Source organism: Actinoplanes sp. DH11, from assembly GCF_020873875.1.
GTDB lineage: Bacteria > Actinomycetota > Actinomycetes > Mycobacteriales > Micromonosporaceae > Actinoplanes.
The window spans coordinates 1-55,535 of record NZ_JAHWGU010000038.1; the positions used below are offsets into that span (position 1 = coordinate 1).

54 protein-coding genes and 1 riboswitch (1 of these 55 running past the window's edge) are annotated in these 55,535 nt (G+C 72.6%); of the genes, 26 read left to right on the plus strand and 28 right to left on the minus strand.

The window, feature by feature from the left end:
• Positions 1-199: 199 nt before the first annotated feature.
• The 4 genes from LPA41_RS36265 to LPA41_RS36280 are packed head-to-tail and all read right to left on the minus strand — an operon-like array spanning position 200 to position 5,155.
• Positions 200-1,093, minus strand: coding sequence for a trans-aconitate 2-methyltransferase (locus tag LPA41_RS36265; protein WP_229075787.1), 894 nt, complete (start codon positions 1,091-1,093; stop codon positions 200-202).
• A gap of 59 nt (positions 1,094-1,152) precedes the next feature.
• The gene (locus LPA41_RS36270; protein ID WP_229075788.1) at positions 1,153-2,403 is read right to left on the minus strand and encodes an aminotransferase class V-fold PLP-dependent enzyme; all 1,251 of its coding nucleotides are present in this window, start codon (positions 2,401-2,403) and stop codon (positions 1,153-1,155) included.
• Positions 2,403-3,722: a pyridoxal-phosphate dependent enzyme gene (locus LPA41_RS36275; protein ID WP_229075789.1), complete on the minus strand. Its 1,320-nt coding sequence runs from the start codon at positions 3,720-3,722 to the stop codon at positions 2,403-2,405. The genes LPA41_RS36270 and LPA41_RS36275 overlap by 1 nt, the downstream gene beginning before the upstream one ends.
• Positions 3,719-5,155 carry a Y4yA family PLP-dependent enzyme gene (locus LPA41_RS36280; protein WP_229075790.1) on the minus strand — a complete coding sequence of 479 codons (1,437 nt, stop codon included), beginning with the start codon at positions 5,153-5,155 and terminating at the stop codon, positions 3,719-3,721. The genes LPA41_RS36275 and LPA41_RS36280 overlap by 4 nt, the downstream gene beginning before the upstream one ends.
• A gap of 618 nt (positions 5,156-5,773) precedes the next feature.
• Here LPA41_RS36280 and LPA41_RS36285 point away from each other — a divergent pair.
• Complete coding sequence (locus tag LPA41_RS36285) at positions 5,774-5,923, plus strand: hypothetical protein (protein ID WP_229075793.1); 150 nt, start codon at positions 5,774-5,776, stop codon at positions 5,921-5,923.
• A gap of 161 nt (positions 5,924-6,084) precedes the next feature.
• Here LPA41_RS36285 and LPA41_RS36290 read toward each other — a convergent pair whose 3' ends face one another.
• Positions 6,085-6,831, minus strand: a complete 747-nt coding sequence (locus tag LPA41_RS36290) for a sulfite exporter TauE/SafE family protein (protein ID WP_229075794.1) — start codon at positions 6,829-6,831, stop codon at positions 6,085-6,087.
• An 83-nt stretch (positions 6,832-6,914) separates the two neighbouring features.
• Between LPA41_RS36290 and LPA41_RS36295 the strand changes: the two genes are divergently transcribed.
• The 7 genes from LPA41_RS36295 (at position 6,915) to LPA41_RS36325 (ending at position 13,635) form a co-directional block, all read left to right on the plus strand.
• Positions 6,915-7,673: a hypothetical protein gene (locus LPA41_RS36295; protein ID WP_229075795.1), complete on the plus strand. Its 759-nt coding sequence runs from the start codon at positions 6,915-6,917 to the stop codon at positions 7,671-7,673.
• A gap of 236 nt (positions 7,674-7,909) precedes the next feature.
• Positions 7,910-8,602, plus strand: a complete 693-nt coding sequence (locus LPA41_RS36300) for a DUF1684 domain-containing protein (RefSeq protein WP_229075798.1) — start codon at positions 7,910-7,912, stop codon at positions 8,600-8,602.
• 26 nt (positions 8,603-8,628) lie between these two features.
• Positions 8,629-10,125 (plus strand): ABC transporter substrate-binding protein, encoded by a 1,497-nt coding sequence (locus tag LPA41_RS36305; protein WP_229075799.1) that lies wholly within the window; start codon positions 8,629-8,631, stop codon positions 10,123-10,125.
• Positions 10,125-11,081: an ABC transporter permease gene (locus tag LPA41_RS36310; RefSeq protein ID WP_229075800.1), complete on the plus strand. Its 957-nt coding sequence runs from the start codon at positions 10,125-10,127 to the stop codon at positions 11,079-11,081. Before LPA41_RS36305 ends, LPA41_RS36310 begins: the two co-directional genes overlap by 1 nt.
• Entirely contained in the window at positions 11,078-12,070 is a 993-nt protein-coding gene (locus LPA41_RS36315; protein ID WP_304523818.1) for an ABC transporter permease, read from the plus strand. Before LPA41_RS36310 ends, LPA41_RS36315 begins: the two co-directional genes overlap by 4 nt.
• A complete protein-coding gene (locus tag LPA41_RS36320; protein ID WP_229075802.1) occupies positions 12,070-12,855 on the plus strand; it encodes an ABC transporter ATP-binding protein in 786 nt (261 codons plus the stop codon). The genes LPA41_RS36315 and LPA41_RS36320 overlap by 1 nt, the downstream gene beginning before the upstream one ends.
• Before the next feature lie 33 nt (positions 12,856-12,888).
• A complete protein-coding gene (locus tag LPA41_RS36325; protein WP_229075803.1) occupies positions 12,889-13,635 on the plus strand; it encodes an ABC transporter ATP-binding protein in 747 nt (248 codons plus the stop codon).
• 167 nt (positions 13,636-13,802) lie between these two features.
• On the opposite strand, the gene LPA41_RS36330 is transcribed toward LPA41_RS36325, so the two are convergent.
• The 3 genes from LPA41_RS36330 to LPA41_RS36340 all read right to left on the minus strand — a co-directional run bounded on the left by LPA41_RS36330 (position 13,803) and on the right by LPA41_RS36340 (position 17,108).
• Positions 13,803-14,165 (minus strand): hypothetical protein, encoded by a 363-nt coding sequence (locus LPA41_RS36330; RefSeq protein ID WP_229075804.1) that lies wholly within the window; start codon positions 14,163-14,165, stop codon positions 13,803-13,805.
• A gap of 283 nt (positions 14,166-14,448) precedes the next feature.
• Complete coding sequence (locus LPA41_RS36335; RefSeq protein WP_229075807.1) at positions 14,449-16,362, minus strand: hypothetical protein; 1,914 nt, start codon at positions 16,360-16,362, stop codon at positions 14,449-14,451.
• Complete coding sequence (locus LPA41_RS36340) at positions 16,347-17,108, minus strand: ABC transporter ATP-binding protein (protein ID WP_229075808.1); 762 nt, start codon at positions 17,106-17,108, stop codon at positions 16,347-16,349. The genes LPA41_RS36335 and LPA41_RS36340 overlap by 16 nt, the downstream gene beginning before the upstream one ends.
• 107 nt (positions 17,109-17,215) lie before the next feature.
• On the opposite strand from LPA41_RS36340, the gene LPA41_RS36345 reads away from it, so the two are divergent.
• The 3 genes from LPA41_RS36345 to LPA41_RS36355 all read left to right on the plus strand — a co-directional run bounded on the left by LPA41_RS36345 (position 17,216) and on the right by LPA41_RS36355 (position 20,302).
• A complete protein-coding gene (locus tag LPA41_RS36345; RefSeq protein ID WP_229075814.1) occupies positions 17,216-18,181 on the plus strand; it encodes an alpha/beta hydrolase in 966 nt (321 codons plus the stop codon).
• 63 nt (positions 18,182-18,244) lie between these two features.
• Positions 18,245-19,180, plus strand: coding sequence for an SDR family NAD(P)-dependent oxidoreductase (locus tag LPA41_RS36350; protein WP_229075815.1), 936 nt, complete (start codon positions 18,245-18,247; stop codon positions 19,178-19,180).
• Positions 19,181-19,288: 108 nt separating this feature from the next.
• The gene (locus tag LPA41_RS36355; RefSeq protein ID WP_229075816.1) at positions 19,289-20,302 is read left to right on the plus strand and encodes an RNA polymerase subunit sigma-70; all 1,014 of its coding nucleotides are present in this window, start codon (positions 19,289-19,291) and stop codon (positions 20,300-20,302) included.
• 12 nt (positions 20,303-20,314) lie between these two features.
• Here LPA41_RS36355 and LPA41_RS36360 read toward each other — a convergent pair whose 3' ends face one another.
• The 4 genes from LPA41_RS36360 to LPA41_RS36375 form a co-directional block, all read right to left on the minus strand.
• Complete coding sequence (locus LPA41_RS36360) at positions 20,315-20,638, minus strand: hypothetical protein (protein WP_229075818.1); 324 nt, start codon at positions 20,636-20,638, stop codon at positions 20,315-20,317.
• A complete protein-coding gene (locus tag LPA41_RS36365; protein WP_229075820.1) occupies positions 20,635-21,009 on the minus strand; it encodes a hypothetical protein in 375 nt (124 codons plus the stop codon). Before LPA41_RS36365 ends, LPA41_RS36360 begins: the two co-directional genes overlap by 4 nt.
• 110 nt (positions 21,010-21,119) lie before the next feature.
• Positions 21,120-21,959, minus strand: a complete 840-nt coding sequence (locus LPA41_RS36370) for a patatin-like phospholipase family protein (RefSeq protein WP_229075822.1) — start codon at positions 21,957-21,959, stop codon at positions 21,120-21,122.
• Between the two features lie 18 nt (positions 21,960-21,977).
• Positions 21,978-22,403, minus strand: a complete 426-nt coding sequence (locus LPA41_RS36375) for a DUF6069 family protein (protein WP_229075824.1) — start codon at positions 22,401-22,403, stop codon at positions 21,978-21,980.
• 108 nt (positions 22,404-22,511) lie between these two features.
• Here LPA41_RS36375 and LPA41_RS36380 point away from each other — a divergent pair, with 108 nt between their 5' ends.
• Together LPA41_RS36380 and LPA41_RS36385 are read left to right on the plus strand one after the other, a co-directional pair.
• A complete protein-coding gene (locus LPA41_RS36380) occupies positions 22,512-23,687 on the plus strand; it encodes a sensor histidine kinase (RefSeq protein ID WP_229075826.1) in 1,176 nt (391 codons plus the stop codon).
• Positions 23,675-24,337, plus strand: a complete 663-nt coding sequence (locus LPA41_RS36385) for a response regulator transcription factor (RefSeq protein WP_229075872.1) — start codon at positions 23,675-23,677, stop codon at positions 24,335-24,337. Before LPA41_RS36380 ends, LPA41_RS36385 begins: the two co-directional genes overlap by 13 nt.
• A gap of 73 nt (positions 24,338-24,410) precedes the next feature.
• Here the strand turns inward: LPA41_RS36385 and LPA41_RS36390 are convergent, their stop codons facing one another.
• Positions 24,411-24,980, minus strand: coding sequence for a GNAT family N-acetyltransferase (locus tag LPA41_RS36390; RefSeq protein WP_229075827.1), 570 nt, complete (start codon positions 24,978-24,980; stop codon positions 24,411-24,413).
• Positions 24,981-25,097: 117 nt separating this feature from the next.
• Between LPA41_RS36390 and LPA41_RS36395 the strand changes: the two genes are divergently transcribed.
• Positions 25,098-25,787 (plus strand): SDR family oxidoreductase, encoded by a 690-nt coding sequence (locus LPA41_RS36395; RefSeq protein WP_229075828.1) that lies wholly within the window; start codon positions 25,098-25,100, stop codon positions 25,785-25,787.
• Between the two features lie 21 nt (positions 25,788-25,808).
• On the opposite strand, the gene LPA41_RS36400 is transcribed toward LPA41_RS36395, so the two are convergent.
• From LPA41_RS36400 to LPA41_RS36410, 3 genes are read right to left on the minus strand one after another with little or no spacing between them, the layout of a single operon-like run.
• A complete protein-coding gene (locus LPA41_RS36400; protein WP_229075829.1) occupies positions 25,809-29,081 on the minus strand; it encodes a discoidin domain-containing protein in 3,273 nt (1,090 codons plus the stop codon).
• The gene (locus tag LPA41_RS36405) at positions 29,078-30,493 is read right to left on the minus strand and encodes a glycoside hydrolase family 43 protein (RefSeq protein ID WP_229075830.1); all 1,416 of its coding nucleotides are present in this window, start codon (positions 30,491-30,493) and stop codon (positions 29,078-29,080) included. Before LPA41_RS36405 ends, LPA41_RS36400 begins: the two co-directional genes overlap by 4 nt.
• Before the next feature lie 56 nt (positions 30,494-30,549).
• Entirely contained in the window at positions 30,550-31,377 is an 828-nt protein-coding gene (locus LPA41_RS36410; protein ID WP_229075831.1) for a hypothetical protein, read from the minus strand.
• A 225-nt stretch (positions 31,378-31,602) separates the two neighbouring features.
• Between LPA41_RS36410 and LPA41_RS36415 the strand changes: the two genes are divergently transcribed.
• Positions 31,603-32,658, plus strand: coding sequence for a LacI family DNA-binding transcriptional regulator (locus LPA41_RS36415; protein WP_229075832.1), 1,056 nt, complete (start codon positions 31,603-31,605; stop codon positions 32,656-32,658).
• A 24-nt stretch (positions 32,659-32,682) separates the two neighbouring features.
• The gene (locus LPA41_RS36420; RefSeq protein WP_229075833.1) at positions 32,683-33,342 is read left to right on the plus strand and encodes a hypothetical protein; all 660 of its coding nucleotides are present in this window, start codon (positions 32,683-32,685) and stop codon (positions 33,340-33,342) included.
• A gap of 22 nt (positions 33,343-33,364) precedes the next feature.
• On the opposite strand, the gene LPA41_RS36425 is transcribed toward LPA41_RS36420, so the two are convergent.
• Positions 33,365-34,783, minus strand: coding sequence for a chitinase (locus tag LPA41_RS36425; protein ID WP_229075834.1), 1,419 nt, complete (start codon positions 34,781-34,783; stop codon positions 33,365-33,367).
• A gap of 91 nt (positions 34,784-34,874) precedes the next feature.
• On the opposite strand from LPA41_RS36425, the gene LPA41_RS36430 reads away from it, so the two are divergent.
• Both LPA41_RS36430 and LPA41_RS36435 read left to right on the plus strand, forming a co-directional pair.
• The gene (locus LPA41_RS36430) at positions 34,875-35,354 is read left to right on the plus strand and encodes a MarR family winged helix-turn-helix transcriptional regulator (RefSeq protein WP_229075835.1); all 480 of its coding nucleotides are present in this window, start codon (positions 34,875-34,877) and stop codon (positions 35,352-35,354) included.
• 72 nt (positions 35,355-35,426) lie between these two features.
• Positions 35,427-36,860: an MFS transporter gene (locus LPA41_RS36435; protein WP_229075836.1), complete on the plus strand. Its 1,434-nt coding sequence runs from the start codon at positions 35,427-35,429 to the stop codon at positions 36,858-36,860.
• A gap of 108 nt (positions 36,861-36,968) precedes the next feature.
• Here LPA41_RS36435 and bluB read toward each other — a convergent pair whose 3' ends face one another.
• Complete coding sequence (gene bluB / locus LPA41_RS36440) at positions 36,969-37,595, minus strand: 5,6-dimethylbenzimidazole synthase (RefSeq protein WP_229075837.1); 627 nt, start codon at positions 37,593-37,595, stop codon at positions 36,969-36,971.
• Positions 37,596-37,632: 37 nt separating this feature from the next.
• Positions 37,633-37,837: riboswitch (cobalamin riboswitch) on the minus strand.
• Between the two features lie 217 nt (positions 37,838-38,054).
• Here bluB and LPA41_RS36445 point away from each other — a divergent pair.
• Positions 38,055-39,533 (plus strand): family 43 glycosylhydrolase, encoded by a 1,479-nt coding sequence (locus tag LPA41_RS36445; RefSeq protein WP_229075838.1) that lies wholly within the window; start codon positions 38,055-38,057, stop codon positions 39,531-39,533.
• Positions 39,534-39,560: 27 nt separating this feature from the next.
• On the opposite strand, the gene LPA41_RS36450 is transcribed toward LPA41_RS36445, so the two are convergent.
• Positions 39,561-42,782, minus strand: coding sequence for a hypothetical protein (locus tag LPA41_RS36450; RefSeq protein WP_229075839.1), 3,222 nt, complete (start codon positions 42,780-42,782; stop codon positions 39,561-39,563).
• A 104-nt stretch (positions 42,783-42,886) separates the two neighbouring features.
• On the opposite strand from LPA41_RS36450, the gene LPA41_RS36455 reads away from it, so the two are divergent.
• On the plus strand, positions 42,887-44,137 hold the full coding sequence (locus tag LPA41_RS36455) for a glutamate-cysteine ligase family protein (protein WP_229075840.1): 1,251 nt from the start codon (positions 42,887-42,889) through the stop codon (positions 44,135-44,137).
• Positions 44,138-44,311: 174 nt separating this feature from the next.
• Here LPA41_RS36455 and LPA41_RS36460 read toward each other — a convergent pair whose 3' ends face one another.
• On the minus strand, positions 44,312-44,959 hold the full coding sequence (locus LPA41_RS36460; protein ID WP_229075841.1) for an HAD family hydrolase: 648 nt from the start codon (positions 44,957-44,959) through the stop codon (positions 44,312-44,314).
• 205 nt (positions 44,960-45,164) lie between these two features.
• Between LPA41_RS36460 and LPA41_RS43425 the strand changes: the two genes are divergently transcribed.
• The gene (locus LPA41_RS43425) at positions 45,165-45,272 is read left to right on the plus strand and encodes an SEC-C metal-binding domain-containing protein (RefSeq protein WP_374238258.1); all 108 of its coding nucleotides are present in this window, start codon (positions 45,165-45,167) and stop codon (positions 45,270-45,272) included.
• A gap of 79 nt (positions 45,273-45,351) precedes the next feature.
• On the opposite strand, the gene LPA41_RS36465 is transcribed toward LPA41_RS43425, so the two are convergent.
• The 4 genes from LPA41_RS36465 to LPA41_RS36480 all read right to left on the minus strand — a co-directional run bounded on the left by LPA41_RS36465 (position 45,352) and on the right by LPA41_RS36480 (position 47,460).
• Positions 45,352-46,239, minus strand: coding sequence for a winged helix-turn-helix domain-containing protein (locus LPA41_RS36465; RefSeq protein ID WP_229075842.1), 888 nt, complete (start codon positions 46,237-46,239; stop codon positions 45,352-45,354).
• A 64-nt stretch (positions 46,240-46,303) separates the two neighbouring features.
• Positions 46,304-46,660 carry a PepSY domain-containing protein gene (locus LPA41_RS36470; RefSeq protein ID WP_229075843.1) on the minus strand — a complete coding sequence of 119 codons (357 nt, stop codon included), beginning with the start codon at positions 46,658-46,660 and terminating at the stop codon, positions 46,304-46,306.
• Between the two features lie 117 nt (positions 46,661-46,777).
• Positions 46,778-47,170 carry a VOC family protein gene (locus LPA41_RS36475; RefSeq protein ID WP_229075844.1) on the minus strand — a complete coding sequence of 131 codons (393 nt, stop codon included), beginning with the start codon at positions 47,168-47,170 and terminating at the stop codon, positions 46,778-46,780.
• The gene (locus tag LPA41_RS36480) at positions 47,170-47,460 is read right to left on the minus strand and encodes a helix-turn-helix transcriptional regulator (protein WP_229075845.1); all 291 of its coding nucleotides are present in this window, start codon (positions 47,458-47,460) and stop codon (positions 47,170-47,172) included. Before LPA41_RS36480 ends, LPA41_RS36475 begins: the two co-directional genes overlap by 1 nt.
• A 315-nt stretch (positions 47,461-47,775) precedes the next feature.
• Here LPA41_RS36480 and LPA41_RS36485 point away from each other — a divergent pair, with 315 nt between their 5' ends.
• Together LPA41_RS36485 and LPA41_RS36490 are read left to right on the plus strand one after the other, a co-directional pair.
• Positions 47,776-48,741 carry an alpha/beta hydrolase gene (locus LPA41_RS36485; RefSeq protein WP_229075846.1) on the plus strand — a complete coding sequence of 322 codons (966 nt, stop codon included), beginning with the start codon at positions 47,776-47,778 and terminating at the stop codon, positions 48,739-48,741.
• A 43-nt stretch (positions 48,742-48,784) separates the two neighbouring features.
• Entirely contained in the window at positions 48,785-49,804 is a 1,020-nt protein-coding gene (locus tag LPA41_RS36490; protein ID WP_229075847.1) for a helix-turn-helix domain-containing protein, read from the plus strand.
• Here the strand turns inward: LPA41_RS36490 and LPA41_RS36495 are convergent.
• The 4 genes from LPA41_RS36495 to LPA41_RS36510 all read right to left on the minus strand — a co-directional run bounded on the left by LPA41_RS36495 (position 49,789) and on the right by LPA41_RS36510 (position 53,613).
• Positions 49,789-51,435, minus strand: a complete 1,647-nt coding sequence (locus LPA41_RS36495) for a LamG-like jellyroll fold domain-containing protein (protein ID WP_229075848.1) — start codon at positions 51,433-51,435, stop codon at positions 49,789-49,791. The genes LPA41_RS36490 and LPA41_RS36495 overlap by 16 nt on opposite strands.
• Positions 51,344-51,967: a MarR family winged helix-turn-helix transcriptional regulator gene (locus tag LPA41_RS36500; RefSeq protein WP_229075849.1), complete on the minus strand. Its 624-nt coding sequence runs from the start codon at positions 51,965-51,967 to the stop codon at positions 51,344-51,346. The genes LPA41_RS36495 and LPA41_RS36500 overlap by 92 nt, the downstream gene beginning before the upstream one ends.
• On the minus strand, positions 51,949-52,371 hold the full coding sequence (locus tag LPA41_RS36505) for a response regulator (RefSeq protein ID WP_229075850.1): 423 nt from the start codon (positions 52,369-52,371) through the stop codon (positions 51,949-51,951). Before LPA41_RS36505 ends, LPA41_RS36500 begins: the two co-directional genes overlap by 19 nt.
• Before the next feature lie 243 nt (positions 52,372-52,614).
• Positions 52,615-53,613, minus strand: coding sequence for an alpha/beta fold hydrolase (locus tag LPA41_RS36510; RefSeq protein ID WP_229075851.1), 999 nt, complete (start codon positions 53,611-53,613; stop codon positions 52,615-52,617).
• Between the two features lie 36 nt (positions 53,614-53,649).
• Between LPA41_RS36510 and LPA41_RS36515 the strand changes: the two genes are divergently transcribed.
• The 3 genes from LPA41_RS36515 to LPA41_RS36525 all read left to right on the plus strand — a co-directional run.
• Positions 53,650-54,258: a TetR/AcrR family transcriptional regulator gene (locus LPA41_RS36515; protein WP_229075852.1), complete on the plus strand. Its 609-nt coding sequence runs from the start codon at positions 53,650-53,652 to the stop codon at positions 54,256-54,258.
• Positions 54,259-54,332: 74 nt separating this feature from the next.
• Positions 54,333-54,872, plus strand: a complete 540-nt coding sequence (locus LPA41_RS36520) for a hypothetical protein (protein WP_229075853.1) — start codon at positions 54,333-54,335, stop codon at positions 54,870-54,872.
• A gap of 124 nt (positions 54,873-54,996) precedes the next feature.
• Positions 54,997-55,535 carry the 5' portion of a hypothetical protein gene (locus LPA41_RS36525; protein ID WP_229075854.1) on the plus strand. 49 nt of this gene lie beyond the right edge of the window, so the window shows 539 of its 588 coding nt (coding positions 1-539); the start codon lies at positions 54,997-54,999; its stop codon lies off the right edge, out of view.

Consider the following 55,535-nt stretch of genomic DNA (forward strand, 5'->3'; position numbering starts at 1 on the left):
CCACCGCCCTCAACCTCATCCGCCTCTACGCCTACTGGACCGGCCACCACCTCCAAACCCCACACACCAGCCACCTCGCACGCCTACAACCCACCCCCTAACCACAATGGGCAACAGAGTCGCTAGCAGATCAACATCTCGCCATGAGCGGCGCGATCGGCGTCACTGCGGCGGGGCCGGGGGTGGAGCGCGGGCCGGGTCAGGCGACGGCGGCCAGGGCGGCGTGGGCGCCCCAGCGCCAGACGATGCCGGACTCGGTGAAGCCGACCTCGTGGGCGGCCGCGCGGTGCCAGTCGACCGGTGGCGTGAACTCGGCGGGCACCCGGCGGGCGAAGATCTGTTCGCGTTCGCGCAGGGCGGGGGCGAGCATGTCCTCCGCGCGCACCTCCTCCCACCAGCGGGTCCAGGCCAGACCTGCGGCCGCGTCGCCGGCCGCGGGGTGCAGCCGGCCCATGACGCCGGTCAGGCCGGGGTCGGGCATCAGGTCCGCGACGATCAGGAGGCCGCCGGGGCGCAGGGCGGAGCGGGCGGCCCGGTAGAGGTCGCGGGCCGCACCGGGCGGCAGGTAGTGGACCGCCATGACGGCGGTGATCAGGTCGTAGGGTCCGTCCACGGTCGCGGCCCAGTCGGCCGCCAGGTCGGCGGGGTGCAGGGTGACGCGGCCCGGTGAGCCGGCGGCGGCGAGGGCGAGCAGCACCGGGTCGAGGTCGACCAGGCCGACGGTGGCGGCGGGCCAGCGGCGGGCCATGCGTTCGGCGAAAACCCCCGGACCGCCACCAAGATCGAGAACCCGCGCAGGGCCACCGCCACCGTCGAAGGCCCGCGCAGCGCCACCGCCACCGTCGAAGGCCCGCCCATGTCCACCGCCACCGTCGAAGACCTGGCCGAGGCCAGGGCTGGCACCCACGCCGCGATCCGGGGACCGCTCCGCGCCGGGCCCGCACACGGCTTCGGCGACGGCGAGGACCGCGGCCTCGCAGCTCGCGGCGCCGGGGAGGAAACCGGCCATCACCTCGTCCCAGCCGCGCCGCCATCGGTCGACGGCGACCGGGTCGAGCTGGGGCAGCGTGCGGGGCGGGGATGTGGACGCCATCGTCAACCTCGGGGCCGGGATACGGACGGTGATCGCGACCACTGTAACGGATGTCGTTTTCAAAAACCGTCGGTCAGGCCGGTCAGCAACGCGACGAGACGGTCGATCTCCTCCGGAGTGTTGTAGACGTGTGTGCTCACCCGTACCGAAGAGTCCTGTTCCCCGCCCGAGGCCTGGCAGTGGCCGTCGGCCCGGACCATGAAACCTTCCGCGGCCAGGATGAAACCCAGGTCGTTGGAGCTGATCCCCCGGTGCCGGAACGTGACGATGCCATGCCGCTGCTGCACCGGCGAGCCGGCGGCGAGGCTGCGCTGGCAGCCGAGCACCTCGTACGCGGGCAGGTGGCGCAAGCCCTCCGTCAGCCGGGCGCCGAGCCCCACCGTCCACCGGGCGATCCGGTCCACGCCGGCGTCGTCCAGCCAGTCCAGGGCCGCGGCGAGGCTCACGATGCCGCTGGTGTTGGGGGTGCCCGCCCAGCCGCCGGGAGTGAACGGGGCGCCCCGCCGGTTGGCCGCCCAGATCGCGCCGGTGCCCGGCAACGCCATCGCCTTGTGCCCGGAGAACACCACGAAGTCGACGTCCAGCCCGGTCACCGACACCGGCAGGTGACCGACGGCCTGCGCCGCGTCCAGACAGATCACCGCGTCGGGGGCGGCGGCGCGGATCCGGGCGATGTTCATGTCGCCGCCGTAGACGTGGTGCACGTGCGTGGTGGCGATGAACCGGGTGCGCTCGTTCACCATGGTGGCCAGCGCACGGTGGTCGTAGTCGTGGGCCGCGTCGTACGGCATGGCCCGCACCCGGACCCGCACGCCCTGCCGGCCCAGCAGGTCCACGGCCTCCTGCCAGGGCAGCGCGTTCGCGGAGTGGTCGGCCAGCGGCACGACGATCTCATCGCCGTCGCGCAGATGGCCGACAAGCCAGTCCCGGGCGATCAGACGCAGCCCCTCGGTGGTGCCGCTGACGAAATGCACGCCGGACGAGGGGCCACCCCCAGCGCCGGGCGAAGAGCCGCCCCCGTCGTCCCCGAGGAACCGGCGCACCCGCTGCTCGGCCTCCCGGATCCGCTCGGTGGTCCGGTTCGCCCACGGATACGTGCCGCGGCCGGCGTTGGCGTTGCCGCTGGTCAGGTACGAGGTAACCGCGTCCAGCACGGCCTGCGGCTTCTGCGCGGTGGCGGCACTGTCCAGGTACGCCTGATCCGGGTTCCCGACAATGATCGGGAACTGCTCGCGCAACCCGCTCTGCCAGTCGCGCAGGTCATCAGGGAAGACAGGGAAGACCGGCGAGACCGCGGACACCACGTCCATCAGTCCCTCACCAGTTCCGCGCCGGCGTCCCGCCAGGCGATCACCCCGCCCTGCAGCGACCGGACGTCGGGGTGCCCCATCCGGGTGAGCAGGGCGGCGTACTGCGCCGATTTCTCACCCACCGGGCAGACCAGCAGCACCGGCTGCCGACGGCCGAACGGCAGGCCACCGTGCAGCATCTCGCCGAACAGGTCGTCGACGATGTTGATCGACCCGTCGATGTGCAGGGCCCGGTACGCGAACGGGCTGCGCAGATCCACGACCAGCGGAACCTCCTTGTCGATCCACTCCTGGGCGTCGCCGACCCCGATCGTGCGGGCCGCGGCGAGGTCGTCGGTGGTCAGCGAACGCACCGACTGCGGCCGGGCCGCCTGGGCGAACAACTCCGGCCGGCGTTCCCGCAGATAGCTCATGTAGCTCTCGACCCGGTCGCAGACGATGAACACGGCGGTACGCCGCTCGGTCAGTTCCGCGTCGACGCCGCGCAGATATCGCACCGCGCCCTGGTAGGCGCCGCCGCCGGTGGGCCCGGCCAGGGTGCCGCACCGGCGGACCAGGGTGAGCAGCCCGTCGATCGCCTCGGCCGAACTGATCGCCTCGATCGTGTCGTACACCTCGGGGTCGAACAGGCCGACCTCGTGCACCTCGTCGATGTCACGGATGCCGGGGATGAAGTCGGACTTCTCGGCGACCAGGCCGACCACCGTCACCGCCGGGTCGTGTCCGCGCAGCACCCTCGCGACGCCGCTGGACGAGCCGGCGGTGCCGACGCAGGCGATGAAGTAGTCGGGCGCCCGGCCGTCCAGATCCGCGATGATCTCCGGGCCGGTGCCGCGGGCGTGCGCCTCCACGTTGCGCGGATTGAAGTACTGGTCGGTGTGCAGGTAGCCGCCGCCAGCCGCGGACACGGTCCGGTACATCCGGGTCAGCGGGTCGTCGGTGTCGGCCGGGTCGAGGCATTCCGAACGGCCGGGCAGTTCGTCGATCTGCGCCCCGAGCAGCAGCAACAGGTCCTTGATCTCGGGAACCTTCATCCGGTTGGTCACGCTGCGGAACGGCAGCCCGTGCATGCCGGCGATCACGGCGAGGGCTTTGGCGGTGTTGCCGCTGGAGAGTTCCACCACGGTCTCGCCGCGCTCGGCGGCGCCGGGCAGCCGGTCGCGGACCATGTTCCACGCGGCCCGGTCCTTGACCGAGCCGAACGGGTTGAACAGCTCCATCTTGGCGTACAGGTCGATGTTGCGCAGCCCGTGCACGGCGGCGTCGATGCGCACCAGCGGGGTGTTGCCGATGACGTCGGTGACGGTCTCGTACCTCACGCGGTCCCCTCCCGGCCCGTCACGGGCCAGTACTGCTCGTCCAGGCGCCACCGCCAGCCACCGCCGCCGCGGGAGACGGCGACGGTGCGGGCGGTCGGCTGCATCAGCGCGTCCCCCGCGCTGAAGTCCATGAGATAGCCCGCGGTGTTCACGAACACCAGCAGGTCACCGGGGCGTGGCGGCTGCGGCAGGAACACCTTGCGCCGGGTGAGCAGGTCGGCCTCCAGGCACAGGTTGCCGAGCAGGAAGAACCCCGAAGGGTCAACGGCCTGTTCGGTACGGGTCCGCGGCACCAGGATCGGGTCCATCAGCACGCCGTGCTGCTCCAGAGCCACATCACCGCCGTTGCCGGCGAGCCGGACCAGGTCGCCCCGCACCTCCTCGACCCGCAGGGCGGTGGCGCCGCACTGGTCGAGCAGCGCCCGGCCGGGTTCGGTGTGCAGGTCGTACAGGCTGTCGAGCAGCAGCGTGCCCAGCGGCCGGCGGTGGACCGCGCTCGGCGTGCTCAGCAGCCGGTCCAGATAGTCCGGTCCGGCGACGCTGCGGTGCGCCGGGTAGACACTGAGCGCGCCGCGCACCGTACCGCCCTCGTTGCGCAGCCCGTACCCGTGCTCGTTCCAGGTGATCGGCGGTCGCCGGCCGAGCACCGCGCCGGTCAGCTCGCTGGTCCAGGCCTCCCACTGCCGGGCGTCGGCCAGGTAGTTGACGCCGAACCCGCCGCCGACGTCGACGGCCCGGGGCCGCAGGCCGCGCTGATGCGCCTCGTCCATCGCGTGCAGGCAGCCCTCCAGCGCGATCGCCTTCTCCGGCAGGCCCACGGTGTCCAGGTGGTACGCGACGCCGAGGAAGTCCAGTTGCCCGGCGTGCTTCTCCAGCGTCTCCCAGAGCCCGGTCAGGTCGCCGGCCGCGATGCCGAACCGGCTGGTCCGGGTCAGCACGTTGGTGCCGGTGGAGGCGAACCCGGAGAGCCGGGCCAGCACCCGCACCGGGGGCAGGCCGTGTGCCGCGACGATGCCGGCGAGGTCGGCCAGCTCCACCGTGGAGTCGGCGTTGACCACGGCCCCGGTGCGCGCGGCCAGCCAGAGGAACTCCGGGCTCTTCGGGCCGGTCGCCATGATGCGCTCCGGTGCGAACCCGGCGGCGAGGGCGTGCTGCAACTCGCCGAGGGAGGCGACGTCGATGCCGGCGTCGGTGGCCGCGAGGGCGCGCACCAGGGCATGGGACCGGTTCGCCTTGTGCGCGAACCAGACGCCGCCGCCGAGGTGGTGCTTGCGGTGCACGGCGCGGAAGGCCGCGACGTTGCGGACCAGCCGGTCGGGCAGGACCAGGTTCAGCGGTGAGCCCAGTCCGTCGACGAGCTGGTGGAGCAGGGCGTGTTCGTCCAGGAGGGACCGCAGATCATCTTCGACGCGCGGTTGCAGATAAGGCGCCATCACACTCCCGTGTCGCTGAGAATGCGGAAACCTTTCACGACGTGATCGCGGGCGTCGCCGCGATCGGTGCGGTCACAGAACCGGCGGTGCCGGTTCCCCCAACGTAATCGATGAGTCGGCCGACACCAAGAGGATCATGACCCGAAAGTGATCAATCGATTACTCCATGCAATGTTGCGCATGTGCTCAATACCGAGGGCCACAGGTCCAGGCATGGAGCATGGCGCGCGGGCTGCCGACGCGACGGCGCGGTACCGCGTGCCCATAGCCGGCGATCGGCGGCGAGGCCCGCGCGGCGGTATCGATCTGCTAGCGGTGCGAAATCGCGGTTCTGACCCCTTGATCACAGCGATTTCGTAGCGCTAGCAGATCAACACCTCGCCGTAGAGGCACGAGCGACGCCAGGGCCCACCGCACGGCCGGTAGGCATCCTAGGAGGCTAGGTTGAAAGGGGGCAAACGACCCTGCGCGGGCGTTGCACCACCTCTCCGCCGGCGGCAGGTACCACCTCTCGCTGGCGGAGAGGTGCGGCCGGACGCGATGGTGCGCGGTCGGCGGATTGGAAAGTTCCCGAACGGGTAAACGACCATCGATACGTTTCCGCCGGAAGGACGACCCATGCGCGACGTCGCACGCATCAACGCCACTCAGCCGCCGGACTGGGCACCCACCCCGGAACAATTGCGGCAGGCCGGGCAGAACGCCGCCTACCCCACCGACGGGCGCTTCCAGAACGGCAAGGTCAAGACCGAGCAGCGGTACGCGTAACCGCGTCCACCCACGACGCGACGGTGTCCGTCCACAGGGCGTCGTTGTCCGGCTGTCCGCACGAGGCATCCAGGCAGCGAGCCAGGGCAGCGCAGCGGGCCGGGACGGGGTCAGGGCGGAGCCGGGGTCAGGGCGGAGCCGGGGTCAGGGCGGAGCCGGGGTCAGGTGACGAACAGGACCACGGCCACCGCGGCGGCGAAGGTGACGATCGTCCAGCGCAGGACCTCGGCGGGCATCCGGCGGGCCAGCCGGGCGCCCACGATGCCGCCGATGATGGTGCCGGGGGCGAGGACCGCGACGGCCGCCCAGTTCACCGGGCCGAAGATGCTGTAGATCAGCACCGTGGTCACGCCGACCACTGCCGAGAAGACGTTCTTCAGGGCGTTCAGGCGTTGCAGCGACTCGTTCAGGACCAGCGCCAGACCGGCGATGAGCAGGACGCCCATGGCCGCGTTGAAGTAGCCGCCGTACAGTCCGCAAAGGAACACCGTCACCTGCACCGCGAACGCCGCGCGGCCCGGTTTCGGCTGACCGGCCAGGGCCCGCAGCCGTTTCTGCAGGGCCATCAAGGCGGCCGCCAGGAGCAGCAGGAACGGCACCACCACGTCGAACACGCCGCGCGGGGTGACGAGCAGCAACGCACTGCCGCACAGGGCTCCCACGATCACCGTCGGGATGATCGTCCGGATGCGCCGGCCCTGCCCGGCCAGGTCGGGACGGCTGCTGAGCGCACCGGCGATGTAGCCGGGCGCCACCGACAGTGCGTTGCTGACGTTGGCCGCCACGCCGGGCAGTCCGATGCCGACCAGCAACGGGAACGTGATGAGGGATCCGCCGCCGGCGATCGCGTTCACGGCACCGGCCACGAGTCCGCCGCCGGCCAGCGCGAGGGCCTCCCCGGGCGTCACCCGGTCACCACGGCCGGCGATCTTCTGTGCGCACGCGGCCATGCTACGGCGACGGTCTTGCGCGGGCACGCGAGACTCCAGGGATGATCTGGCGACGGCTCCGGCCGTACACCCTCCTCGCCGCCGTCGTCGCGGTGGCCGCCACCGGATATCTGATCCGCGCCGCCGGCGTGGTGCGGGAGCGGCTCGAGGCCGCCGGCGTGCCGGACTGCCGCGACCCCAACGTCTGCTACCCGCAGGGCGCGGCGCTGGACGCGATCGCCGGGATCCACCTGGTCGCCGCCCTGACCCCGGCATTGATCGGTCTGATTCTCGGAGCCGCCCTGCTGATGCGGCCCATCGGCGCGGGCCCGGCCGCACGCGGCGCCGGCCCGGTGGCACGCGGGATCGACCCGGCGGCACGCGGGATCGACCCGGTGGCACGCGGGATCGGCCCGGTGGCGCTCGCCGCCGGCGCCGTGTGCACGGGGATCGTCGCGGTCACGCACCGGCTGGTGAGCGCGCCGTACACGGTGATCGCGAACGACACGTATGAACTGGCCGAGCTCACCCACCTGAACCATCCCGCGTTCATGGTGGCCGTGACGGCCTTGATCATCGCGGTCGCCGCGGCGGTACGCGGCGGCGCGTTCACCGGGTGGTCCGTCGCCCCGGCCGCGGTCCTCGGTGGCGTCGTCGTGGCGTGCCTGCTCGCCACCGACCTGACCGGCATCGGGGCGCCGCCGGAGTCGTTCACCGACGACTATGCCGTCGCCGACGGCTTCGGCTGGGCAGCGGCGGGATGGCTCACCCTGGTCACGGCGGCCCTGACCCGGCGGCGCCCGGCACGAGCGCTCGCCTGACTCCTGCCCGGCACCCGCGGCCGCCGGACCGGTTCTCAACCGCGGGGACGGGTGCGAGCTTCCACCTCGGTGGGGTCATGTAGATCACGCCGTCGCGTGGGCGCCCGCGATGCGGTGGCCGTGACGCGGGAAAGTCCCTGCTCGGCCCCCACTGTGATCTCGGTGACCATGGCCGCTAAACCTACTGGAGTAGTAGGGTTGGCCTTACTTCCGTCAAGATCAACTGTGGGGTCGTCATGGCGCAGGAAACACCGGTTCAGGAGCATGCCGTCTGGCAGCAGGACCGCCTGGTCGCGGTCACCGCGGCCACCGGGAACCTCGCGCTCGTCGAGACCCGATGGGGTGCCGACGATCGGCAGGCCGCGCTGGCCGGGCAGCCGGCGAGTGTCACCGCGACCGTGCTGAGCCGGCGCGACCCGCGCACCGGCGAGATCGAGCACGGCGTCCGGCTGTGGGACGCGGCCTCGGAGGCGATCAAGCATTTCGAGCGCATCGACACCTACGGGTACGACCCGGCGTGGGTGATCGAGGGCCGCTACACGGACGTGCCCGGTGAGCGGAAGATCCCGTTCGAGCACGCCCAGGATGCCGGGTTCACGCGTGACCTGCCGGTGCCGGGTGACATCCACGCCACGATCGGCGGCGCCGAGTACACGTTGAGCGCCTTCGACGACGACGGCCGGCTGCTGCTGGTCTTCGGCGATCCGACGAACCGGACCGAGACGTACGGCTCCGGCCGGTTCCTCTTCGTCACGCGCGTGCCCGGCACCGATCGGGTGATCCTCGACTTCAACCGGGCCTTCGTGCCGCCGTGCGGGTTCTCCTCGCACTACAACTGCCCGCTGCCGCCGCCGCAGAACCGGATCGCCGTCCCGATCGAGGCCGGCGAGAAGCTTCCCGTCTTCCGCGACGGATTCGACAACCACTGACACTTGCTGATAACCGGAGACACACCGTGAAACGGCTCATATCAACTCTCGCCGCGCTCGCCCTGGCCGGGACGCTCGCAGCCTGCGGCGGCGACGCGGACGGCGGCAGCGCCGGCGACAGCAGCGCGGCCACCATCCAGATCGGCTCCGTCTACGAGCCGCAGAACCTCGACAACACCGCCGGCGGCGGCCAGGGCGTGACCGAGGCGCTCAACGGCAACGTGTACGAGGGCCTGTTCACGCTCACCGACACCGGCGCCGTCGAGCCGCTGCTCGCCAAGGAGCACAAGGTCAGCGACGACGGCCTGACCTACACGTTCACCCTCCAGCCGAACGTGAAGTTCCACTCCGGCAAGGCGCTGACCTCGGCGGACGTGAAGGCGAGCATCGAGCGCGTCACCGCGGCCAACTCGAAGTCGGCCCGCAAGGGCAACCTTGAGGTGATCAAGGAGATCGCCACGCCGGACGACGCCACCGTGGTGGTGACGCTGAAGAGCCGGTCGATCTCGTTCGTCTACAACCTGAGCTACATCTGGGTCGTCAACGCCGCGGCCACCGACCTCACCACCACCGCCGACGGCACCGGGCCGTACCGGCTGGGTGACTGGAAGCGTGGCTCCACGCTGAGCCTGACCCGGTTCGACGGCTACTGGGGCACCCCGGCCAAGAACGCCGGCGTCGTCTTCCACTACTTCACCGACGCCACCGCGCTGAACAACGCGCTGCTCACCAACGCGGTCGACATCGTCACCAGCGAGCAGAGCCCGGACGCGCTCGCGCAGTTCACCGGCAACGGCAACTACAAGGTCAACGACGGGCAGTCGACCACCAAGCTGCTGCTCGCCTTCAACGACAAGGTCGCGCCGTTCGACAAGGTGGCCGTGCGTCAGGCGGTCAGCCAGGCGATCGACGACAAGAAGCTGCTGACCTCGATCTGGGGTGAGTACGGCACCCCGATCGGTTCGATGGTCCCGCCGAGCGACCCCTGGTACGAGGACCTGACCTCGGTGAACGCGTACAACGTGGAGGGCGCCAAGAAGCTGCTGGCCGACGCCGGGCTGCCGAACGGGTTCACGTTCACGCTCGACACCCCGAGTTACGACCCGCACCCCACCGCCGCCACCTTCATCAAGTCGGAGCTGGCCAAGGTCGGCATCACCGTGAACATCAACACGATCACGGCCGACGAGTGGTACACGAAGGTCTACCAGAAACGCGACTTCGCGGCGACGCTCCAGGAGCACGTCAACGACCGTGACGTGGTCTGGTACGGCAACCCCGACTTCTACTGGGGCTACGACAACCCGAAGGTCACCGACCTGATCAACCGGGCCGAGCAGGCCACCACCACCGACGAGCAGACCACCCTGCTCAAGGAGGCCAACAAGATCATCGCGACGGAGGCGGCCAGCGACTGGCTCTACCTCTACCCGCAGATCGTGGTCGCGAGCTCCAAGGTGTCCGGCTACCCGGTCAACGGCCTCAACGCCCAGTTCTTCGCGTACGGGATCGTCAAGAACTGATGATCGCCTACCTGCTGCGACGGACAGCGATCCTCCTGGGGTCGCTGTTCCTCGCGGCAGTGGTGCTGTTCGTGCTGCTCCGGCTCCTGCCGGGCGACCCGGCCAACGCCCTGCTCCCGGTCGGCGCGACCCCCGAGCAGATCGAGGCCGCCCGCCGGGAGCTGGGCACCGACGCCCCACTGCTGACCCAGTTCCTCACCTGGCTCGGCGACGTCGTCACCCTGGACCTGGGGAAGTCGCTGATCAGTACGCTGCCGGTCGGCCCGGAGATCGCCGCCCGGCTGCCGGTCACCGTGCCGCTCACCCTCGCCGCGTTCACCCTCGCCGTGCTGATCGCGGTGCCGGTGGGCGCGCTCGCGGCCATTCGTGCCGACCGCTGGTACGGCCCCGTCCTCAACGCGGTCGCCCAGCTCGGCATCGCCGTGCCCGCGTTCTGGGTCGGCCTGCTGCTGATCACCGTGTTCGCGCTGCGGCTGGGTGTGCTGCCCGCCGGTGGCTTCCCGCCGGACGGCTGGGCCGACCTGCCGGCCGCGATCGAGGCCCTGGTCCTGCCGGTCGTGACGGTCGCGCTGGTCATGTCGGCAAGCCTGATCCGGTACGTGCGGGGCGCCACCCTGGACGTCCTGGGCGCCGACTACCTGCGCACCGCCCGCGCGCTCGGCGCCACCGGAGCCCAGGCGATGTGGCGGCACGGCGTGCGCAACGCCGCCGTACCCGTCATCGCCGTCCTCGCCATGGAACTGGCCACCACCTTCCTCGGCGCGGTCGTGGTGGAGAGCGTCTTCGCCCTGCCCGGCCTCGGCGGCATGCTGGTCCGCGGCATCAGCCAGCACGACTACCCGGTCATCCAGGGCATCATGCTGGTCAGTACCGCGACCGTGCTGGTCGTCGGCTTCCTCGGCGACCTGGCACAGCGGCTCGTCGACCCCCGTCTGCTGCACCGGGAGGCGTCATGAGCCGGCGGCGGTCACTGCACCTGGCCCTGGGGCTGCTGCTCGTCGGCGTCATCGCCGCCGGTGTGCTCCTGTCGTACGTCTGGCTGCCCTTCGCCCCGGACGACACCTCCGGCGGACGCCTCGCACCGCCCGGCGGCGACCACCTGCTGGGCACCGACAAACTCGGCCGTGACCTGTTCACCCAGCTGCTGATCGGCGGGCGCATCGCGATCGGCACGGCACTCGGCGCGGTCGCCGTCGGCGGCCTGATCGGCGTGACCGCCGGACTGCTCGCCGGGTTCGCCACCCGCTGGCTCGACGACGCCGCGGCAGTGGTGCTGGACATCCTGATCGCGTTCCCGACGCTGCTGCTCGCCATGCTGATCGTGGCCGGCACCGGCGCGTCGCTGGGCACCGCGATCCTCGCCATCGGCATCGCGATGGCCGCGGTCGTCGCCCGCCTCACCCGCGTACTGGTCAAGCAGGTGCTGGCCCGGGACTACATCACGGCGGCCCGGGTCGCCGGCATCTCGTGGCCGCGGATCGTGCTCAGCCACGTACTGCCGAACATCGCCCCGACCGTCCTGGTCAACCTGGCCCTGCAGGCCGGTCTCGCCGTGCTCGCCGAGGCGAGCCTCTCCTACCTGGGGCTGGGCACGCCGCCGCCGAACGCGTCCTGGGGACGGATGCTGTACGAGGCCCAGGCGACCGTGCTCGCCGCACCGGCGGGGGCGCTGGCTCCGGGGATCGCACTCGTCGTGCTGGTGGTCGGGGTGAACCTGACGGCCGACGGGCTGCGGGACCTGACCGACCCGACGCGCCGGGGCCGCCGCGGTTCCGGCGGCCGTCCTGATTCCGCCGGCCGTCCTGGTTCCGCCGGGGCTGGGCGTCCCGGTTCCGCCGGGGCTGGGGCTGGCCTTCCTGGCGCGGCCGATCCTGCCCAGGTCGGTCCCGCCGGCCCGGCCCGCCTCGCGGATCCGACGCTCGACACCACGCTGGGGAAGTCGTGATGAGTCTGCTCTCCGTCGACGGTCTGGCCGTTCGTGATCGGGCCGGCACCGCGCTCGTCGAGAACGTCTCGTTCGAGGTGGCCGCCGGTGACCGGGCCGGGTTGATCGGCGAGTCCGGTTCCGGCAAGTCGCTGACCGCGCTCGCCGTCCTCGGTCTGCTGCCGCCCGGCCTCACCGCGACCGGCTCGGTGCGGCTCGACGGCGCCGACATGATCCGCGCGCCCCGCGGGCACGGCACCGCCGCGACGGTGGTCTTCCAGGAGCCGCTGACCGCGCTGGACCCCCTGATGACGGCCGGCCGGCAGATCGCCGGGCCGCTGCGCCGGCTGCGCGGATTACGCGGCGCCGCCCTGCGGGAGGCGGTGCGGTCGGCGCTCGGCGAGGTACGCCTGACCGACACCGACCGCATCGCCCGGTCCTACCCGCACCAGCTCTCCGGCGGCCAGCGGCAACGCGTCGCGATCGCGATGGCCGTCGCGTGCCGGCCCCGGCTGCTGATCGCCGACGAACCGACCACCGCACTCGACGTGACGGTGCAGGCCGAGATCCTGGACCTGCTGGACCGGATCGTCACGACGCACGGCACCGCGCTGCTGTTCATCACCCACGACCTGCCGGTGGCGGCCCGGGTCATCCGGCACACGCACGTGCTGCGGCACGGCCGGGTCGTCGAATCCGGGCCGATCACGTCGCTGATCGCGGCGCCGGAGCACCCGTACACCCGCACCCTCGTCGACAGCGCCAGACGTTTCGACGCCGCCCTGGAACGGACCGGCCGTGCCTGACCTGATCCCCGCCGCCCCGGAACGGAGCCGGTCGTGACCGAGCCGATTCTTGCCGCCGTCGACGCCGGCTACGCCTACCGCGGGGGCGCCGCCGCGCTGAGCGGCGTGTCGCTCGCCGTCTCCCCCGGCCGCAACGTGGCCCTGGTCGGCGAGTCCGGCGCCGGGAAGACCACGCTGCTGCGCCTGTTCCTGGGGCTGGCCCGGCCGACGAGCGGCGCGATCCACTTCGACGGTGCACCGCTGCACCGCCAGCGGATGCGGCAGTACCGGCGGGCCGTACAGGCCGTGTTCCAGGACCCGTACTCGTCGCTCGACCCCCGGCACCGCATCGGCCGCATCGTGGCCGAACCTCTGCGCGGTCTCGGCCTGGGCGCCGACCCGGCCCGGGTGACGGCCGCCCTGGACGCGGTCGGCCTGCCCGCCGACACCGCCGGCCGCTATCCGCACGAGTTCTCCGGCGGTCAGCGGCAGCGCATCGCCATCGCCCGCGCCGTCGTCGGCAACCCGCGCCTGCTGCTCGCCGACGAACCGGTCAGCGCGCTCGACCTGACGACCCGGGTCCGCATCGTCGACCTGCTGGCGTCCCTGTGCGCCGAACGCGACCTCACCATCCTGCTGGTCTCGCACGACCTCGGCGTGGTGGCGGAACTGTGCGCCGAGACCGCGGTCCTGGAGCGCGGCCGGCTGGTCGAGCAGGGACCGACGAGCGAGGTGCTGGGGGCGCCGTCGCACCCGTACACGCGGCGGCTCCTCGCCAGCGTCCCGCGCCTACCGGCATAGACCGCCGGCGTAAGCCCGCAGCGTACGGCGCAGGCCCACGGCGTAAGCCCGCTGGAGTAAGCCTGCCCGACGTCCGGCGTAGGCCCGTCGGAGTAGGCCTACCGGCGCAGGGCTACCGGCGGGCGGCATCGCCCGGGCGGGGCGGGACCGTTCCTGTCCGGATTCGATCAGGGGCGGTCGACGATCAGGATGTCGCTGTGCGCCAGGCGGGCCACCTCGTCGACCATGGCGGCCGTGCGGGCGTCGTTGCTCTGCCGTACGACCAGGAGGTCGCCGTCCCGGCTCGCCGCGGCCAGGGTGATCACCGCGTCCACCTCGCGGCTCACGGTGAGCGAGACGTCAATCGCCGGGTACTGCTCCTCCCACCGATGAACCACATCCCGCACACGCCTGTCCTGCCGCGTGCTCGCGGGTCCGGCGGCGACCACGCTGACGTCCGCCCCACGTCGCAGGGCCTCGGCGAACACGCGCCGCAGCAGGTCGTCCACCCGCGCCGCGCCGATCACTCCGGCCACGATCAGGCCTGGCATGAATATCACGCTACGCCAACATCGTCATCACGGCAGGTGACACAACTCAAGGTGGGCGTGTCGCCTCACCCATCGAGTACGGTCAATCGCGCACCGCGGCCCGAGACGAGATGTTGATCTGCTGGCGATGCGAAATCGCGGTGATGACCCCATGATCACAGCAATGTCGTAGCGCTAGCAGATCAACAACGCCGCGCCGACGCATCGCAGCGGGTCGCGGGCAATTCCGCACCCACCGGGAGGGAGCTGAGGGCGCGAAACATCACGTGCCACCGGCTTGCCGCTACCGCCCGTCGACGGCACGCCGGAAGGTGGCCCTGATCGCCGTCGTGAACAGTGCCACCCCCGCCACGACCCCGGCCACGCCGAGCACGAGACCCCACGGCGGCGGCAGATACATCGCCAAGAACCAGGAGCGCACGTCGGCGCCGACGAGAATGAGGATCACCGGCACCAGCCCCTGCGGGAACGTCAGCAGCCCACCGCCGATCCAGCACCCGAGCACCCGCACCACCTCGCGCCCGGACGCCACGACGGCCGCAGGCGACGGTGAGGGCGCAACGCCGGCGGGCGACGACGCAACATCAAGAGGCGACCGCGCAACGCCAAGAGGCGACCGCGCAACACCGACGGACGATGGCGGCGGCGGGCGGCCGGTCCGCATGGTGTGCAGCATCTCCGGGCCGCGCTCCTGGAGCCGGGCCGCCGCGCGGTCGCCGAGCCACCAGGCGAGCGCCACCCCGGTGGCCACCCCGACCGGCAGCCCGGCCCACAGCAGCCACGGCACGTCCAGCAGGTGACCGGTGACGATCACCGCGAGCGGTGGCCCGGCGGGGAGGATCCCGACCCAGAACAGCACGTAGGACGGACCGGTGGCGTCGGCGCCCTCCAATGGGGCGTCGGCGCGGCGGCGCGGGTCCGGGCCAGGGGTCAGGGCGGACACCGAGGCGTACGCGATGAGGCCCGCTCCCCCGCCCAGCAGCGCCGGCACGACCGCGACCACCCACGGCCAGGCCCAGGTGTACCCGCTCCACACCGTCAGGCCGGCGCTGAGCAGCACCGCGACCGGCCCGTACACCGCCAGGTAGGCCCACTGCCTGCCCCGCACGTCGGCGCGCTCACTGCCGGTCGTCAGGGTGTGCCAGAGGGCGGTGCCGTCGTCGCCGTAGAGGTTGCCCGCCGACGTGACCGCGAACCACGCCACGGCCGCCCCGGCCCACGGCAGCAGGACGGGCGCGCCGAACGTGAGCGGCAGCAGCGCGGTGCCGAGCGCCCAGGCGATCGGCACCACCGCGGCGGTGATCCGCCCCGGGTCGCGCCACCAGGTGCGCACCTCCTTGCGGAAGACCGCACCGGCCGGGCCGGCGAGCGGGCCGCGCGCCGGGGCGGTGCCGTACGCGCCACCGCGGATCGTCACCCGGCTGCGCCGCGGCGTACCGAGCGTGGCCGCCCAGACCAGCAGGAGCAGCGCGCCCAGCACCGGCAGCCCGGCGAGGGCCGCGGCGGTCACCGGCCAGTCGCCCCGGCCGGCGGCCTCGACCGCCACCACACCCCAGCTGGACGGCACGGCCCGCAGCACCGTGCTGAACAGCGGGGAGAAGCCGGTGGTCAGCACGTCCGAATAGAGGATCGGCACGATGAGCATCCAGCCGGACTGGGAGACGATCAGCAGGCCGGCGAAGAGCAGGCCGGTGACCGCGGCACCGGTCCGGGACGTGGCGACGACCGTGAACAGCGCGTGGGTCACCCGGGACAGCAGCACGACGAGGACCAGGACCCCGGCGGCGGCCGGCACGGCGACCAGGGCGGCGGCCGGGCCGAGGCGGGCCGCGTACGTGATCAGGCTGAGGAAGGCCACCGCCGTCACCGCCGTGGTGATCGCCACCAGGCCGGCGCCGAGCAGGCCCGCCGCCAGCCGGGGGCGCGGCAGCGGCAGCAGCGCGAAGTGCTCGGCGCGCAGCACCGCCGAGGCCCCCCACAGCGGCCCGATCATCCAGCTCAGCGCCCAGCCCAGCCAGACGGCGGCGAGCAGGTCGCCGAGGACGCCGGGGTGACTGACATCCGCGAAGGTCAGCAGGACGGTGGCGGCCGCGCAGCACAGGCCGAGCACGCCGCCGGTCACCATCCACGCGGCCCGGCCGCCGGTCGTCGAGTTCCGCAGGACGGCCAGCTTCATCCGGATCAGGACGCCAACCACGACAACCCGTCCGGTACGGGGTCGGCGGCACCGACCAGCTCGACGAACGCCCGTTCCAGCGTCTCGTCACCACGGACGTCGGCGAGCGGGCCGGCCGCGACGACCCGCCCCCGGTCCATGATGGCGACCGTGTCGCAGAGCTGCTCGACGAGCGCCATCACGTGACTGGAGAGGACCACCGAGCCGCCGGACGCGACGAACCGCACCAGGATCGCCTTGAGCGCGGCCGCGGACACCGGGTCGACCGCCTCGAACGGCTCGTCCAGGATCAGCAGCCGCGGCCCGTGCAGCAGCGCCGTGGCCAGGCCGATCTTCTTGCGCATGCCGGTCGAGTAGTCGACCACCAGCGTCGTCTCGGCACCGGTCAGCCCCATCACGGTCAGCAGCTCCTGGACGCGCTCGGTCAGCACGTCCGGCGGGATCCGCCGCAGCTGCCCGGTGAAGGTGAGCAGTTCCCGGCCGGTGAGCCGCTCCGGCAGCGCCAGGCCGTCGGGCAGCACGCCGATCAGGGTCTTGGCACGGACCGGGTCGGCCCAGACGTCCACGCCGGACACCTCGCACCGGCCGGCACCGGGCCGCAGCAGGCCGGCCGCCATGGAGAGCGCGGTGGTCTTGCCGGCGCCGTTCGGCCCGACCAGCCCGAAGAACGAGCCCGCCGGCACGGTCAGATCCACCCGGTCCACCGCGACGGTGCTGCCGAACGCCTTGACCAGCCCGGTCAGGCGCAGTGCCGGATCGGATCCCATGTCTGCCCCCGGTCGTCGGGCCTCCAGTCTGCCCGACCGGCACCCCGGCCGCCGTCCCGCGCCGTGCCGATGTTGACGACCGGCCGCCCGGTCGGTTGACTGCGCTCATGGCGAAGCTTGATCTCCGTGTCCGGGTGCTCGGCCGTCTTCTGCGCCGGGCGTCGATCGTCGGGCAGAGCACCGAACAGATCCTGCGCAATCAGAAGGCCCGGGTCAGCCACAACCCGGTCACCGATCTACTGCTCGGCGCCGTGGCACCCGGTGTCGTGCTGACCGACGGCCACGCGGCCGGCGAGACCGGCCCGGTCCGCATCCGCGTCTACCGGCCGGCGGTCCCGGGCGGGCAGCCGCTGCCGCTGATCGTCAACTTCCACGGCGGCGGCTGGGTGGTCGGTTCACTGGAGACCGCGGATTGGCTGTGCAGCAACGTCGCCGCCGCGGTGCACGCCGTGGTCGTCTCGGTCGACTACCGCCTGGCGCCGGGACATCGGTGGCCGGCGGCGGCCGAGGACTGCTACGCCGCCCTGGTCGACGCGGCCGCGCGAGCCGCCGAGTGGGGCGCCGACCCGGCGCGCCTCGCGGTCATCGGCGACAGCGCCGGCGGCAACCTGGCCGCGGTGACCACGCTGATGGCCCGGGACCGGTCGGGGCCGGCCATCGCCTTCCAGGGCCTGATCTACCCGGCGACCGACCTGACCGGGTCCAGCCCGTCACTGACCGAGAACGCCGACGCGCCGATCCTGACGCACGCGGACACGATCGCCTACCGCGATCACTATCTGGGCGACGCGGACGCCCGGGAGCCGTACGCGTCGCCGCTGTTCGCCCCCGACCACACCGGACTGCCCCGGGCCCTGGTGCAGGTCGCCGAGCACGACCCGATCCGCGACGACGGCCTGCGCTACGCCGCCGCTCTCCAGGCGGCCGGGGTGGCGGTGCGCACCACCACGTACGTCGGCATGCCACACGGCTTCCTGGCCTTCCCACGGCTGTGCCGCAGCGCACCGCAGGCCCTGGCCGAGCTGGCCGCCGAGCTGCGGTCCGCCCTCGCCCCCGCGACCCTGCCCGGCTGACGGGCGCGAGCACCACGCGGCGCCCGGTGGTTGGGCGGGGGAAAGCCGGGTACAGCACTCGTCGTGCAAACCGTCCTGGTCACCGGCGCCTCCAGCGGCGTCGGCCGAGCCACCGCGCTCGCCTTCGCCCGCAAGGGCGCCCGCCTCGTGCTCAGCTCCCGTTCCCGTGACGCCCTCGACGAGGTCGCCGCCGACTGCCGCGCCCTGGGCGCCCAGGTGCGCGTCGCGGTCGGCGACATCACGCAACCGGAGACCTTGGAGGCCGCCGCTGCGCAGGCCTTCGACGGCATCGACGTCTGGGTGCACACGGCCGCGGTGATGGCGTACGGCCGGTTCGAGGACGTCCCCGCCGACGTCTTCGACCAGGTCGTCGTGACGGACCTGCTCGGTGCGGCGAACGTGGCCCGGGTCGCCCTGCGTCACTTCCGCGGCCGGGGGCGCGGCGTGCTGATCTACGGGGGTTCGCTGCTGGGGACGGTCGTCACGCCGTACACCAGCTCCTATGTGACAAGCAAGTGGGGTTTGCGGGCCCTGGTCCGCGGGCTGCGCATCGAAACCCGGGACGCGAAGAACATCCACGTCTGCCTGGTCTCGCCGGGTTCGGTGGACACCCCGATCTATCGCACCGCCGCGAACTTCGCCGGCCGGTACGGGCAGCCGCCGCCCCCCATCGACTCGCCGGAGAAGGTGGCCCGGGCGATCGTCAGCTGCGCCCGCCGGCCGCGCGGCACGATGAGTGTCGGCCTCGCGAACCGTGTCATCCAGTTCGGATTCGTCGCCATGCCCCCGGTGTACGACGCCCTGGTCGGCCCGCTGATGGGCGTCGGCGGCCTGTCCCGGGAAGCCGTCGCACCGCACCGCGGCAACGTCTTCGAGTCGCACCCGGCGGCCGCCGCCACCCACGGCGGTTACCGGCACCCGTGGCGCACCGTCGCCGGAGCGGTCGCCGCCGGCACGGTCACCGGCGCCCTGCTGGCCCATCGCCGCCTGTCCCGCTGACCCGCCGCCTGTCCCGCTGACACACCGAGCCGCCGCCGCGGTGATGAGTTCTCGCGCCCGCACCCGTCATACCTGCGACGGGACACCACGAGGCGGAAGGATGACGTGATGGGTACGGACATGCGGATGACGGATCGGGGCGGGCACGATCGGGGCGGGCCCGGGCCGGGTGAGGTCGACGAGCCGTCGTTCACGGGGCTGGCGGAGCGGCACCGGCGGGAGCTGCACGTGCACTGCTACCGGATGCTGGGCTCGTTCGAGGACGCCGAGGACACCGTGCAGGAGACGTTCCTGCGCGCCTGGCGGCGGCGGGAGAGTTTCGCGGGGCGGTCCACGTTCCGGGCCTGGCTGTACCGGATCGCCACCAACGCCTGCCTGGACCTGCTCGCCAAGTGCCGCCCGGAACCGGCGACCGGCGGCGAGGTGCGGTGGCTGCAGCCCTACCCGGACCGTCTGCTCGACGAGCTGGCCGCGGGCGGCGCGGACGAGCCGGAGACGGTGGCGGTGGCGCGGGAGACGATCGAGCTGGCGTACGTCGTCGCCGTGCAGCACCTGGCGCCGCGCCCGCGGGCCGTGCTGATCCTGCGCGACGTGCTCGGCTGGCCGGCGAAGGACGTCGCGGACCTGCTCGGTGACTCCGTCAACTCGGTGAACAGCGCGCTGCAGCGGGCCCGCGCCGGGATGCGGGAACGCCTGCCCGCCGAGCGGCAGGACTGGACCGGTGGCCCGGACGACGCGGAGACGCGCGACCTGGTGCGCCGCTACACCGAGGCCAGCGTGGCCGCCGACATCGACCGGCTCGCCGCCATGGTGCGGCACGACGTCCGCACGTCGATGCCGCCCACCCCGGGCCTGTACGCGGGCCGCGACACGGTGGTGAGGTACTGGGCCGACAGCGGTTTCGCGGGCATGACCGGGCTGCGCGCCGTGCCCGCCGCCGTGAACCGGCAGCCCGCCGTCGCCTACTACCACCGGACGGAACAGGCCGGGCCGTACCTGCCGCTGACCCTCGACGTCCTGCGGATCACCGGCGGCGCGATCACCGAGATCACCACGTTCCACAGCGACCGCTTCGCGCGGCTCGGCCTGCCGGAACACCTCCCCGCGAACGGCATCGGGTGATCCACTCGCCCGTTACCCGGACGGTCGGCCTGCCGCCTCCTCCCAGAGCCGCAACGTCCGCACGGCCACCAGCCGCTCGCCGGCAACGTCCGCCTGCTCGGCAGCCGGAACCCGCGTTCCCCGACCACCCGGGCCAACCTCGCCGCCTGCTATTTGCGGCTCGAGCGCTACGCCGCCGGCCACCACACCGGAGACGGCGACAGCACCGTTCGTGGCGTTCGCCGCGCCCGAGCTGGTGACACCGATGTCGCCGGACAGGCCGCCGGGGTTTCCGTCGCCGGGCACGCCGCCGGGGCCGGGAGGGACGCTGCCGCCGGGGACGCCGGCGTCGGTCACGGTTCGGGGCGGCGCACGACGCCGCTCACGGCGCTCGACCCCGGCCCGTCCGCGACCGCGTCCCCGGATCTCGCGACCTGCACCGGTCCGCCACCGGTCACCTCGGCGCCGCTGACGGCGCGCCCGCCACCTGTCGCCCGGGCCGCTCCCGAGTCCTCGACCCGGTGCGGCGCCGGCCCGGGCTCCCGGCCCCCGGGCGGCAGCAGATAGGGCGCGACGAGCGCGGACAACGCCAGCACGGCGCCGGCGCAGCTCGCCAGCTTGTCGGCGTCGTCCAAGCCGGCCCGCACCAGATAGGCGATCAGGCCGGCGGCCACGAGTCCGAAAACGATCCGCCCGGCCCAGATCCACCGGGGACTTCGTCGAGGCATCGCACACCGTCCCACCACCACCGAGAACAGAGCGCCAAGTGTACGGCCGGACGACTGTCCACCGTGGCCCGCAACCGCCGGTCCCGGGACAACGGCGCCGCGCGGGCAGGTCAGTGCCCGGGCCAGACCTCCCGCACGAGATCGGCTGACGCCTCGCCCTGCCGCAGCCCGGCGCGCACCGCCGCGGCCCGGCGGGCCGGGTCCATGACGTTGGGGCCGAAGGCCTCGATCGACGCCTCGTCCGGTGCCAGCAGCAGCGTCTTGCCGGCGCCGGTCGCGGCCATCTCGGCGAGGATGCGGTCGCGGCTGAGGGCCGCCAGCGGGGCCAGCACGACCAGCTGGTCGGCGCCGGTGGCGAGGTCGGCGCCGGCACCGAAGCGCACGCCGCCGTCCATGTAGCGGCGGTCGCCGATGGTGACCGGCGGCATCAGACCGGGTACGGCACAACTGGCCGCGACCGCCCGCAGCAGGGACGCGCCGGAGGTCCGGTCGAGGACGACGTCCCGGCCGTCGGCGGTGTCCACGACCACGATCCGCAGGTCCCGCTCCGGCCAGTCGCGGACCGGCAGCAGGGGCTCCATCCGGGCCACATAGGTCTGTTCGTCCACGGTGGCCGCGGTCAGCGCCATCGCGCCGATCTGGGTCCTGGCCTGCTGCGGCGGCACCGACGGGTCGGCCAGCACCGCCATCGCGGCGAGCGCCCGCCCGGTGTTGCCACGGCCGGACGAACCGGACCGGGCCGGCGCCGCAACCGTTTCCTGGACGGCCACCGCGGCCTCCAGGTCGGTGCCCGCCGTGAGCAGGGTGCCGACGACCGAGCCGGCGGAGGTGCCGATGACGGTGTCCGCGTCGCCGAGCGGGACGCCGGCCCGCTGAAGGCCGCAGAGCATGCCGAGGTGCCACGCGATGCCGGTCACGCCACCGCCGCCGAGAACAAGAGCTTTTGTCACGTACTCGACGGTAAGGCCTCAGGCCGCGGTTCGCTGTCCCCGCACCGCCGGGTCGCAGGCACGCCGCGCCGGCAGACCCAGGATCAGGGCGGCCCCGACTGTCGTGTGCATGCCGAGCAGGGCCAGCCGGCTCGTCGTGTCCACCCCGGCGGAGAGCGGTCCGGCCAGCGAGACCGCCAGCACGAGCAGCGCCACGATCCGGAACGTCCGGGCCGGGTGGCGGGTGGTCCGTTCCAGCAGCGCCAGCAGGCACCACGCGGCCAGGCCGGCCAGCAGCGCGGTCACCACGACGGCGACCGGGCCGACGTCCCGGGCCGTGCCGCCCTGGCCGACGGCGAGGTCGTGGCCGGCGACGGGGCTGTTGACGGCCCACACCAGCAGGGCGCCGGCGGCTCCGGCGGCGATGGTGACTGCTCTGCCCGTACTCCTCGAGATGTTCGTCATGGGGGCAGCCTCGCGGCGGGGTCCGCTTGCGCACATCGGGCCGCGGAGGGCACGGCCTACAACTTTGGATGGTGTCGGACGCGCGGCCGGGCTGGTTAGCCTCCACCCATGAGAAGCCGGGTCGCCACGCTGCTGATCGCGTCGGGCGTGCTGACCGCGGTGAGCATCCTGTCCTACTGGAGTGATCGCGAGCCCGGTCCGCTGCTCGCCCTGGACCTCACCGTCGGGGTGCTGAGCTGGCTGATCGTGCCGCTGCTGATCTGGCGGCCGGTCGCCGCCACCGCGGTGCTGACCGTCCTGGCGGCGGTGTCGCCGGCGGCCACCGCGGCCGCCACGATGGGCGCGTTGCAGGTGGCGTGGCGCCGCCCGTTCCGGGTCGCGGTCGCCCTCGCGGTGGCCGGGGTCGGTGCGCACGCGGTGCAGGGCCTGGCGCGCAGCAACGGCGGCATGTCGTTCGGCTGGTGGCTGATTCTGATCACGGTGGGGTACGGCGGGCTGCTCGGCTGGGGCGCGTGGGCGCAGGCCCGGGCGGCGCTGATCCGCACCCTGGAGGACCGGGCCCGTCGCGCCGAGGCCGAACAGGGCCGCCGAGTCGCCGAGGCCCGCATGCTGGAACGCCGCAAGATCGCTCACGAGATGCACGACGTGCTGGCGCACCGGCTGTCGTTGCTGGCAACGTTCGCCGGCGCGATGGAATATCGGCCGGACTCCTCCCCCGAGCGGATGTCCCGGGCGGCGGGCGTGGTCCGGGAAGGGGTGCACCAGGCGCTCGAGGAACTGCGGGAGGTGATCTCCCTGCTGCGCGAAGATCCGGACGACGACCCGGACGGCGTTGCGGGCGACGGCTCGGGCGGGCGCCCGGGTGACGGCTCGGGCGGCGCCGGCAACCGGCCGCAACCGGTGCTCGCGGACGTGCCACGGCTGGTCGAGGAGTCCCGCGGCGCCGGTGCCGAGGTGCTGCTGCACACGTCGGTGCGGGAACCGGACGAGGCGCCGCCGGTGGTGGCCCGGACCGCGTACCGCATCATCCAGGAAGGACTCACCAACGCCCGCAAGCATGCCGCCGGTCAGCCGGTGCGGGTCGAGGTGAGCGGTGGGCCGGGCGCCGGCCTGCTGATCGACGTCCGAAACTCCCTGACCAGCGACAGCGGCACCGGTGGACCTCCTCGTGGCGCCGGCCTGGTCGGGCTCACCGAACGGGTGCACCTGGCCGGCGGCCGGCTCGACCATCAGGCGGCCGGCGGCGAGTTCCGGTTATGGGCGTCGATACCATGGCCGGCGTGACCCGGCCGGTGCGTGTCCTCGTCGTCGACGACGACGCGCTGGTCCGGGCCGGGCTGACCATGATGCTCGACGGCGCGCCCGGCATCGCCGTGGTCGGTGAGGCCGCGGACGGCGACCAGGTACCGGCGGCCACCGACGCGCACTCGCCCGACGTGGTGCTGATGGACCTGCGCATGCCCCGGGTCGACGGCATCACCGCGACCCGCCGGTTGCGGGCGCGGCCCCGGCCACCCGAGGTGATCGTCCTGACCACGTTCGACACCGACGAGAACATCCTGTACGCGCTCCGCGCCGGCGCCAGCGGCTTCCTGCTCAAGGACACCCCGCCGGCCCGGATCGCGGAAGCCGTCCGGCAGGTCGCGGCCGGCGAGCCGATCCTGTCGCCGCGGATCACCCGGCGCCTGATGGACCGCACCGCCGTGCAGGCGGGGGCGTACGCCCGGGCCCGGGCCACCCTGGCGGCGCTGAGCCCTCGCGAGCGCGACGTCGTGATGGCGATCGCCCGGGGCAACGGCAACGCGGAGATCGCGGCCGCGCTCGACATGACCCTGGCGACGGTGAAGACGCACGTGTCGCACATCCTGACGAAGCTGGACCTCGACAACCGTACGCAGATCGCCCTGCTCGCCCACGACGCCGGCCTCGCCTGATCCGGAGCCGCAAGCGCCGTCCTGCCTTGTCATGATTCGCCGGAGCCGGCCTCGCCCGATCGGCGCCGGTGGGTCAGTCCGTCGCCAGGCGGGCGTGCGCGTGCATGTCGTGCCAGCCATCGGCGTGCCGGGCCTCGGCGCGCCGGACGCCCTCCGCCGCGAACCCGGCCCGATCGGCGACCCGGCACGACGCCGGGTTGGCCGTCGAATGGTTCAGCTCGATCCGATGCAGGAGCAGCGTGCCGAACGCCCACCCGGTGAGCGCGGCGAGCGCACGCGGGGCCAGCTTGCGGCCACGGGCGGCGGGCAGGATCCAGTACGACACCTCGCCCACCGCCTCGCCCAGGTCGAGCCGGCGCAGGCTGATCTGCCCGGCCACCAGCCCGTCGTCGACGACCGCCCACCCGGCGCCGGTCTCGTCCCGCCAGCGGTGCGGCCAGCGCGCGATCCACTCGTCGGCCTCCGCGCCGGTCATGCTGCGGCAGTGCCAGCGCTGGATGTCCGGGTCGGCGTATCCCGCCACCACCACCTCCCGGTCGGAAGGCTGCCAGGGCCGCAGCAGCAGGCCGTCGCCGCCGATCGACGGCTGGGTGAGCGCGGACAGGGTCCCGGCCGGCAGCGCCGGTGTGACGAGCGAGGGCATGAGCCGGACCCTATCCAGGCGGCTGCCGGTCCCGGACCGGGCGGTCGCGGGTGCACCGGATGACCACCGTCACATCTCTTGCCTCTGACATCAATGTCAGGTTCTAGCGTTTGCCACATGCAGATCAACGGAGCAATCGCCCTGGTCACCGGTGCCAACCGCGGCCTCGGCCGGCACTTCACCACCCAGTTGCTCGAGCGGGGCGCCGCCAAGGTGTACGCCACCGCCCGCCGCCCCGAACTCGTCGACCTGCCCGGCGTCGAAACGCTGCGGCTCGACATCACCGACCCGGAATCGGTGGCCGCCGCCGCCCGGGTGGCCGGCGACGTCACCCTGCTCGTCAACAACGCCGGCATCTCCACCGGGGCCGGGCTGGTCACCGGCGACCTCGACCTGATCCGCCGCGAGATGGACACCCACTTCTGGGGCACCCTCGGCATGATCCGGGCGTTCGCACCCGGTCTCGGCGGCGGCGCGATCCTCAACGTACTCTCCGCGCTGTCCTGGTTCGCCCACCCCGGGACCGGCGCCTACGCCGCCGCGAAGGCCGCCGCCTGGAACCTCACCAATGCGGTACGCCTCGAACTCGCCGACCAGAAGACGCAGGTCACCGGCCTGCTCCTGGGCGCCGCGGCCACCGACATGACCGCGGGCTACGACGGACCCACCGCCGACCCGGCAGTGATCGTCAAGGCCGCCCTGGACGGCCTGGAAGCAGGCCTGTGGGAGGTGATCGCCGACGACTGGACCGCCCACGTGAAGGCGTCCCTCGCCGGCGACCCCCGCTCCTTCTACACCCCGGCCTGATCCTTCTCGGTCATTCCCCGGTCAGGGCCCGAAGGCCTTCACCTCCAGCAGGCCGACCGAGGCCGTGCCGCTGGTCAGCGCCACCCGCAGCCGCGTCGTGCTGACCTGGCCGAAGGTCACCTGGTTGTACCGGTCGGCCGCCACCGGGTAACCGCTCGCCGACGGCACGTCGACATACGCGCTGCCGTTCCAGTACTGCAGCTTCCAGGACGCCGGCAGGTCGATGCCCTGACCGTCGTCGAAGAAGTAGACCTGCGCCGACCGCAGCGGCACCGCGGCCGGCCAGGTCAGCTCGGCCCACTGCTGGCCGGTGGCGGGCCACGTCCCCCACCGCGGGTTCGCGGTGTCGTTCGACGACGGCGGGTCGATGCCGTCGTTGATGGCGGCGACACTCTCCCAGGACGAGGTGGTGGAGGCGCTCGGGGTGGCCGCCGCCGCCAGGTTCGTGGTGGGTGGCACGACCACGCCGCGCTGGTAGAGCTTCAGTTCGGTGAGGCCTACCTTGGCGCTGCCGGACGGCTGGGTGAACACGATCCGCAGCCGGGTGGTGCTGACGGCCGCGAAGTTCACCCGGTTGAGGTTGGCCTGCGGGGCCGGCGGGCTTTTGACTTGGGAGGACGCGGCCACCCAGGCGGAGCCGTTCCAGTACTGCACGGTGTAGGACGCCGGTGGCCGGTACCGGTTGCCGGCGCGGTCGTGCCGGACGTGGATCCGGGCTTCGTCCACCGTCCGGGCGGCGCCGAAGTTCACCTCGTACCAGTCGGTCGTGGTGGTGCTCCCGTGGGTTCCCCACAGTGGCGCGTCGGTGGGCAGGCCGTCGATCGCGGCCGCCACCGAGGTGCCGGCGGTGGTGTACGACGCCGAGGCGGTCGCGCCGGCGGCCAGGTTCGGCGTGGTGGAGGTCAGGTCGACGCCCGCCTTGGCGAAGACGTCGACCATCCGCGCGCTGTTCTGCACCACGCCCTGCGGCGCCTGGAGGCCGGCGAACGCGGCGCTGTGCGTGACGGTTCCGCCGGTGGTGACCGCGCCGGTCGACGGGTTGTAGGTGATCGGGACGAGCTGGTTCACGGTCGCCACCCGGGTCCCGTTCAGGAAGATCGAGTAGCCCTGCGGCACACCGGGGTAGCGGGTCACCCCGTCGGCCGGGTCGTCCCACACCACCGACAGGTTGGCGTTGCGGTACCGCAGGTTGTTCACCGCGAAGTGCGTCCACCCGATGTTGATCGGCGACAGCTCGATCTGGGTGTCGTTGCGCGGCCGCAGACCCGCCACGTCCTCGATGATCGTCCAGTTGCTGCTGCCGAGGATGTTGTGGTGGATCCACGACCGGTAGGTGATGGCGCTGCCGTTCCAGTTGGACCAGAACTCGTTGGCGTCCGGCCAGGCCGTGTTGCCGTCGACGTACTGCGCCCAGGCGTTCCAGTACAGCAGCTTCTTGTAGTCCTCGTTGTTCATCCACGCGTTCGGGTACTCCCGCAGCACCCGCGAGTAGAGCCGGAACTGCACCGTCGAGTTGATGGTGGAGAAGTTGTTGCTGCCGGGTTCGCCGGCGGCGGCTGCGGCCGCCTTGTCCTTCTGGTTGGCGGTGTAGAACGGGAACAACGGATACTCCGCCGGGTCGGCGAACAGGCGCAGGGCCTCGCGGTACTGCGCGGTGTTCGGCATCAGGCCCACGGCGTACGGGTAATAGTTGTTGATCTCCTTCCAGGGCACATGGGTGTTGGTCGCGACATGTTTGTGCTCCAGCAGTTGCCGGCCCGGGTTCCACAGCGTGCCGACGACGCCGGTGCGGATCCGGTCGGCGAGGGTCTGCATCTCGGCCGCCTTGGCGGTGTTACCGAGCAGGGCCCAGGCGTCGCGGGCCGCGTTGGCGGCACTCCACACGTAAGCGGTCTCGGCGCGGTCCAGGTTGCCGGCCCGCCAGTGGAACGACACCGCGTCGGCGTCGTTACCGGTCATCGCGCCCCAGTCGTACTCGATGACGCCGTTGTTGTTGGTGTCGTAGGTGGCGAGTTGTCCCTTGGCGTCGCCCTCCGCGTAGCGGGCGAAGTTGGTGAGCATGGCCGGCTGCCCGCCGTGGATCTGGTAGGCCCGCCACGCCGCCTCGGCGATGTACTGGGTGTACGAGTTCGACCAGTTCTCCGGGTCGCCCGGGTTGTCCATGAACCGGCCGTTCGCCGACGACTGCCCGACCGCCAGGTACGGCCCGTAGGCGTACTCCGCGTTGCGCAGATACTTCAGGTCGTCGATGTGCATCGGCTGGGTCAGCGCGATCGCGTTGTTGTAACCGGTCACGCCCTCGATCGACTGCGGGAACTGGAAGTCCTGCCCGGGGATGTCGGCGTCCAGGTGGTTGAACCGCATCAGCCACCAGCGGTAGTAGATGCTCTTCTTGATCGCGGCGTCCGGAACGTCGATGTAGGGCACGTTGTCGGCCCACCACCGGTTGTACTCGCGCACGTGCGTGCCGAACGCGTCGGCCGCCGTCCGGGTCCGGTAGGCGTCGTACTCGGTGCGTGACTGCGGTATCTCGGAGGTGACCATGCCGAGCTGGACCTTCACCGTGACCGTCTGCCCCGCCCCGACCGTTACCGATCGGCTCAGCGCGCCACTGGCGGCGGTGAACCCGTCACCGGACAGGCGCGGGTACAGGGTGGTCAGGTTGTTCTTCACGGCCCGGGTACCGGTGAGTTCGCTGCCGCTCACCGTGGTCGCGTACGGCGAGGTGGCGGTCAGCGACAGCGTCGCCGCCGAACCGCCCGTGTTGACCACGGCGACGTTGGTGACCAGCACGTTGTTGTGGGTGATGAACTTGGTGACCTCGAGCCGGATCGATCCGCCGGTATGCACGCTGCGCCAGTGGCTCGGCGTCTGCCGGCGCTGGGCGGGCTGCTCGGTGAAGGTGCCCGGTGACGCCGCCACGGCGTAGGCGTTCTGGCTGGAGATGTTGTCCCAGTACGCCGCGTTGCCACCGAAACCGATCACCGCCGGGTTGTGCGTGTACATGAACGCGGCCCGGCCGCGCGTCATCAGCCAGGGGCCGGCCGGGTCGTTGCCGGTGCGGGCCAGCAGGCGGTCCATCCAGAAGTCGGTGCCGGCGGCCTCGGCGTCGTAGATCGCCCGCATGGCGTCACCCGTCGAGTAGCCGACCGGTGGGGCCGGTATCGAGCCGGCGCCGGTGAAGGTGGGGTAGCCGATGGGTTGCGCCGCGCGTGCCGCCGACGGCTGGCTGCCCACGCCGGCGACGATGAGGAGAAGACAGAGGGCGTACGCGCAGACGCGTCGCGCGGTCACGACTGGAACGCCTTCCACTCGAGGACGCCGGTGGAGACGCCGGTACGTGACGTCATCTGCAGCCTCAACCTGGTCGTATTGACTGTATCGAAGTTGATTGCATTCTCGACGTTCCCATCAACACTGCATGTTGACTGGCTGTCAACATTGACGTATTGACTGCCGTTCCAGTACTGGAGTTGACATGAGGCGGGCAGATCGATGCCCTGGTTGTCGTCGAACCAGTACACCGACGACTTGTTGACGGATCGGCTCGTCGGCCACCGGTATTCGATCCACTGGGTGCCCTGTTGCGGCCAGTTGCCGTAGACCAGGTTCGACCGGTCCTGCGAGTTGACCGGCGTGCCACCGTTGTTGACCGCAGCCAGGCTCTCCCACGACGAGACGTGTGACGTGGACACGGTCGCGGCCGGCGCGATGTTCGTGCCACTGCCGCCACCGCCACCGCCGCCGCCACCGGTTGTCGGTACGACCCGCTGGATCGTCCCGTCCGCGTTGAAGTACAGCCTGTCGACCGCCACCGACCTGCGGAAATTGCCACCCCCGGGCGCGTCAGCGGTGTGGTAGACGATGTACCACTGACCGCCGAACTGCACGACCCCGGCATGGTTCGTCGTCGACGAGACCTGACCGAGCACCACCCCCCGATGCGTCCACGGCCCGAGCGGGCTGGTCGCGGTGGCGTACCGCTGGCACGCGAAGCTGGTGTTGGTGACGCAGCCGCCGGTGTCGTTGGCGGCGTACATCATGTAGTAGAGGCCGTTGCGTTTGAACATCCACGGCGCCTCCCAGAAGTTGGTGAGGCCCTGCGGGGTGACGACCGGCCCGACGGTGTCGACCATGTTGGCGGCGAGGCGGACCGCGCGCGGCGCCCAGTAGCCGCCCCAGTACAGGTAGGCCTGGCCGTCGTCGTCGACGAAGACCGTCGGGTCGATGTTGAGTGCCGACGAGTTCGCCGTGCTGTCACTGATCAGCGGGCCGCCCTTGGCGTCGGTGAACGGCCCGAGCGGCGAGTCGCCGACGGCCACGCCGATGTTCATCCAGCCGGGCCCGTTGCCGTTGACCGAGGTGTACCAGTAGTACTTGCCGTTGCGCGGCTCGACCTCGCTGGCCCACGCGTCCGCGCCGGCCCACGGGAACGTCGCGATGCTGGCCCGTGCGCCGTGGTACGTCCAGGTCTGCGCGTCGCCCGAGGAGAGCACGTGCCATTCGCGCATCACGAAGTTGTTCGTCCCGGCCGGCGCCTCGTCGCGGCCGGCGTAGACGTACAGGGTGTTGCCGACCACGAGCGGCGCCGGGTCGGCGGTGTAGACGCTGGTGATGATCGGGTTGGCGGCGCGCACCGGCACGGCGGTCAGGGCTGTCGCCGTGACCACCCCGCATGCGACGGCCGCCCACTTCCGGACTGACATGGGGCTCCCTTCCGGCGAGGGGCCCCGGCCGGATCGCTCCGGCCGGGGCCCGGGGATCAATAGCCGTAGCGGCTCTTCAGGTGCCGCCACCAGTCGCGGAACATCCAGGCGTCGAACTCGGTGATCGACGGTGAGCTGCCGGCGCGCATGATGAAGTTGCTGACGCCGCTGGGGGTCCAGTCGTAGAAGTCGTCCAGGCCCCACGTGTGACCGATCTCGTGCAGCAGGATGGTCATGTTCGCCGCGTTGATGTTGTTCATGAAGTACTCGCGGCCCATCCGCTGCCCCCAGTCACCGCCGGCGCCGCCGCCGAAGCCGTCGGTGAGCCACAGTGACTGGTCGTAGTGGCGGGCGTAGCCGCCGGGACAGTTCGGGTACTGCCCGTTCTGGTTGAAGAACCGGCCGCACGGCACCGAGCACTGCGGCGCGTTCTCCCGGATGTCGTTGACGTAGACCGCCACCGAGTTGTCGTTCCACTGGAGCTGGGATCGGTTGCGCACGGCCCAGCCGACGACCCGGACCGGCACGTCGGCGTACGGCCACGCGTTGTGCCCGACCAGTTCGTCCATCCACTTCTTGTGCTGCCGGGCCAGGGCCGCGTGGATGGCGTCGCGCTGCGCCACCGTCACGGTCGACGACGAGTCCCAGCGCACGCAGTAGTTGATGTAGCCACGGTTGGCCATCACCTGGTCCCAGCCGTAGTTGCGGAACCCGTACAGGTTGCCGTTGTTGTAGGTCTGTTCCTGGTGCTGCCACACCTGGTTGAGCCCGGTCACCAGGTGGGCGGGCGGGCTCCAGGTCGGCGGGGCGGCCTGCGCTCCGGCCGGGGACATCAGGATCGCCAGGAATGCGGCGATCAGGGTCATGAGACGACGTGTTCGCACGGAACCTCCTCAAAGTAATCGATATTCGTCGATGTCTTGGGCACGTCTTCGCCCGGGTTCGGCCGACTGTTTCTGAGCGCGCGAGATCCCCCGGACGGGCTCCGTCCATCTGCCCCGGTGGTGCGGCCCGCCTGCCGGAGACGCTGCCTTACGAAAAGGTTTTCGGCAAGGCGTTCATCGTGTTACGAATAGATTCCCGTAAACGCCTGAGGCTGCTGGAGCGCGATGGGACGGCGACGTACGCAGGGGGTGACACTGGGTGACGTGGCGCGCCGCGCCGGGGTCTCGATCGCCACCGCGTCCAAGGCGCTCAACGCCCGGGACCAGGTCGCCGCCGCCACCCGGGAACGCGTACTGCGGGCCGCCGACGAACTGTCCTTCCCGGCCGGTGGGAGCACCCGGGCGATCGGTCTGCTCACCGACGAGCTCGGCGGCCGGTTCTCCATCCCGATCCTGCTCGGCGCGGAGGACGCCATCGGCAGCGAACGCATGTCGGTGCTGCTCTGCGACGCGCGCGGCGACGCCGCCCGGCGCCGGCACTACGTGACCACGCTGCTCGCCCGGCACGTCGACGGCCTGATCGTGGTCGGTGACGACAACGACTGGCTGTCCGCGCTCCCCCGCGACGTGCCGGTGCCGGTCGTCTACGCGTACGGCGAGTCCGACCACCCGGACGACGTCTCCGTCATCGCCGACGACGAGGGCGGCGCCCGGCTCGCCACCGAACACCTGATCGCCGTCGGCCGCCGGCACATCGCCCACCTGACCGGCCCGCACGGCTTCCGCGCGGCACGGCACCGGGCCGCCGGCTTCGGCACGGTGCTGGCCGAGCACGGCCTGCGACCGGCGGGCCTGACCATGCGGTACGGGGAATGGTCGCAACGCTGGGGGCGGCGCGCCGCGTACGAGCTGCTGGCCGCCGACCCGGACACCGACGCGGTGTTCTGCGGCAACGACCAGATCGCCGCCGGCGTGGCACAGACCGTGCGCGAACTCGGCCGCCGCATCCCCGACGACGTCGCCGTGGTCGGTTACGACAACTGGACCGAGTTCGCCGCCGACTGCCGCCCGCCGCTGACCACCGTCGACCTCAACCTGGAGGACCTGGGCGCGACAGCCGTACGCCTCCTGCTCGCCGCCATCGCCGGCGACCCCTTCCGCGGCGTCCTGCGCGCCCCGTGCCGCCTGGTCGTCCGCGAGTCGAGCGCGCCGCCGGGCCCGACGGATCCGCCCGGCCCGACGGGTCCGCCCGGCCCATCCGCGGGAACGACCGCGCGCTGATCACGCGATGCCTAGCCTGGGCGGATGGTGGTGCTCCTGGCCTGCGCGGTGGCCACCGCCCTGGTCGGCGCGCTGGCCGGCGAACCGGCACCGCACGCCGCCGGTACGGTCGCGGTCTTCGCGCTGCTGGCCGTTCACGCGGCGGTGCGCGGCGCAGCGGTCCCCCGCCACGTCCGCGTGCTGCTCTGCGGCGGCCTGGTGCTGCTCGCCGCCGCCACCCTCATCGAGGCTCGCCGCCGGCTGGCCGCTCCCGACCTGAGCGCGCTCGAATGGAGCCGGGTGATGGCCGACCGCGGCTGGCAACAGGACCTCTACCGGCACCTGACGATCCTTGCCGGTTGCCGGGTGCTGGCCTGCCTGTGTTTCGTCGCGGCGGCCGCGCTGCCCCGACGGGCGCCGCATTCCGACTCCGGCAACCCGCGGCCGCGTCACCACGAACTCCTGATCGGGCTCGCCGCCGTGGCGGGCCTGGCGCTGCTGGTCGACGCCGCCTGGGACGCGTCAGACCTGGCGAGACAGAACGCGCCGCGACGGGCCACCGTCGACCTCGCCGTCGTAGCGGTGCGGGACTATCCGGGCGGCCCGGACTACCCGGCCGCCCGCGCCACCGCGTTGCTGCTGGCCGGGGCGGCCATGACCGTCCTGGGCTGTACGCACCTGAGATCGGCCGGGCGCGGCGGATGACCACGCCCGGCCGCCGGACGGGTCAGCCCAGGGCGTTCAGGAACGGCTCGTGGCTGTTCCGGAACTCCCAGCCGTAGAACTTGTCCCAGTTGATCGACCAGGTCATCAGGCCACGGAAGTTGGGGTTGGTGCCGCTGCGCACCGCGTACCCGCCGCAGTTCGTGCCCTTGACCAGGCAGGTCACCGCTTGCTGGACCCCCGCGGGGGCGACGTACCCGTTGCCGGCGCTGACCGAGCTCGGCGCGCCGAAGGCGATCTGGTCCTCGCGCAGCCCGGGGAAGACGTTCGCCGTGTTGCCGGCGACCGGGAAGCCGGCGAGCAGCATGTCGGTCATCGCGATGTGGAAGTCGGCGCCGCCCATCGAGTGGTACTGGTTGTCGAGCCCCATGATGGAACCCGAGTTGTAGTCCTGCACGTGCAGCACCGTGATGTCATTGCGCAGCGCGTGGATGACCGGCAGGTAGGAGCCGGCGCGCGGGTCCTGGCCGCCCCACGGGCCGGAACCGTAGTACTGGTAGCCGAGCTGCACGAAGAAGGTCTCCGGCGCCATGGTCAGCACGAAGCCGGCGCCGTACCGGGCCTTCAGCGACTTGACCGCGCTGATCAGGTTGACGATGACCGGCGTGGTCGGGTTCTTGAAGTCGGTGTCACCGGTGTTCAGCGACAGCGAGTGGCCTTCGAAGTCGATGTCGATGCCGTCCAGCCCGTACTTGTCGATGATCGCGCTGACCGAGCTGACGAACCGGTCCCGCGCCGCCGTGGTGGTGAGCTGGACCTGGCCGTTGGCGCCGCCGATGGAGAGCAGCACCTTCTTGCCGGCGGCCCGCTTCGCCTTGATCGCGGCCAGGAACTGGGCCTCGGTCTCCACGCCCGGGCATTCTGCGGCCGGGCAGAGGCTGAACCGGATGTCGCCGGAGGTGGCGCTCGTCGGCTCACCGAACGCCAGGTTGATGATGTCCCAGTCGGCCGGCACGTCGGCCATCCGCAGATAGCCGGAGCCGTTGGCGAAGCTGGCGTGCAGGTACCCGATGAGCGCCCGCTTCGGCAGCCCGCCCTCGGGGATCGGCGTGCCGGGCGTCGACGGGGACGGCGAGGCCGGGACCGACGGTGACGGTGAGACCGGGACCGACGGCGACGGCGAGGCCGGGACGGACGGTGAGGCAGGCGTGGACGGCGACGGGTTCGTCGTACCGCCGCAGGCGCCGTTGTTGCTCCAGACGTCCCACTGGGCGCTCCGGAGGACCGGGTCCTCGCCCTGCGTCCACCACTTCGCGGTGTAGTTGTTGCCGCCCTTGGAGACGACGGTGTCCTTGACATAGGTGGCGCCGGCACTCCAGGCGGGAGCGCAGGCCACGGCGGCACTCGCCGTAGTGGCGACATAGAAGGTTGAGCAGGCGACGGCCAGGGCGGCCGTCGCGGCAAGAACGACGGATCGACGCATGGCTAATTATTAGGACTGTTAACTGAAGTTGTAAATAGGATCCGGCTGTAGTGGATCGTCCGCGTCGGGATTACCTCGCTACGCTTGGCGGATGACCGCGATGGCACCGAGGCGAACCGAGACCGATCTCTCCTTCCTCCTCGACCACACCAGCTACGTCCTGCGGTCCCGGATGGCGGCGGCCCTGGCCGAGATCGGGCTCACCGCGCGCATGCACTGCGTGCTGGTGCACGCCCTCGAGGAGGAGCGCACCCAGGCGCAACTCGCCGAACTCGGCGACATGGACAAGACCACGATGGTGGTCACGGTCGACGCGCTGGAGAAGGCGGGGTACGCGGAACGCCGTCCCGCGACCACCGACCGGCGAGCCCGCATCATCGCGGTGACCCCCGCCGGCGAGGCGGTGGCCCAGCGCAGCCAGGCCGTCGTCGACGGCGTGCACCGGACAGCCCTCGCCGCACTGCCCGACGACGAGCGGGAAGTCCTGGTCCGCGCGCTGAACCGGCTGGCCACCGGCACCCTGGCCACCCCGTCCGAGCACGCGCGCCGCGCCCGGGAACGTGCCAAGTAGATCCTTCGCGGATCGTCTACAAACAACCTATCTGCTAGTGTCCCTCCTCAGGCCCACTCCTGGGGAGAGACCATGTCGTTGTCACCGCACTCCCGCCGCACGGCGCTCGCCGTGCTGTCCGCCGCCGGCCTGATGACCGTCCTGGACGGCAGCATCGTCACCGTCGCCATGCCCGCCATCCAGCAGGACCTGGGCTTCTCGCCGGCCGGGCTGAGCTGGCTGGTCAACGCCTACCTGATCCCGTTCGGCGGCCTGCTGCTGCTCGCCGGCCGGGTCGGCGACCTGCTCGGCCGCCGCACCCTGTTCCTCGCCGGGACCGCGGTCTTCACCCTCGCGTCACTGCTCGCCGGGTTCGCCGGCCACCCCGGCACGCTTGTCGCCGCCCGGTTCCTGCAGGGGGTTGGCAGCGCGATGGCCGCCGCCGTCGTCCTCGGCATCCTCGTCACGATCTTCACCGGGCCGGCCGAACGAGCCACCGCGATCGCCGTCTTCAGCTTCACCGGCGCCGTCGGCGCCTCCCTCGGCCAGGTCCTCGGCGGCGTGCTCACCGACGTACTCAGCTGGCCCTGGATCTTCTTCATCAACGTGCCGATCGGCGTGGCGACGATCGTCCTGGCCCGGCGGGTGCTGCCGGCCGACCGGGGCGCCGGGCTCGCCGCCGGCGCCGACGTGCTCGGTGCCGCGCTTGTCACCTCCGGCCTGATGCTCGGCATCTACACCGTGGTCCAGGTCGAACACCACGGCTGGCTCGCCGCGCACACCCTCGGCCTCGGCGCCGTCGCCCTGGCCCTGCTCGCCGGCTTCATCGCCCGGCAGGCCACCGCCCGCACCCCGCTCATGCCGCTGCGGATCCTGCGATCGCGTACCGTCGCCGGGGCCAACCTCGCCCAGATCCTCACGCTCGCCGGGATGTTCGCCTTCCAGGTCATCGTCGCGCTGCACATGCAGAAGGTCCTCGGGTACACCGCCCTGCAGACCGGACTGGCCATGCTCCCGGCCGCCGTGGGCGTCGGCGTCGTCTCGCTCGCCGTCTCGGCACCACTGAGCCGCCGCCTCGGCGCCCGCGTCGTGCTGCTCGCCGGCCTGACCCTGCTGATCACCGCGATGGTGCTGCTCAGCCGCATCCCGGTGGACGCCCGGTACGTCACCGACCTGCTGCCCGCCATGCTCCTCATCTCCGGCGGCGGCCTGGTGCTGCCGGCGCTGGCGACCCTCGGCATGTCCGGCGCCGGCCCGGACGACGCGGGCCTGGCGTCCGGGCTGTTCAACACCACCCAGCAGGTCGGCATGGCGATCGGGGTGGCGGTGCTGTCCACCCTGGCCGCCTCCCGCACCGGGCATCTGCTGACCGGCGGCGCCGGCGAGGCGGCGGCCCTGACCGCCGGTCACCGGCTGGCGTTCGGCATCGCGACGGGCCTGCTGACCACCTCGTTCCTGATCGGCGTCACCGTGCTGCGCCGGGCCGCTCCCCGACCGGACCGCACCGCGCCGCAGGTCCCGGCGTAGGCGTTCTGGTCGCGGATCTTGGTGGTGGTGCCGCAACCGGACCGTGGGTCGAGCCGCCCGGCCGGCCGGCGGTCCGCAGTGGCCGGCACGCCGGAACGGCCGGTCGGGTCAACTGCCCCAGCGGTCCTGGTGCACCGCCGCCTGCCACGGCCGGCGGTGCCGCCATCCGTTTCGTTCCAGGTCGGGGGTCTGCTCCAGGTGGGTGACGGGCCCGACGCAGAGCCAGGCCACCGGGCGCACCCGGGCCGGGATGCCGAGCAGGTCGCGCAGGAACGGCTCGCGGTAGAACGACACCCAGCCGACGCCCCAGCCCTCGGCGGTGGCGGCCAGCCACAGGTTCTGGATGGCCAGGCACACCGAGTAGAGGCCGGCGTCGGCGATGGCGTGCCGGCCCAGGACGGCCGGGCTGCCCCGGTCCGGGTCGTAGGTGACCACGATGGAGAGCGTGGCCTCCCGTACCCCCTCGATCTTGATGTTCTGGAACCGCTCGGCGTCGGCCGGGCCGAGACCGGCCGCGAACACGTCCCGCTCGTGCCGGACGTGCTGGTGGAAGGCGGTTCGGATGGTGTCGTCGCGGACGAGGACGAAATCCCACGGCTGGGTGAGGCCGACGCTCGGGGCGGCGTGCGCGGCGGCGAGGACCCGGGCGAGCACGTCGTCCGGGACGGGCTCGCCGGTGAACTGGCCGCGGACGTCGCGCCGGCGGAAAAGTACGTCGTAGAACTGCTCGGACATGGGCAGGCTCCCGCTGCGCTCGGCCCGGGCGGCGCGCCCGGGCATCGGTGAGCGAGGCCGGTCTTCGGACTTCCGGATCGATGCCTCACCGCCCGCCTTCCCAGCCGGTACGGCCAGTGGCTGCGCTCGCGCGCGTGGGCGGCAGCTCCCCGGTCACCGCGGCGGGCCCGTGCCGGATTCGCACCGGCTTCCCAGATTCTCCCCGCCCTCGCGGACAGGGCACCTCGCGACAGTTCGTGCCGGCAGGCACGATATACGCCGCGATACTCCGGAAAGGAAAGGGGTACGACCTTGGTCCTTTTACGGCATTCGCTGCGGCTGCGGGACACCGCGACTTTTGAAGCGAGTCGATGAACTTTTGCCGTGCGGAGCGAAAGTTCGCGCTCTCCTACTTGACGCCACACCCTGCCGCCAGTAAACAATCCTCACCGTTCATCAATAGATGTCGATGGAGAGACTATGAGGACAGTCGCCGCGGCCCTGGTTGCCCTGCTCGCCGTGCCGGCCGTCGCGGCACCTCCCGCCCACGCGGCGCCGCCCGCCTACACGACCGCGGAGGCGGGCAACCCGTTCGTCGACGGCCGCTACGCCGACCCCGACGTGGCGATCTACCACGATCGGTACTGGGTGTTCCCCACCGCGTCGCGCGGTTACGCCGAGCAGACCTACCTCGACGCCTTCTCCTCCGCCGACCTGGTCACCTGGACCAAGCACCCGAACGTGCTGACCACGGCGAACGTCAGCTGGGCGAAGTACGCCGTGTGGGCGCCGGCGCCGATCGCGCGCAACGGCAAGTACTACCTGTACTTCGCGGCCAACGACATCCAGAACAACACCGAGCTCGGCGGCATCGGGGTCGCCGTCGCCGACCGGCCCGAAGGACCGTACGCGGACGCCCTCGGACGGCCGCTGATCGACCGGTTCGTCAACGGCGCGCAACCGATCGACCAGGACGTCTTCATCGACGACGACGGTCAGGCCTACATCTATTACGGCGGCCACGGCCACGCCAACGTCGCCCGGCTCAACAGCGACATGACCAGCCTGGGTACGTTCGCCGACGGCACCGTCCTCAAGGAGATCACCCCGGCGGGGTACGTCGAGGGCCCACAGATGATCAAACGCAACGGCACGTACTACCTGATGTGGTCCGAGGGTGGCTGGACCGGACCGGACTACTCCGTCGCGTACGCCATGTCGGACTCCCCCACCGGCCCGTTCCGGCGCCTCGACAAGATCCTCGCGCAGGACGCCTCCGTCGCCCGCGGCGCCGGCCACAACGCGGCGCTGCGGATCCCGGGCACCGACACCTGGTACATCTTCTACCACCGCCGGCCGCTGGGTGAGACCGACGGCAACGCCCGCTTCCTTGCCTACGACCGGATGAACTTCGCCGCCGACGGGACCATCCAGCGCGTGAAGATGCTCGTCAAGGACAACTTCGACGACAACAACGCGATCGGCTGGCGGACCTACGGCGGCGGTTGGACCGCCGGCGCGGGACAGTACCGGGCCCAGCACTCCTACGGCGGCAAGGCCCTGCTGACCGACAACCACGCCGACGCGGTCCTCGACGCCCACGTCACCGTCACCTCCGGCGGCGGCGACGCCGGCCTGGTCTTCCGGGCCACCGCGGCCGCCGTCGGCACCGACAGCTACCGCGGCTACTACGCGGGCATCACCCCGGCCGGCCAGGTCATCCTCGGCAAGGCCGACAACAACTGGACCCGGCTGGGCGCCGCGCCCCTGACCATCAGCCCCGGCACGCGGTACCACCTGCGCGTCGAAGCGGTGGGCGCCGTGCTCAAGGTGTACGTGAACGACATGACGAACCCCCGGATCACCGTCACCGACGGTACGTACGCGGCGGGCTCGTCCGGGGTACGCGTCTACAACGCCGCGGCCGCCTTCGACAACGTCGCTGTCACAGCGCGGTAGGGCGCGCCTGCGGGCCGGGGGGCAGATCTAGGTCATATCGATCTCGTACGCCTCCTCGCGCACCGCCTCGTCCCGGTGCTCCCGCAGCCGCAGCACCAGGTCCCGCCACGGCGGCGCCCAGCCGTGCTCGGCGCCCCGCCCGGCCAGCGCGACCGCGAACAGACCGCCCGCCAGGTCACCGCGGGCACCCAGCCGGTCCGCGACGTCCGGCTCGAACTCGCCGGGCAGGTCACCCACCAGCGCCGCGATCCGGACCGCCAGCACCGGCCGGCCCGCGCACAGGTCCGCCGCCTCGTCGAGGCCGTCCCACCGGGCCAGCGCCACCAGCATCGCCGGCGACCGGAACGATCGGGCGGCGGGCACGTACGCGGCCCGTTCCCCGGCCGTCGCCGACGAGGCCCACGAGCTGACGCCGTCCACGACCGCGCTGATCCGCCGCCGGGCCGGCCGGTCCGACCCCGGGCCGCCCGGTGCGTCGTCGTGCGCGTCCCGGGCCGCGAGCCGCTCCAGCACCGTGCCCAGGCCGTCGCCGCCGAGGGCCGGCACCAGCCCGGCCACCTCGCCGGACCAGACCCGCTCCCCCAGGTCGGTGACCCGGTCGACGGCCAGGCCGGTCGCCGCCGCCACCCACGGCACCCAGTACGGCAGCCGCTGGAACGCGACCCGCCGCACCTCGCGGTCGGCGGCGCGGCACCCGGCGGCGATCAGCTCCCCGTACCGGGGACGGAACCGCTCCGGGACCAGGTAGGGGTCCGCGGCCAGCACCGCGGCGGCCTCCTCGCGGGTGCCCGCACCGGCCGCGGTCAGGACCTCCCAGTTCGCCGCGATGTCCGGGCGCTGCCGGGCCGCCGCGACGATCGCGGCGCGCACGTCGCGGTGCGCCTGCGGATCCCGGTACGCGGCCAGCAGTGCCGTCATCGCCTCCGGTGGCCCGTACCGGGCGAGCAGCCGGGCCGCCTCCTTGCGGCTGGTGACCTTCGCCGGACCGGTGAGCACCGGTCCCAGCCCACCCGGCAGCAGACCCGGCGGCACGTACGCGGCGGCACGTCCCGCCGCGTACAGCGCCACCCGGGCCCGGTCGTCGCCGGCGTGCCCGAGCAGCACGGTCAGCGCCTCGGCCGGCCGGTCCGTCCAGATCAGCGCGCCCAGCGCCGCCTCCGCGATCACCACGTCCGGGTCGTCGACGTACCGCATCACCAGTTCCCGGCCGGCGACCGGCACCGGCGCGGCGGCCCGGATCGCGGCGGCCCGCTCCCGGGGCCCCAGACCGGTGTCCGCGGCCGCGACCTGCTGCAACGCGACGAACCGGGCCTGCTGACGGGGCAGCCAGCGCTGCGGGCGCCGGGGGTACGCCGGCACCCAGCGCGCGCCGGCCTCGACGAACCGGCCGTGCGGCCGGCCGCCGAGCACCCGGTCCAGCAGGTCGGTGCGGGACGAGCAGACGACGTCCCACACCGGGTGCACGACGATCGCGGTCGCGTCCACGGCGAGCACCTCGGCGACCCGCTCGCTGCGGACCCGCGGCTCGTCGAGCCAGAGCCCGATCGCCTCCCGCGCCACCCGCGCCGACACCGACGGCTCGAACGCGCGCCGCAACGACTGCTGCAACCCGGGGATCCGCCACGCGCGCCGGCCCAGCGCACGGGCCAGGGCGAAGAGCGGGCCGTACCACCCGCGGGCCATCGACGCCTCCACCCAGCCACGCAGGCGGTCGAAGACCATCGTCTCCTGGCCGCGGCGCAGCACCAGGTCGAACCGGTGCAGCAGTGGCACCGCCGACACCGTGCTGACCAGGTCGATGGTGAGCAGCGCCCAGTCACGCAGCTCCGGCACCCCGACGTGGTGCTGCAGCACACCGGCCGCGAGCCGGCTCAGGGCGCCGGTCGTCGCGGCGGAGCCGTCGCGCGCCTCGACCGCATCGGTGGTGACCCGGGTCAGGGCTGGCGCGCTCGCGGCGGTGAGCAGGCGGGCCGCGCCGGCGAAGGCCAGCAGGGCCGCCGAGCGCACCGGGTCCTGCTCGTTGCGCAGCCGTGTCAGCCGCTCGGCCAGCTCCGCCACGATCCGCGGATCCCGGGACCGCAGCGCGGCGCCGATCAGCAGCCGCCAGCCCCGGGCGCGGACCTCGGCGTTGCCCGCGCGCACCACCGGCTCCAGCGCGGCCGACGCCTCCGGCCAGCCCAGGTAGGCGCTCCACGCGTACCGCAGCTCCTCGCGCCCCTGGATCTCCGGCAACCCCAGCACCCGCGTCGCCTCCCGGATCCGCACCGCCACCGGCAGCACCGACACGACCAGGGGCGTCGGGACCCGCACCGAGGTGTCAATTCCGGTCAGCGACGCGTCGTAGAGTTCGCCGCGGCGCCCCGGTGCGACCGCGCGCAGCAACGCCGCCAGGGCCCGGGCGTAGTCGCGCTGCACGCGGGCGATCGGCGCCAGCTCCGCGACCGGCAGCACGGCGAGGCGGCGCAGCAACGCCGGCGGCAGCAGGGTGCCGCGCAACCAGGGCGCGCGGCCGGGCGCGGCCAGCAGGCGGGCGACGCGCGACGGGCTCACCGCGGCGAGGATGCCGTACGCGGTGAGCGGGCCGGGCAGGTCGTGCGGCGGAGCGTGGTCCTCCAGCAGGTCGAGCACGTCACCGGGTGCGCAGGCCAGGACCGCGTCCCCGGTGTGCCGCCAGATGGCCGCCCGCTCGGCCGGTGACGCCGCGGCCAGCCGGGCGCGGACCCGCTCCAGGACCGCGGCGGGGTGGCGGCGGGCGAGCGCGGACAGGTTCACCGCATGCTCCAGGCCGGGCAGCATCGACCGTACGGTGGCCTCCCCGCAAGCCGGCAGCACCGCCGCCGCCTCGCCGTCGCCGTGCCGCTCCCCGACCTCGCGGATCATCGCGTCGGCGAGGTCGGTACGCCGCAGCCGGCGCAGCTCGCGATAGATTCGCCGCCGATCCTTCGCGGACAACTCCCCGAGCCGACCGGTGAGCATGCCGGCCCGCAGGGCCGCACTCAGCGCCGCCGAGCGGATCGCCGGCTGCTCATCCCGGACCGCCGCGCCGATGCCCGTCGCGTCCCGCGTGACAAGCGCCGCGAGCAGCGCCAGCCGCCGTTCGTAAGGCCCCTGCTCCCGCAGGTCGGCGCAGACCGCCGCTCGGTCCGGGGCGGTGCTCGCCCACTGGGCCAGCCGGTGCAGCCGGCGCCGGTACGGCAGCGGGTCGAGCAGGGTCAGCAGGTCACGCGTGGCGGCAAGCACGCCGGACATTGTGCCCCGCGTCGTCGACGGGGTGCGGCCCGTTGACCCGGTGGCGGGTTTGCCGGCGTCCCGCCGGGGTAGACCGGGCCGTGCCCTGGCGAGAGGACGACCGCATGACTTCCACCTTTGCCCGGCGGCGGATTCTGTCCCCGTCGTCGCAGTCGTTCGCGCCGGCCGCCGGGCCCGCCGCCTCCGCCCCGCCCGATGCCTCCGCATCGCCTGCCGTCCCGACCCAGCCTGCCGTCTCGGCCCGGTCGGTCGTCTCGGCCCAGCCAGTCGTCTGGGCCCAGCCGGTCGTCTCGGCCCGGCCCGCCGTCGAGGTCTTCGAACAGTTCTTGCTGCTCGACCCTCGGTCCGGGGCCGACGTGGCGATCGCCGAGCAGGTGCGCGCGGCGCTGCCGGACGGGTTGCGGGACCGCAGCCGGGCGCACGGCAGCGTGCTCGAACTGTCCGCCGCGGACGGCCGTGACCTGCGCACCCTCCGCGCGCAGCTCGCCACCCGCCGACGGGCGGCGGCGGACGCGGCGGAGCGGTCCGGGGTGTGGCTCACCGCCATCGGCGCACCGCCGGCCGGTTCGCCGTCCCGTTCAGGCACGCACGCGACGCCGTCCCGTTCAGGCACGCACGCGACGCCGTCCCGTTCAGGCACGCACGCGACGCCGTCCGGTTCTGATACTGACGGGATGCCGCTTGCGGGTCGCCGCCTGCCCGGTGATGCGCGGGACGCCGCGGTGGACCCGGCGCTGTGCGGGATGCGGGTGCGGATCGGCCTGCCGGACCGGGTGCCGGCCGGCGCGGTCGGTGAGCGGCTGCGGATCTGGCTGCCGGTGCTCCAGGCGCTCACCGCGAACTCGCCGTTCCACCGGGGCGCCGACACCGGCCACAGCAGCTGGCGTGCCGTGCTGCGCCGCGACCGTCCCCTGCCCGCGACCCACCCGGCCCTGGTGGTGGACGTGGCCGACGTCTGCACCGACCTCGACGACGCCATCCTGGTCACGGCCCTGATCCGGGCGGCCGTGGCAACCGCCGTCACCGACCTCCACGAGGACCGCCCGGCACCGTCCGTGCCGGGCGACGTGTTCGCCTCGGCGGCGGCCCGGGCCGCCCGCGACGGCTTGCGCGCCGACCTCGTCGACCCGCTGCGCTGCCGGGTGCGGCCGGCCTGGGACGTGGTCGACGAGTTCTTCGCAACCGTCAGCCCGGCCCTGCTCGACAGCGGCGACCTGGGAGCCGTCGTCGACGGACTGGCCCGGCTGCGCGACACCGGCGACGGCGCCACCCGGCAGCGGCGCATCCACCGGGGCACCGGCGACCTGCGGGCGGTGGTGGCCGCACTGGCCGCCTGGACCCGGACCGGCGCCTGAAGCCCGCGGCGCCGCCCACCCGCAACCGCCGTCCGAGCTCCGGCGACCCGGCCCGGACGGGTGCTTGAGTACCGGCCACCCGGCCCGGACCGGTGCCTGAGTACCGGCCACCCGACTCGGACCGGTGTTTGAGTACCGGCGGTCTCGAGTTCGGCCGGCTCCTATGTTCGCGCGCTACCCGTTCCGGACGACATGGTCGATCGCGCCGGCCACGTCGGCCGTGACGTGGGTCGGCCGGAATTCGTGCTCGCCCCACGCCCGGCCGCCGGACACCCAGACGCTGCGCAGACCCAGGGCGACAGCGGCGAGGATGTCCTTGTGCGGCGAGTCGCCGACGATCCAGGCGCCGGCCAACGGCAGCCCGGCGAGGGCCGCCGCGTGCTCGAAGATCTCCGCGGCGGGCTTCTTGTGACCCACGGCCTCGGAGATCACCCAGCCATCGACCAGCCGGTCCAGCCCGGTACCGCGGATCTTCGCCTCCTGCTGCGCGGTCCCCCCGTTGCTCACGACGACGCACCGCCACCCGGCTCGGCGGGCCGCGATCAGGGCGGTCTCGGTGGCGTCGGTCAGCCGGGCGTGCTCGGCCCCGCCGCCGTCGACCAGCGCGCCGACGGCGGCGGGCGGGACGGCGTTCCCGTACCTGTCGGCCAGGGCGGCGGCGACCACGTCCTCCGCGGTGTAGCCGCCGCCGTCGGCCTCCATCACCCAGGCCACGTCGCCGGCCGGCAGCCCGTGCTCCGCGAGGAAGAGCGCGACGGCGTGCCGGAACGCCGCATCGCGGTCGATAAGTGTGTTGTCCAGATCCACCAGCAGCAATCCCATGGGAATACGATCGCGCGGCACCGCCCCGACGGGTAGTTTCCTGCTCCGCCACTACGTTTCCGAGGAGGCCGTGATGCACCGCGACCACGACGCCGAGGCGTCCTTTTGAGCCGACCAGCAAGCGCCGCCGGGGGTTCCCTCTAGCGAGTCCCAGGTCAAACGAGGCGATCGTACGGTCGGAGCCGACACCGAACTCATCGAGAAACTGGGCGGGAACAATCCGTGCCCATGCGGTTCCGGGCGGCGGTTTCCGACGGTGCTGCCGGGCCGGCGGCCGCTTCGACGACACGAACGGGCACTACTACGTGCGTGACTGACCATCGTCGACGGCGTCGCCCCGAGCGGCGCCGCGGCACGTTCGGGGCCGTGCGCGCAGGCCCAGCACGGACGGGTCAGTTCATCGGGAGCTGGTCGGGTGGGAAGAGTTCGTGCCCGGCCCACGGATCGACCGCCTCCGGGTAGTCCGGATCGGCCGCGGCCGGCTCACTCCGAACCGGCGGCATCGGCCTGGTGTGGGCGGCCGGGATCGGCCCGGTGTGGGCCGCCGGCATCGGCCCGGTGTGGGCCGCCGGCATCGGCCCGGTGTGGGCCGCCGGCATCGGCCCGGTGTGGGCCGCCGGCATCGGCCCAGTGTGGGCCGCCGGCATCGGCCCAGTGCTCACCGGCGGCATCACCCGCGTCGGCGGAGGTGCGTCGGCTGGCGCGTGCGGCCAATCGGCGGGCGCCTGCGGCGGATCGGCGGGCGGCGGGGCTGTGCTGGTCGTCAGCAGGTCCGCGGCGCCGGACAGTTCGGCCTGGAGACGGGCGCGGGCGGACGCGAAGACGGTCCCGGTCAGCCCGGCCAGGGGTTCGTGCCGGCGGCCGGCGAGCGCGCGCCGCACCTCGTCGGTGGCCGCGCCGATGTCACCGGTCCGGTGCTCGGCGCGGGCGCGGGCCACGGTGGCCCGGAAGTGGTCGGCGTCCACGGTGCATGCTCCGGCGCGCAGCACGTACCCCTCAGGGGTGAGGGTGATCAGTGCGGTGCGCTGGGGGTCGAGGGCGCGGCGCAGCCCGCCGATGTAGCGCTGCACCGCGTCGACGCCGTTCTCCGGTGGGTCGGAGCCCCAGAGCGCGGCGACGATGTGCGTGATCGGCAGGGGTGTGCCGGCGTTGAGCAGCAGCAGGGCGAGGACGGCCTGTTGCTTGACCGGGCCCAGGTCGACCGGCTCGGCGCCCCGGAACGCGCGGACCGGGCCGAGGATCTCCACCCGCAGCGCGCCCGCGGACGAGCCGTCGGTCATCGCGATCCCCCCGGTGAACTGCTGCTACGCCTGCGGCAGCCGGGACAGCATAACCGCGTACGCGTCAACTGCCGATCGGCCCGTCCACCCCGGTGACGATCTCCCCGGTCGCGGTGTCGATGTCCACGGCGTACTCCTTGCCCGCCAGCGTCGCTCTCACCCGGTAGAGGGTGCGGCTCTGCTCGGTGACGGTTTCCACGCCGGTCACTTCGCCACCGCCGAGACGTTGCAGGACGATGTCGCGGGCCTGATCCTCGGTGACGCCGCTGGGCAGGCTCTCGGTCGGTACCGCACCGGACGCGGCGCTCGGCGCGGGGTTCGTCCCACCGTGGACGTCGTCGTTGCCCGGTTCCGGGTCGTTGCACCCGGCGAGCGCGAGGACGAGGGCAACGGCGGCGATCGGCATCGCGGGGTGACGCATGGGGGGCTCCTTGCCTGAGCGGACGGTGTGACGTCCGGGCGCGTACCCCGAAGACGCCCGGATTCACGTGCGTCCCTCCGCCCGTCCGCCCCGGCTCCGCAGGCCGCCGGGGGCGGGTCAGGCGTTCATCTGCATGATCTGGATGAGGTTGCCGCAGGTGTCGTCGAGGACGGCCGTCGTCACCGGGCCCATTGACAGCGGCTCCTGGGTGAAGCGCACACCGAGGCCGCGCAGCCGCTCGAACTCGCCCCGCACGTCGTCCACCTGGAACGAGGTGATCGGGATGCCGTCGTTGACCAGCGCCTCCTTCCACGGCTTGGCGGCCGGGTGGCCGGACGGCTCGAGCAGGACCTCGCAGCCGTCGGGGTCCTCCGGCGAGACGACGGTGAGCCAGCGGTCGGTGTCACCCATCGGGATGTCGTTCTTCGTCACGAAGCCCAGCTTCTCGGTGTAGAACCGGTGCGCCGTCTCCTGGTCGTCGACGAGCACACTTGTCACATAGACACGCATCAGGTCTCCTTGGTCGTGCGGCGCCATCGGTCGGTCAGGCGCTCGAGCGGGCCGGAGTCGAGGTGATGAAACTTGTACCGCCCCTCGCGGCGGCCGATCACCAGCCCGGCCCCGATCAGCACCTCCAGGTGCTGCGAGATCGCCTGCCGGGAAAGCCCGAGCTGGTGTTTCATGGTCAGCCGCGTGCAGATCTCGAACAGGGTCTGACCGTCCCGATCCGCCAGCTCGTCAAGGATCTTGCGCCGCGTCGGGTCGGCCAGCGCCTTGAAGACCTTTGCGCCGTCGTCCATGCCACCACAATAGGCAAGTCTGGACTTGCATATCAAGGGACGCCCTTCGCTGAGCGCGCCGATCTCTAAGAAACACCTGCTGACGCCAGTAGCGCCGAGCGCCAGCCATGTCGGGGTGGACGGCCGCGATGTTCACCGCCCCTTCGCCGGTCGGGGCACGTCCGCCATTAGGCGGCGTCAGTCCCGCGCGACTGGAGATGGACCCGCCGGATGGCGGGGAGAACCCGCCGCATGGCGCTCGGTGGGGTGGGGCGCACGGGTCATGCTGGTGACGGCGATCACACGATGGTGATCCTCCGTTCATCTGGAGGCCATATGAGTACCCCACCGCCCTTCGATCCCGAGCTTGCCGCCGCCCTCGCCGTCATCGGCGAGCAGTTGCCGCCGGCGCTGACCCCGGAGATGGTCGCCGAGCTGCGGCTGGGTGGCTCGATGGCACCGGTCAGCGACGACGACCTGCGGCGGGACGGGCGGTTCACGGTCGAGGAGCGCAGCGTGCCGGGGCTGGACGGTGACCCGGACGTGTCGCTGCTGATCTGCCGGCCGGTGCATGCCACCGGGACGCTGGGCTGTGTCTACCACACGCACGGCGGCGGGATGATCCTCGGCGACAGCCGGGCCGGGGTGGCCGAGATGCTCGACTGGGCGGAGCGGTTCGGGCTGGTCGTGGTCTCGGTGGAGTACCGGCTGGCACCGGAGACGCCGCACCCGGGGCCGGTGAACGACTGCTGGGCGGGGCTGGTGTGGACCGCCGAGCACGCCGATGAGCTGGGCTTCGACCCGGGACGGCTGATCGTGGCGGGTGCCAGCGCCGGTGGCGGGCTGGCGGCCGCGCTGGCGCTGATGGCCCGGGACCGCAACGGGCCGGCGCTGCTCGGGCAGATGCTGATCTACCCGATGATCGACGACCGGAACGACACGCCGTCGGCGGTGCAGATGGCGGGGCGCGGTGTCTGGGACCGCACGTCGAACGCGACCGGCTGGGGTGCTCTGCTGGGTGCGGCGGTGGGTGGGCCGGACGTGTCGCCGTACGCCGCGCCCGCCCGCGCCACGGACCTGTCGAACCTGCCGCCGGCGTTCATCGACGTGGCGAGCGCGGAGACGTTCCGCGACGAGGACGTCGCCTACGCGAGCCGGATCTGGCAGGCCGGCGGGGTCGCCGAGTTGCACGTCTGGCCGGGCGGGTTCCACGGCTTCGACGGCATGGTGCCGAGCGCCGCGATCTCCCAGGAGGCCCGGGCGGCGCGGGTGCGCTGGCTGAGCCGGCTGTTCGCCGCGTGACGACGACCCGCCCCTGCGCCACGAGCAGGCTAGCCTCGGGGTCGTGAAGGATCTGGTCGTCCGGCTCGCCGCGCTGGACGCGAACGCCAGCGCCGCCGTGCAGGTCATCGCGTACTTCGACGGCCTGGTGGAGGCGGGCGCCGGGTTGCCGAGCATCGTGCGCGGCGCCGCGGTGCTGGCGGGCTGCCCGGCACGGCTGGACGACGACGGCCGGCGGGTGCACATCCGGATGCTGCCGGACGGTGTGCCCGCGCCGGCGCCGGGTGCGGCCGACCCGTCCTGGCCGCAGGCCGGTGCCGGGACGGCGGAACTGCGGTTGGAGCGTACGGGCGGACCCGGCCCCGTCGACGCCATGGTGCTCGAACGTGCCGCGAGTGCCGCCCGGGCCGTGCTGGACCGCACCCGGGGCCGTGGACCGGCGGCCGCCGACGACGCGCTGATGGAACTGCTCGTCGACGCGGACGCCCCGGTGGACGCACGGTCACGGGCCGGTCGGCAGCTGGGGCTGGTCACGGCGTACGCCACGGTCCTGGCCTCCGGCGAGATCCGCGTCCACCCCACCGGCCCGGCGCCGCCCGCGGGCCGCACCCCGAGCGGGGCCGGGACACCGCCGGCGGGCCGCGCCGGGATCGGACCGGACGTGCCGGTGCTGGAGTTGCCGGTGTCGTACGCGGCCGCCCGGACGGCGTTGCGGTTCACCGCCGCCGGGACCGACGACGACCCGGGTGAGCGGGTGGTACGCCACGACGAGCTGGGCGCGCTCGCCGTCCTCGCGGAGGTTCCCGAGCCCGGCGCGGTCCCGGACGTACGCCGGTTGGAGCAGGCCGCGGCCGCCGCGCCGTGGCTGCTGCGCACCGTGCACGCGGTGGCCGGCACGAACAGCCTGCGGGCGGCGGCCACGGCACTGCGGCTGCACCATTCGTCGTTGCAGGACCGGGTCGCGCACGCCGAGCACCTGCTGGGCTGGAGTCTGCACGAGCCGCACGGGCGGTTGCGGGTGCAGCTGGCGCTGACGCTGCGCCGGCTGCACCGCAACCCCCGGCCGGATCAGCGGGCTTCGTAGAGGGCGGTCACCTCCGCGTCGGTGAGGCTGCGGTCGTACGCCCGTACGCTGTCCACCGCACCCGACCAGAAGTCGGTGGGGTTGCCGGCGAACCGCGCCCGGCCCACCGACAGCGGTCCCGTGCTGACCACGTCCGGACCGGCCGGTACCGCGGCCACCCGCTGCCCGTCGACGTAGAGCCGGATCTCGCCGGTGGCGTGGTCCCGCACGCCGGCCAGGTGGTACCAGCGGTTCAGTTCGGGCGTCGTCACCAGCCGGGCCCGGTTGCCGCCGGGGGTGCTGAAGGCGAAGGCGCCCTGGCCGTACTGCAGGTAGAACGGATTCTCCACCCGCCGGCCGTCCTGGCTGACCGCGGTGGCGTAGTTGCCGGGCAGCCGGTCCAGGGTCACCCACGCCGCGATCGTGTAGTCCTTCGTGGTGTCCAGTACCGGTGCCGCCGTGTCCGCGGAGTCGCCGTCACCGTCGAACGTCAGGGCGGTACCGGTGACACCGGGCGCCCACCCGGTGTCGCCGGTCAGCGTCAGGTCGCTGTCCCCGGCGCTGTCGCGGGCGGTGGTGCCGCTGCCCTCGTCCAGGTTCCAGTCGCCGCGCCCGGGGTAGGTCCGGTCCGCCCCGGCCGAGGCGCCGGCCGCGATGATTTTCAGGTTGATCGCCCGTACCGCCGCGGGGTCGACCTTGATCTCGCGCCGGTCGTAGGTCCAGAGCCCGTTCAGCTCGTTCTCCAGGTCGGTGATCTGGGTGTAGACCGAGCCGGAGAGTTCCGCGCCGGCGGCTTCCAGGTAGAACCGCTCGGTGTTGTCGACGTAGCGCGCGGTGAGCGCGGCCTTGTCCGCCACCCCGCTGTAGATGACCGCCGGCGGACCGGGCCACATGTGCCCGGGTGTGCGCAGCGTGAAGCCGCCGTGCTCGCCGTCCATCGCGATGCGGGTGGCGTCCGGGTAGGCCGGGTCGGTGTTGTTGTAGTCGTGGTGGTCGATGACCTCGCCCTTGCCGGAGTCACCCTTGGAGGCGCAGCAGTTCACGCCGCTGTGCGCGTTGAGGATGCGGGACGGGTCGGCGGCCTTCATCTGTTCGGCGATCCGGCCGGTCTCCTCCCGGTTCCACTCGCCCCAGCCCTCGTTGAAGACGATCCAGCCGATGATCGACGGGAAGTTGTGCAGCTGCCGCATCATCTCCCGGCCCTGCTCGAGGAACGCCTGCTGGCCGGCGGTGCCGGTGATGTCGGCGGAAACGAAGTCCTGCCAGACGAGCAGGCCGAGCTCGTCGGCGTGCCGGTAGAAGCGCGCCGACTCGACCTTGATGTGCTTGCGGACCGCGTTGAAACCGAGCTTCTTCGTCTCGGCCAGGTCGAAGCGCAGCGCCGCGTCACTGGGCTGGGTGTAGAGGCCGTCCGGCCAGAAACCCTGGTCCAGGGTGGCGAGCGAGAAGATCGGCTTGCCGTTGAGGGTCAGTTTCGGGAAGCCGCCCACCTGCCGGACCGCAACCTCCCGCAGACCGACATAGGCGCGGACCCGGTCGGTGCCCAGGGCGACATCGAGGTCATAGAGGTACGGGTCGTCGGGGCTCCACAACCGCGGCTTGGCGATCTTGACCCGTAGGTCGGTGCCGGCCTGCCCGCTGACCGACCCCACCTTCCTGCCCTGCTTGTCCCGCGCCACGACCGTGACCGGGCCGCCGGCCGCCGGACCAGCGCGCCCACCACTGCTCCTGCGGCATGTCGCCGGCCGCGGCGACGAACGCGTTGACGGCGGCCGCGAGATCGACCGGCCCGGTGGTCGGCATCGCGGCGACCACGGCGGCGATGGCGGCCTCCCGGCGGCGCATGGCTTCGCCGAGCAGGTCGCGGCCAGCCGCGGTGAGGGCGAACCGGCTGGCGCGGCGGTCGGCGGGGTCGTCGTACCGGGCGACCAGGCCTTTGCGGATCAGGCGGTCGCCCATCCGGGATGCGGTGGAGGGCGTGACGTCGAGTTCCTGCGCGAGGTCGACGGCGCGCAGCGCGCCCCGGGAGACGAGCAGCACCAGGGTACGGAACTGGGGCAGCGTGACATCCTCGTCGACGGCGGCCAGTGACCGCGCGGCCATGCCCACGAAGACCCGGCTCAGGGCCAGCAGGGCGTCGACGACCGCACCGTCGCCGGCCGCGTTCACCCTGTCGGTCGCCACACCTCGAAGCCTAGGACCTCGAGGGACCGCACCACCGACACGAGGCAGGGAAAATCGACGGGCTTGGCGGCGTACCCCTGAACCGGCAGCATCTCGGTGCGCAGGATCCGCTCGGCCACCGGCGAGTCGGTGAGCAGCACCACCGGGACGTTCCGGGTGTCCGCGCGGGACCGCAGGTGGCGCAGCACTTCCCGGCCGTCGCGGCCGGGCAGGTTCACGTCGAGCAGCACCACGTCGGGGATGGGCGGGCCGGCGGCGAGGTGGGCGAGGGCCCGGCGTACGTCGTGGGCGACGTGCACCCGGTTGACCAGCCGATGGTCGTCGAACTCGGCGTGCATGAGCAGCGCCTCGGCCGGATCGTCCTGCACGACCAGGATCTCGACGTGTACGTTGCCGTCGCTCAACCGACTCCCCCGCCACCAGATACATGCACTACTGCATGTATTCCTCATGGTAGGCCGACCCCGCCAGTGATCCCACACGTGGCCGGCGGCGCTGAGCAGGCCATATTGACGCAGCGGGGAGACGACGCGGACAACTGACACGAGACTGTCATACGGCCGGCTACCGCATGCTGGAGACGGGGAGCCGGTTGCGGTCGGCGCGCTCGGCCCCGTACCGGGCGGCAGCGGCCCGGGCCGGCGGACTCAGGGCCGCGTGGTGCCCTCGGTGAGAACCTCACGCACCGCCGCGACGACGACCCCGGGTTGCTCGTGCGGGACGAGGTGACCGCTGCGACCGGCGACGACCAGCCGGGACCTGGTGGAGAGCCGGAGCATCCGCCGCTGCCCGTCCTGCCAGATCTTCTCGAGCTCCGCGCCGGTCGTGGTGTCGATGCCCGCGGCCGCGTAGTCCTGCGGCAAACCACGGGCGACGACGCGCAGGGGCAGGTCACCGAGGTGCCGGCCGCGTACCGCGTCCTCGGTCCGGCCGATGAGGTCCGCCTCCCGCTGCTTGGTGCCGAAGTAGCTGGGCGAGGCGGTGACATCGAGGAACTCCCGGCGCTGGTCCGGCGGCACCAGACCCTGCAGGAGCGTGTCGTCGGCGGCCCGCAGCAGGCCGAGAGTCTTGAGGGTGGCAGGGATCCACGGCGGCAGGGAGGTCGCCGTGGTGACGCCCTCGAGCAGGGGCGCCGTGCGGCGGGCGTCATCCTCGGGCCGGGCGTCGACGAGGACGAGACCTGCCACGTCACCGGGGTACCGCTGCGCGAACTGGCGGGCGTAGAGGCCGCCCATGCTGTGTCCCACCAGGACGTACGGCTTCGGCGCGCCGACCCGGTCCAGCGCGGCATGCAGCTCGGCGGTGATCTCCTCGCCGGTGCGCGGGCCGTCGGCGGGTTCACTCCAGGCGTAGCCGGCGCGGTCGTAGCGCACCACGGTGGTGTCCCGGGCGAGCTCGCCGGCCACGGCCGTCCACGACGACGCGGCCTCGCCACTGCCCGACTCGAGGACGACGGTGGGGCCGCCGGAGCCTTCCCGCACCAGGTGCAACCGGTGCCCGCCGACGTCGACGAGGGTGCCGGGCATCGGGTGCGCCGATCGTCCGGCAGCGGCCAGCCGCCACTCAGCGACCGCCCCGGCCAAGGGCAGGACGAGCAACGCGACGAGTACGGCGACGGCACATCTTTTTAACACAGTCGTGTTCACAAAAGTTATGCTAACACGGTCGTGTACATTCGATGGATGCCCCGCCTCATCGACCACGGCGCCCGAGAACAGGCCATCGCCGACGCCGCCTGGCGGGTCCTCGCCCGCGACGGCATCCTCGCGCTGTCGGTGCGCAACGTCGCCGACGAGGCCGGGCTCGCCACCGCCTCCCTGCGCCGGGCGTTCCCCACTCAGGACGCCCTGCGCGCCTTCTGCCTCGAACTCACCGGGCGCCGGATTCAGGCACGACTGGACGCGCTACCGGCCGGCCCCGACGTCCGCGACCACGTCCGGCGATGCCTGGAACAGCTGCTCCCGCTCGACACGGAGCGCCGGACCGAGATGGAGGTCTTCCTGACCCTGGGCACCCTGGCGTTCACCAACCCCACGGTCCGGGCCGCGTTCGACACCTCGCACGCCCTCGTCGGCCAGGCGTGCCACTCCCTGCTGGGCATGCTCGCCGACCTGCCCGCCTACGCCGGCCTGCGCCCGGCCCTGCCCGAACACGCGCGCCGGCTCCACGTCCTCCTCGACGGACTCGGGTTCCACCTGGCCCACGACCCGGCCCTGACCGCCGGATGGGCCGCCCAGGAACTCCGGCACCATCTCGACAGCCTCGAGGACCCCGGCCTGAGCGCGGCCTGAGCGGGGCTCAGGCCGACCACAGCGCACACCTCCGAGGATCGACGGACAACGATCCGACGAGTACGGAGGAAGCGATGAACCTGTCCCGAAAAGCAGTGGCCCTCGCCGCCGGTACGGCTGCCGTTCTGTGCGTCCCGGCGGCAGCCGTGGCCGGGCCCGACCAGAAGATCTCCCGGCTGCGCGGCTCGGCGACGATCACCTACCCGCCGTCGCCGACCGACACCGTCCGGTTCACGGTGGACGCGTACGCCCGCCATGACCGGCCCGGCCCGAACCCGACGGCGTCGTGGGGCACCGCGCACCTGCGGCACCACTTCGCCGAGCCGGACGTCACCGTCTGGTACTCGATCAAGGTGGACTGCCTGATGGCCGCCGGCGACCAGGCGGTCGTCACCGGCACGGTGGTCGACGCGTCGGCGAACGGGCAGGCCCTGATGCACACCCGGATCGGGTTCAGCGTCGCCGACGACGGGCGGCGGGACCTGGTCGGTTTCAGCGGCGGGACGAGCCCGTACGAGAACGACTCCCCGGCGTTGCGCAAGTGCACGGCGCCGCCGCCGTTCTTCACCGTCCGCGAGGGCGGCTACGCGGCCGGCGGCGCGATGTACTGGTGACCGGTCACCTTGGTGACAATCAGTGGTTTTACCACCACGCTGAGCGCGAGACTGCGGCATGGCGCCCATCTCGCACGTCGTGGACCGCTGCGGCCGCTGTTCCGGACGACATGAATTCCACCTCGTGGTGGAGATGTCCGGCCAGCAGGTCCTGACGTTCGCCGGGCCGGCCGACGACAGCGCCGACGCCGGTCCGGCCGGGCAGGACTGGGACGTGGAGTTCCGATGCCCGGAGACGGGGAAGCTGTTCACCGACCGGGTCGTGCTGTCCACCCGCCCCGGCGCCCGGGTGCTCAGCGTGCGCAGCGAGCCGGCCGGGTCCGCCGCCCGGCCGGACTGGCGTGAGGCCGAGGTCGGTGAATGGATCAAGTCGTCGGCGGGGACCGGCCGTGACTTCTGCCGGACGATGATCGGCGCGGGCACGGCCGCCCTTCCCCTTTACTTCGCGGTCCTCAAACTGCTCGGGCTGGAGAGCGCGCACGGCGGGTGGCGGGCTGCCACCCTCGGCCCGCCCGTCCTCTTTCTCGCCGCGACAGTGGTCTTCGTCGTGGCGCTCCGGCCCGCCCTGCGACCGATCGACGTCGCGACCGTCGAGGCAGTCCGGGAACACCGGCTCCGGACGATGAACCGGGCGATCACCGGAGGCCTCGTCCTCTTCGGGAT

Excerpts from the sequence above, each read along its gene's own strand:
- LPA41_RS36450 (WP_229075839.1), bottom strand. The coding sequence starts at position 42,782 with ATGTCCGGCGTGCTTGCCGCCACGCGTGACCTGCTGACCCTGCTCGAC.
- LPA41_RS36485 (WP_229075846.1), top strand. The coding sequence starts at position 47,776 with ATGAGTACCCCACCGCCCTTCGATCCCGAGCTTGCCGCCGCCCTCGCC.
- LPA41_RS36470 (WP_229075843.1), bottom strand. The coding sequence starts at position 46,660 with ATGCGTCACCCCGCGATGCCGATCGCCGCCGTTGCCCTCGTCCTCGCG.
- LPA41_RS36340 (WP_229075808.1), bottom strand. The coding sequence starts at position 17,108 with ATGGGATCCGATCCGGCACTGCGCCTGACCGGGCTGGTCAAGGCGTTC.
- LPA41_RS36465 (WP_229075842.1), bottom strand. The coding sequence starts at position 46,239 with ATGACCGACGGCTCGTCCGCGGGCGCGCTGCGGGTGGAGATCCTCGGC.
- LPA41_RS36270 (WP_229075788.1), bottom strand. The coding sequence starts at position 2,403 with ATGGACGTGGTGTCCGCGGTCTCGCCGGTCTTCCCTGTCTTCCCTGAT.
- LPA41_RS36515 (WP_229075852.1), top strand. The coding sequence starts at position 53,650 with ATGCCCCGCCTCATCGACCACGGCGCCCGAGAACAGGCCATCGCCGAC.
- LPA41_RS36445 (WP_229075838.1), top strand. The coding sequence starts at position 38,055 with ATGAGGACAGTCGCCGCGGCCCTGGTTGCCCTGCTCGCCGTGCCGGCC.
- LPA41_RS36395 (WP_229075828.1), top strand. The coding sequence starts at position 25,098 with ATGCAGATCAACGGAGCAATCGCCCTGGTCACCGGTGCCAACCGCGGC.
- LPA41_RS36265 (WP_229075787.1), bottom strand. The coding sequence starts at position 1,093 with ATGGCGTCCACATCCCCGCCCCGCACGCTGCCCCAGCTCGACCCGGTC.
- LPA41_RS36435 (WP_229075836.1), top strand. The coding sequence starts at position 35,427 with ATGTCGTTGTCACCGCACTCCCGCCGCACGGCGCTCGCCGTGCTGTCC.
- LPA41_RS36480 (WP_229075845.1), bottom strand. The coding sequence starts at position 47,460 with ATGGACGACGGCGCAAAGGTCTTCAAGGCGCTGGCCGACCCGACGCGG.
- LPA41_RS36475 (WP_229075844.1), bottom strand. The coding sequence starts at position 47,170 with ATGCGTGTCTATGTGACAAGTGTGCTCGTCGACGACCAGGAGACGGCG.
- LPA41_RS36390 (WP_229075827.1), bottom strand. The coding sequence starts at position 24,980 with ATGCCCTCGCTCGTCACACCGGCGCTGCCGGCCGGGACCCTGTCCGCG.
- LPA41_RS36310 (WP_229075800.1), top strand. The coding sequence starts at position 10,125 with ATGATCGCCTACCTGCTGCGACGGACAGCGATCCTCCTGGGGTCGCTG.
- LPA41_RS36380 (WP_229075826.1), top strand. The coding sequence starts at position 22,512 with ATGAGAAGCCGGGTCGCCACGCTGCTGATCGCGTCGGGCGTGCTGACC.
- LPA41_RS36460 (WP_229075841.1), bottom strand. The coding sequence starts at position 44,959 with ATGGGATTGCTGCTGGTGGATCTGGACAACACACTTATCGACCGCGAT.
- LPA41_RS36300 (WP_229075798.1), top strand. The coding sequence starts at position 7,910 with ATGGCGCAGGAAACACCGGTTCAGGAGCATGCCGTCTGGCAGCAGGAC.
- LPA41_RS36415 (WP_229075832.1), top strand. The coding sequence starts at position 31,603 with ATGGGACGGCGACGTACGCAGGGGGTGACACTGGGTGACGTGGCGCGC.
- LPA41_RS36405 (WP_229075830.1), bottom strand. The coding sequence starts at position 30,493 with ATGTCAGTCCGGAAGTGGGCGGCCGTCGCATGCGGGGTGGTCACGGCG.
- LPA41_RS36455 (WP_229075840.1), top strand. The coding sequence starts at position 42,887 with ATGACTTCCACCTTTGCCCGGCGGCGGATTCTGTCCCCGTCGTCGCAG.
- LPA41_RS36425 (WP_229075834.1), bottom strand. The coding sequence starts at position 34,783 with ATGCGTCGATCCGTCGTTCTTGCCGCGACGGCCGCCCTGGCCGTCGCC.
- LPA41_RS36420 (WP_229075833.1), top strand. The coding sequence starts at position 32,683 with ATGGTGGTGCTCCTGGCCTGCGCGGTGGCCACCGCCCTGGTCGGCGCG.
- LPA41_RS36320 (WP_229075802.1), top strand. The coding sequence starts at position 12,070 with ATGAGTCTGCTCTCCGTCGACGGTCTGGCCGTTCGTGATCGGGCCGGC.
- LPA41_RS36365 (WP_229075820.1), bottom strand. The coding sequence starts at position 21,009 with ATGCCTCGACGAAGTCCCCGGTGGATCTGGGCCGGGCGGATCGTTTTC.
- LPA41_RS36315 (WP_304523818.1), top strand. The coding sequence starts at position 11,078 with ATGAGCCGGCGGCGGTCACTGCACCTGGCCCTGGGGCTGCTGCTCGTC.
- LPA41_RS36280 (WP_229075790.1), bottom strand. The coding sequence starts at position 5,155 with ATGGCGCCTTATCTGCAACCGCGCGTCGAAGATGATCTGCGGTCCCTC.
- LPA41_RS36295 (WP_229075795.1), top strand. The coding sequence starts at position 6,915 with ATGATCTGGCGACGGCTCCGGCCGTACACCCTCCTCGCCGCCGTCGTC.
- LPA41_RS36520 (WP_229075853.1), top strand. The coding sequence starts at position 54,333 with ATGAACCTGTCCCGAAAAGCAGTGGCCCTCGCCGCCGGTACGGCTGCC.
- LPA41_RS36345 (WP_229075814.1), top strand. The coding sequence starts at position 17,216 with ATGGCGAAGCTTGATCTCCGTGTCCGGGTGCTCGGCCGTCTTCTGCGC.
- LPA41_RS36385 (WP_229075872.1), top strand. The coding sequence starts at position 23,675 with ATGGCCGGCGTGACCCGGCCGGTGCGTGTCCTCGTCGTCGACGACGAC.
- LPA41_RS36355 (WP_229075816.1), top strand. The coding sequence starts at position 19,289 with ATGGGTACGGACATGCGGATGACGGATCGGGGCGGGCACGATCGGGGC.
- LPA41_RS36330 (WP_229075804.1), bottom strand. The coding sequence starts at position 14,165 with ATGCCAGGCCTGATCGTGGCCGGAGTGATCGGCGCGGCGCGGGTGGAC.
- LPA41_RS36285 (WP_229075793.1), top strand. The coding sequence starts at position 5,774 with ATGCGCGACGTCGCACGCATCAACGCCACTCAGCCGCCGGACTGGGCA.
- LPA41_RS36430 (WP_229075835.1), top strand. The coding sequence starts at position 34,875 with ATGACCGCGATGGCACCGAGGCGAACCGAGACCGATCTCTCCTTCCTC.
- LPA41_RS36375 (WP_229075824.1), bottom strand. The coding sequence starts at position 22,403 with ATGACGAACATCTCGAGGAGTACGGGCAGAGCAGTCACCATCGCCGCC.
- bluB (WP_229075837.1), bottom strand. The coding sequence starts at position 37,595 with ATGTCCGAGCAGTTCTACGACGTACTTTTCCGCCGGCGCGACGTCCGC.